General features: G+C 37.8%; 45 protein-coding genes and 1 other RNA gene (1 of these 46 running past the window's edge). 31 read left to right on the top strand and 15 right to left on the bottom strand.

Annotated features, from left to right (window positions below):
- Positions 1-73: 73 nt before the first annotated feature.
- Entirely contained in the window at positions 74-772 is a 699-nt protein-coding gene (locus BDR01S_RS03615) for a Crp/Fnr family transcriptional regulator (RefSeq protein WP_066257076.1), read from the bottom strand.
- Positions 773-981: 209 nt separating this feature from the next.
- Here BDR01S_RS03615 and BDR01S_RS03610 point away from each other — a divergent pair, with 209 nt between their 5' ends.
- The 8 genes from BDR01S_RS03610 to BDR01S_RS03575 all read left to right on the top strand — a co-directional run bounded on the left by BDR01S_RS03610 (position 982) and on the right by BDR01S_RS03575 (position 10305).
- Complete coding sequence (locus BDR01S_RS03610) at positions 982-3258, top strand: DEAD/DEAH box helicase (RefSeq protein WP_066257075.1); 2277 nt, start codon at positions 982-984, stop codon at positions 3256-3258.
- Between the two features lie 16 nt (positions 3259-3274).
- The gene (locus tag BDR01S_RS03605) at positions 3275-4525 is read left to right on the top strand and encodes a ribonuclease H-like domain-containing protein (protein ID WP_066257072.1); all 1251 of its coding nucleotides are present in this window, start codon (positions 3275-3277) and stop codon (positions 4523-4525) included.
- Positions 4526-4908: 383 nt separating this feature from the next.
- On the top strand, positions 4909-5364 hold the full coding sequence (locus BDR01S_RS24725; protein ID WP_066257070.1) for a CotD family spore coat protein: 456 nt from the start codon (positions 4909-4911) through the stop codon (positions 5362-5364).
- 133 nt (positions 5365-5497) lie between these two features.
- Entirely contained in the window at positions 5498-6055 is a 558-nt protein-coding gene (locus BDR01S_RS03595; protein ID WP_066257068.1) for an SLOG family protein, read from the top strand.
- A gap of 146 nt (positions 6056-6201) precedes the next feature.
- Positions 6202-6504: a cell division regulator GpsB gene (gene gpsB / locus BDR01S_RS03590; protein WP_066257064.1), complete on the top strand. Its 303-nt coding sequence runs from the start codon at positions 6202-6204 to the stop codon at positions 6502-6504.
- 79 nt (positions 6505-6583) lie between these two features.
- Positions 6584-6988, top strand: an RNA gene (gene rnpB / locus BDR01S_RS03585) — RNase P RNA component class B.
- A gap of 179 nt (positions 6989-7167) precedes the next feature.
- Complete coding sequence (locus BDR01S_RS03580) at positions 7168-8325, top strand: THUMP domain-containing class I SAM-dependent RNA methyltransferase (protein WP_066257062.1); 1158 nt, start codon at positions 7168-7170, stop codon at positions 8323-8325.
- Between the two features lie 57 nt (positions 8326-8382).
- Positions 8383-10305, top strand: a complete 1923-nt coding sequence (locus BDR01S_RS03575; RefSeq protein ID WP_066257061.1) for an ATP-dependent DNA helicase — start codon at positions 8383-8385, stop codon at positions 10303-10305.
- A gap of 53 nt (positions 10306-10358) precedes the next feature.
- Here the strand turns inward: BDR01S_RS03575 and BDR01S_RS03570 are convergent, their stop codons facing one another.
- The 5 genes from BDR01S_RS03570 to BDR01S_RS03550 are packed head-to-tail and all read right to left on the bottom strand — an operon-like array spanning position 10359 to position 13129.
- Entirely contained in the window at positions 10359-10658 is a 300-nt protein-coding gene (locus BDR01S_RS03570) for a metal-sulfur cluster assembly factor (RefSeq protein WP_066257058.1), read from the bottom strand.
- Positions 10659-10671: 13 nt separating this feature from the next.
- Positions 10672-11916 carry a hypothetical protein gene (locus BDR01S_RS03565; protein ID WP_066257053.1) on the bottom strand — a complete coding sequence of 415 codons (1245 nt, stop codon included), beginning with the start codon at positions 11914-11916 and terminating at the stop codon, positions 10672-10674.
- Positions 11917-11930: 14 nt separating this feature from the next.
- Positions 11931-12137, bottom strand: a complete 207-nt coding sequence (locus tag BDR01S_RS03560) for a DUF2249 domain-containing protein (RefSeq protein WP_066257050.1) — start codon at positions 12135-12137, stop codon at positions 11931-11933.
- A 21-nt stretch (positions 12138-12158) separates the two neighbouring features.
- Entirely contained in the window at positions 12159-12392 is a 234-nt protein-coding gene (locus tag BDR01S_RS03555) for a DUF2249 domain-containing protein (RefSeq protein WP_066257048.1), read from the bottom strand.
- A 44-nt stretch (positions 12393-12436) separates the two neighbouring features.
- Entirely contained in the window at positions 12437-13129 is a 693-nt protein-coding gene (locus BDR01S_RS03550; protein ID WP_066257045.1) for a Crp/Fnr family transcriptional regulator, read from the bottom strand.
- A gap of 220 nt (positions 13130-13349) precedes the next feature.
- Between BDR01S_RS03550 and BDR01S_RS03545 the strand changes: the two genes are divergently transcribed.
- Positions 13350-15713 (top strand): nitric-oxide reductase large subunit, encoded by a 2364-nt coding sequence (locus BDR01S_RS03545; RefSeq protein WP_066257043.1) that lies wholly within the window; start codon positions 13350-13352, stop codon positions 15711-15713.
- Between the two features lie 20 nt (positions 15714-15733).
- Here the strand turns inward: BDR01S_RS03545 and BDR01S_RS25650 are convergent, their stop codons facing one another.
- Complete coding sequence (locus tag BDR01S_RS25650) at positions 15734-15880, bottom strand: hypothetical protein (RefSeq protein ID WP_169801406.1); 147 nt, start codon at positions 15878-15880, stop codon at positions 15734-15736.
- 117 nt (positions 15881-15997) lie between these two features.
- Between BDR01S_RS25650 and BDR01S_RS03540 the strand changes: the two genes are divergently transcribed.
- Together BDR01S_RS03540 and BDR01S_RS03535 are read left to right on the top strand one after the other, a co-directional pair.
- The gene (locus BDR01S_RS03540) at positions 15998-16231 is read left to right on the top strand and encodes a DUF2249 domain-containing protein (RefSeq protein WP_066257041.1); all 234 of its coding nucleotides are present in this window, start codon (positions 15998-16000) and stop codon (positions 16229-16231) included.
- A 191-nt stretch (positions 16232-16422) separates the two neighbouring features.
- Positions 16423-17925, top strand: a complete 1503-nt coding sequence (locus BDR01S_RS03535; RefSeq protein ID WP_268874650.1) for a carboxypeptidase M32 — start codon at positions 16423-16425, stop codon at positions 17923-17925.
- A gap of 81 nt (positions 17926-18006) precedes the next feature.
- Here BDR01S_RS03535 and BDR01S_RS03530 read toward each other — a convergent pair whose 3' ends face one another.
- From BDR01S_RS03530 to BDR01S_RS03520, 3 genes are read right to left on the bottom strand one after another with little or no spacing between them, the layout of a single operon-like run.
- Entirely contained in the window at positions 18007-19674 is a 1668-nt protein-coding gene (locus tag BDR01S_RS03530) for a b(o/a)3-type cytochrome-c oxidase subunit 1 (RefSeq protein WP_066257039.1), read from the bottom strand.
- Positions 19674-20150 (bottom strand): cytochrome c oxidase subunit II, encoded by a 477-nt coding sequence (locus BDR01S_RS03525; RefSeq protein ID WP_066257037.1) that lies wholly within the window; start codon positions 20148-20150, stop codon positions 19674-19676. The genes BDR01S_RS03530 and BDR01S_RS03525 overlap by 1 nt, the downstream gene beginning before the upstream one ends.
- 21 nt (positions 20151-20171) lie before the next feature.
- Positions 20172-20321 (bottom strand): cytochrome c oxidase subunit 2A, encoded by a 150-nt coding sequence (locus BDR01S_RS03520; RefSeq protein ID WP_066257035.1) that lies wholly within the window; start codon positions 20319-20321, stop codon positions 20172-20174.
- Positions 20322-21027: 706 nt separating this feature from the next.
- Here BDR01S_RS03520 and BDR01S_RS03515 point away from each other — a divergent pair.
- The 8 genes from BDR01S_RS03515 to BDR01S_RS03480 all read left to right on the top strand — a co-directional run bounded on the left by BDR01S_RS03515 (position 21028) and on the right by BDR01S_RS03480 (position 32438).
- On the top strand, positions 21028-22116 hold the full coding sequence (locus tag BDR01S_RS03515; RefSeq protein WP_066257032.1) for a type III polyketide synthase: 1089 nt from the start codon (positions 21028-21030) through the stop codon (positions 22114-22116).
- A gap of 3 nt (positions 22117-22119) precedes the next feature.
- Positions 22120-22695 carry an isoprenylcysteine carboxyl methyltransferase family protein gene (locus BDR01S_RS03510; protein ID WP_066257028.1) on the top strand — a complete coding sequence of 192 codons (576 nt, stop codon included), beginning with the start codon at positions 22120-22122 and terminating at the stop codon, positions 22693-22695.
- Between the two features lie 336 nt (positions 22696-23031).
- The gene (locus BDR01S_RS03505) at positions 23032-26688 is read left to right on the top strand and encodes a dynamin family protein (RefSeq protein WP_066257025.1); all 3657 of its coding nucleotides are present in this window, start codon (positions 23032-23034) and stop codon (positions 26686-26688) included.
- Between the two features lie 31 nt (positions 26689-26719).
- Entirely contained in the window at positions 26720-27547 is an 828-nt protein-coding gene (locus tag BDR01S_RS03500; protein ID WP_066257023.1) for a sulfurtransferase, read from the top strand.
- 71 nt (positions 27548-27618) lie between these two features.
- Positions 27619-28512 (top strand): 5'-3' exonuclease, encoded by an 894-nt coding sequence (locus tag BDR01S_RS03495; RefSeq protein ID WP_066257020.1) that lies wholly within the window; start codon positions 27619-27621, stop codon positions 28510-28512.
- Between the two features lie 129 nt (positions 28513-28641).
- Positions 28642-29367: a serine/threonine-protein kinase gene (locus BDR01S_RS03490; RefSeq protein WP_082797291.1), complete on the top strand. Its 726-nt coding sequence runs from the start codon at positions 28642-28644 to the stop codon at positions 29365-29367.
- Between the two features lie 68 nt (positions 29368-29435).
- Positions 29436-30020, top strand: coding sequence for a protein kinase family protein (locus BDR01S_RS03485; protein ID WP_066257012.1), 585 nt, complete (start codon positions 29436-29438; stop codon positions 30018-30020).
- 84 nt (positions 30021-30104) lie between these two features.
- Complete coding sequence (locus tag BDR01S_RS03480) at positions 30105-32438, top strand: YheC/YheD family endospore coat-associated protein (RefSeq protein WP_066257010.1); 2334 nt, start codon at positions 30105-30107, stop codon at positions 32436-32438.
- Positions 32439-32479: 41 nt separating this feature from the next.
- On the opposite strand, the gene BDR01S_RS03475 is transcribed toward BDR01S_RS03480, so the two are convergent.
- The gene (locus BDR01S_RS03475; RefSeq protein ID WP_066363001.1) at positions 32480-33649 is read right to left on the bottom strand and encodes a glycosyltransferase family 4 protein; all 1170 of its coding nucleotides are present in this window, start codon (positions 33647-33649) and stop codon (positions 32480-32482) included.
- A 174-nt stretch (positions 33650-33823) separates the two neighbouring features.
- On the opposite strand from BDR01S_RS03475, the gene BDR01S_RS03470 reads away from it, so the two are divergent.
- From BDR01S_RS03470 to BDR01S_RS03460, 3 genes are read left to right on the top strand one after another with little or no spacing between them, the layout of a single operon-like run.
- A complete protein-coding gene (locus BDR01S_RS03470; protein ID WP_066257009.1) occupies positions 33824-34909 on the top strand; it encodes a YheC/YheD family endospore coat-associated protein in 1086 nt (361 codons plus the stop codon).
- A gap of 24 nt (positions 34910-34933) precedes the next feature.
- Positions 34934-36160 carry an ATP-grasp domain-containing protein gene (locus tag BDR01S_RS03465; protein WP_066257007.1) on the top strand — a complete coding sequence of 409 codons (1227 nt, stop codon included), beginning with the start codon at positions 34934-34936 and terminating at the stop codon, positions 36158-36160.
- A 13-nt stretch (positions 36161-36173) separates the two neighbouring features.
- Positions 36174-37199, top strand: a complete 1026-nt coding sequence (locus tag BDR01S_RS03460; protein ID WP_066362999.1) for a YheC/YheD family endospore coat-associated protein — start codon at positions 36174-36176, stop codon at positions 37197-37199.
- A 44-nt stretch (positions 37200-37243) separates the two neighbouring features.
- Here the strand turns inward: BDR01S_RS03460 and sspL are convergent, their stop codons facing one another.
- A complete protein-coding gene (gene sspL, locus BDR01S_RS03455) occupies positions 37244-37381 on the bottom strand; it encodes a small, acid-soluble spore protein L (RefSeq protein ID WP_026563862.1) in 138 nt (45 codons plus the stop codon).
- An 84-nt stretch (positions 37382-37465) separates the two neighbouring features.
- Here sspL and BDR01S_RS03450 point away from each other — a divergent pair, with 84 nt between their 5' ends.
- Positions 37466-37957, top strand: a complete 492-nt coding sequence (locus tag BDR01S_RS03450) for a divergent PAP2 family protein (RefSeq protein ID WP_066257002.1) — start codon at positions 37466-37468, stop codon at positions 37955-37957.
- 40 nt (positions 37958-37997) lie between these two features.
- Positions 37998-38267: a DUF6123 family protein gene (locus tag BDR01S_RS03445; protein ID WP_066256997.1), complete on the top strand. Its 270-nt coding sequence runs from the start codon at positions 37998-38000 to the stop codon at positions 38265-38267.
- A gap of 36 nt (positions 38268-38303) precedes the next feature.
- On the opposite strand, the gene BDR01S_RS03440 is transcribed toward BDR01S_RS03445, so the two are convergent.
- Both BDR01S_RS03440 and BDR01S_RS03435 read right to left on the bottom strand, forming a co-directional pair.
- Positions 38304-39233 (bottom strand): DMT family transporter, encoded by a 930-nt coding sequence (locus BDR01S_RS03440; protein WP_066256995.1) that lies wholly within the window; start codon positions 39231-39233, stop codon positions 38304-38306.
- 6 nt (positions 39234-39239) lie between these two features.
- Positions 39240-39647, bottom strand: coding sequence for a reverse transcriptase-like protein (locus tag BDR01S_RS03435; protein WP_066256991.1), 408 nt, complete (start codon positions 39645-39647; stop codon positions 39240-39242).
- Between the two features lie 201 nt (positions 39648-39848).
- Between BDR01S_RS03435 and BDR01S_RS03430 the strand changes: the two genes are divergently transcribed.
- Together BDR01S_RS03430 and BDR01S_RS03425 are read left to right on the top strand one after the other, a co-directional pair.
- Positions 39849-40505, top strand: coding sequence for a reverse transcriptase-like protein (locus BDR01S_RS03430; protein ID WP_066256988.1), 657 nt, complete (start codon positions 39849-39851; stop codon positions 40503-40505).
- 20 nt (positions 40506-40525) lie between these two features.
- The gene (locus tag BDR01S_RS03425) at positions 40526-40711 is read left to right on the top strand and encodes a zinc-finger domain-containing protein (RefSeq protein WP_066256986.1); all 186 of its coding nucleotides are present in this window, start codon (positions 40526-40528) and stop codon (positions 40709-40711) included.
- Between the two features lie 55 nt (positions 40712-40766).
- Here the strand turns inward: BDR01S_RS03425 and cspD are convergent, their stop codons facing one another.
- Positions 40767-40967, bottom strand: a complete 201-nt coding sequence (gene cspD / locus BDR01S_RS03420; RefSeq protein WP_026563856.1) for a cold-shock protein CspD — start codon at positions 40965-40967, stop codon at positions 40767-40769.
- A 276-nt stretch (positions 40968-41243) separates the two neighbouring features.
- Here cspD and BDR01S_RS03415 point away from each other — a divergent pair, with 276 nt between their 5' ends.
- The 5 genes from BDR01S_RS03415 to cydC form a co-directional block, all read left to right on the top strand.
- Positions 41244-41528 carry a hypothetical protein gene (locus BDR01S_RS03415; protein ID WP_066256985.1) on the top strand — a complete coding sequence of 95 codons (285 nt, stop codon included), beginning with the start codon at positions 41244-41246 and terminating at the stop codon, positions 41526-41528.
- Positions 41529-41784: 256 nt separating this feature from the next.
- Positions 41785-43191 carry a cytochrome ubiquinol oxidase subunit I gene (locus BDR01S_RS03410; protein ID WP_066256983.1) on the top strand — a complete coding sequence of 469 codons (1407 nt, stop codon included), beginning with the start codon at positions 41785-41787 and terminating at the stop codon, positions 43189-43191.
- A gap of 1 nt (position 43192) precedes the next feature.
- On the top strand, positions 43193-44206 hold the full coding sequence (cydB, locus tag BDR01S_RS03405; protein WP_066256981.1) for a cytochrome d ubiquinol oxidase subunit II: 1014 nt from the start codon (positions 43193-43195) through the stop codon (positions 44204-44206).
- Positions 44206-45921: a thiol reductant ABC exporter subunit CydD gene (gene cydD / locus BDR01S_RS03400; RefSeq protein ID WP_066256978.1), complete on the top strand. Its 1716-nt coding sequence runs from the start codon at positions 44206-44208 to the stop codon at positions 45919-45921. Before cydB ends, cydD begins: the two co-directional genes overlap by 1 nt.
- Positions 45922-46452, top strand: the 5' portion of a protein-coding gene (gene cydC / locus BDR01S_RS03395; RefSeq protein WP_066256975.1) for a thiol reductant ABC exporter subunit CydC. The gene runs 1203 nt beyond the window's last position; 531 of the gene's 1734 nt are visible here — the first part of the coding sequence; the start codon lies at positions 45922-45924; its stop codon lies off the right edge, out of view.

Here is a 46452-nt window from a genome sequence, read left to right as displayed (position 1 = left end):
ATTAGGTTTGTGATTAACCGTTTTGCATCTCATAAGCAAACCCGTTAGCATTATTGTGCTGCGGTTTTTATACTTAAATTAGATTAATTTCTTCCATAAGAATTTCAACATCGACGATCATGTTGCCTTCGTCATCTACTTCGATTAACTCATCTTTTTTCATTTTTGTCAGGGTTCTGCTAATTGTTTCTCTTGTTGTGCCGATCATATTAGCAAGGTCCTTGTTGGTGAATTCGGACTTCAATAGAATTGTCCCATCTTCTTGTTCTTTACCGTGCTTCTGTGCAAGCCGAATCAAAAGTTTGATGATTTGTTCATAGGTATTATTAAGAATTTGCTCTTCTAATCGGTTTTGCAGATCGACAATTTTTTCTCCCAATACTTTAAACACTTTAATACATAACTCAGGGTTTTCAATCAAAACGGTTTCAAATTTTGAAATTGGAATCGCAATGAGTGTTGAGGGCTCAAGCACTTCTGCATAGGCAGGGTAATCACCTTTTCTGAAAAAACCTACATGGGGAAACATTTCCCCTTTTTTAGCAATCGCAACAATTTGTTCTTTGCCATTAATATCACTTTTGTAGATTTTAATTTTTCCGTCATAAATAAAATAGACATTTTCAAGTGGGTCGCCTTGGAGAAACACATGACTCTGTTTTTTCCATTCTCTAGCAATTGAGATATCTGCTATTTTTGTAATTTCAAAATCAGTTAGTTCTCGGAAAAGTGTAAAATCAGCAAGCACTTTTTTTATCAAATCAATTTTCATTTAATCACCTTCAAATTTTTAGTCCGTTACTATCTATTGTAACAAAAATTCTAGCAATAGTTTATTGTTATTGATATTAATTGTTTAAGGAGAGTTTAAAGTCATCTTTATTCAGAATAAATTACCAGGAATAATATAAATAAAAAAGTCTTTTTTTCTTTTGTTGCGAACGTTCATTCGTTAATATAGAAGTAATGAGGTGAGGAAGCATGAAGTTAAGAAAAAGCCTGCAAGAAATTTTGTCAGACTTAAAAATAAATGATCAATTTAAGGAAAATATCGTCACATGGCACACTCTCGAAGAAAAGCCAGCCCAAACAGTACCGCTGCCTAGTGACCTTCATCAGGTTTTGAAGACTGCTCTAAAGAGTAGGGGGATTGAGCAGCTATATACACATCAAAAATCAGCCTATGAAAAAATTATGGACGGGAAAAGTATCGTCGCCGTTACTCCGACAGCTTCAGGAAAGACTCTTTGCTATAACCTGCCCGTTTTACAATCAATCCTAGCAAATCCAAGTACACGTGCACTGTATATGTTTCCTACGAAAGCACTTGCACAGGACCAAAAAACTGAAATTAATGAAATTATTCAAGCAGCAGGCGTGGATATTAACAGCTATACGTACGATGGGGATACACCGGCAAATATTCGGCAAAGAGTGAGACAGGCAGGGCATGTGGTTATTACTAACCCAGATATGCTCCACTCAGCAATCCTGCCCCATCATACAAAATGGGTTTCTCTGTTTGAGAACCTTAAATTTGTTGTGATCGATGAACTTCACACTTATCGAGGTGTTTTTGGAAGTCATGTAGCCAATGTTATTCGAAGATTGAAACGTATTTGCAGGTATTATGGGAGTAACCCTGTATTTATTTGTACATCTGCTACGATTGCGAATCCCCTTGAGCTGGCAGAAAATCTAACCGAAGAAAAAATGCATCTGATCGATAACAATGGGGCCCCTAGCGGGACAAAGCATTTTCTATTCTATAATCCACCTATTGTAAACAAACCATTAAACATTAGAAGAAGTGCGACACTAGAGGTTCGGAAAATCGCTGGGGAATTATTAAAAAATAAAATTCAAACCATCGTTTTTGCGAGAAGCAGAGTTAGGGTCGAAATCATTCTGACTTATTTACAAGAATTAGTGAAGAACCAATTGGGGGCAAAATCGATAATGGGCTATCGGGGCGGGTATCTTCCAACTGAACGAAGGAAGATTGAAAAAGGGCTCCGTTCAGGTGAGATTTACGGTGTTGTCAGTACCAATGCTCTCGAACTAGGTGTTGATATAGGGCAGCTTCAAGTATGTATCATGACAGGCTATCCTGGGACGATATCCAGCGCTTGGCAGCAGGCAGGAAGAGCTGGAAGAAGGCATGGAGAAGCCTTAGTCATTATGGTGGCAAGCTCCAGTCCTCTTGACCAATATATCATCCAGAATCCTGATTACTTTTTTAATAAAAGTCCGGAAACAGCAAGGATTAATCCTGATAATTTAATTATTTTAATCGATCATATGAAATGTGCTGCCTATGAGCTGCCTTTTAAACCAGGCGAGCAATTCGGAAGTGTAGAAACAGAGGAACTGCTAGAATATTTAACCGAAGAACGTGTCCTTTACCGAAATGGTGAAAAGTGGTATTGGATGAATGATTCCTTTCCTGCTCATAACATTAGCTTACGGTCTGCCTCACAGGAAAATGTAATAATCGTTGACCAAACAGATATTGCGAATGTAAAAGTTATTGGGGAAATGGACCGCTTTTCTGCGATGACGCTCCTCCATGACGAAGCGATTTATTTACACCAAGGTACGCAATTCCAGGTAGAAAAGCTTGATTGGGAGGAAAAGAAGGCGTTCGTTAGAGAAGTGGATGTAGACTACTTCACCGATGCTAATTTAGCGGTTCAATTAAAGGTACTCGAAGTCGACAAGCTTCTATCGATAGTTGATGCTGAGTTTGGTTATGGGGATGTTAGCGTAAGGGCAATGGCAACGATTTTTAAGAAAATTAAATTTGAGACACACGAAAATATTGGATCCGGACCCATCCATTTGCCCGAAGAAGAGCTTCACACAAACGCCGCCTGGATTTCCCTAAACCAGTCGATGTCAGAAATGGACCATGAGCGGCTCGAACAGGGGCTTGTCGGAACTGCGCATGCCCTAAACCATATCGCACCATTATTCGTAATGGCCGATCCTCAGGATATTCATGTTATTCCGCAAGTAAAGGCAGACCATAACGAAAAACCAACCATTTTCTTTTATGATCGCTACCCAGGCGGGATCGGTTTAAGCGAAAAAATATACACCGGCATGTCAGAAGTATTTGAGGAAACAAAGAAAATGATTACTCGCTGTCAATGTGAATCGGGATGTCCGTCATGTATTGGCACAGATACCATTAGTGAAACAGCAAAAAGGGATGCCCTAAGAATTATTGAAGCCTTTTTAAAATCTTCAATGTAGAAAAGGAAGATAAAAGATGTCGCTAAAAAGTAAATTAAATCGTTTAAAACCACATCTTTCTGTTGGCAATCCATCTGAAAAAAATAGTACACCGCCTCCAGCAGCGAACATTGAAGTCCCATTCTGGGAAAGATGGGAGCAAGAGAACGTTTTTCCATATTTTATGGACCAAGATTACTGTTTGATCAGAGAAGTGAAATATCCACTCTCCTATCAGCATGGACATTACTGTTTTCGCGATTTTTTAACCGCAATCGATATATGGAATCAACAGCCCGTCAATCATCCTTTATCAGCTAAAGGGCATCAAGCTGAGGAATTATTCTTTTTTGATACGGAAACGACTGGCCTTGGCGGTGGGGTAGGGAACACCATTTTCATACTGGGTTATGCCAGCATTTCTGGTGATTCCCTTATTTTAAGACAACATATTTTACCGCACCCGGGAGCCGAGGTTCCGTTATACCAAAGCTTTCTAGAAAAGGTGAATTATAAAACGTTGGTTACCTACAACGGAAAATCGTTTGATTGGCCACAGGTAAAAACAAGGCACACCTTAGTTCGAGAACATGTCCCAAAGCTGCCGCAATTTGGACATTTTGATTTATTTCATGCAGCAAGGAGGCTTTGGAAGCATAAATTAGAACGGTTAAAGTTAGTAATAGTTGAAAAGGAAGTCCTTGGGGTAGAAAGGGTTGATGATATCCCCGGCTTTTTGGCACCGATCATTTATTTTGAGTTTATTGATAGTAAACAGCCGGATGGTATGCTTGGTATTCTCAAACATAATGAAATTGATATTTTATCACTTATAACTTTGTATACTCATATAACCTTTCAACTATGTGGAACAGATAAAACTCAAACAAGACCCGAGTCCTATGAGGTAGGGCGCTGGTTTGCTTCTCTTGGAGAAAAAAATGAAGCAAAGAAAGTTTTGTCCAAGCTGGCCACGGGTAAGGATTTTACTTCCTATCAAGCAAAATATGCTCTGGCATTACAGCATAAAAAGGATCGCGACTGGGAATGCGCACGGAATATGTTTTCTGATGTAGTTGATTGTGGTGATAACCGGCTGATGTTAGAGGCATGCATAGAACTTGCAAAAATACATGAACATAGGCTAAAGGATTATCCACTTGCGAGAGATTATTGTCAAAAGGCGATGATCATTGTATCCGAGATGGAAAACCCTCCTATAATGACAAATCAAAGCAGCTTAGAGCAACTTAAGTTACGTCTTAAAAGGTTAGAGCGAAAATTATAAAAAGTAGGTCAGAAGATTGTTTTTTGTAAAGTTCACTTTTCTGCCACAAATGAGTGAAATTTAATTTAAAAAACCAGCATTTCCATATTGTTTATCATAGTTGAAAGAGGTAAAATTTGAAATTGGATTGAGAAAAAACGACTATTTAAACATTTGGAGTTGGTAGTAATATGTATAAAGCGATTTTATTCTTATTTTTTATTGTCGTTTGTTTGACTGCAGTTATTTTTACGAGTTTAAAAGATAGCTTTTATTCTTTTTTATAAATCAAAAAGCATGGCATAAACGTGTAAAACTAAAAAAATAGGTATTTTCATTAGTACAAGAGTAATCCCTTCAACATAGGCTGTAATGTAAACCAATAACTGAAGGGAGATTAATATATGTATCTTGGAACTAATTTTATGCCGCCAGTCATTCATCCGACTAAACAAATTGTGAATCATACGTTTTCAACAACTGTGGTTCCGCATATTCACCCGGTCCACACTACAACGGTGAATCACCATATGTATCAACATAAACATTACTGTCCACACACAGCATCTTGTGCTGAGGAGTGCTGCAACCAGCATATTGATTGCTGTAACCCATGTGCACCAAACGTAATGCCAATAGCAGCACCTGTTGCAAATGTACTACCAAATGCACTACCAAATGCATTGCCAAATGCTATGCCTGGAATGGGTGGTCCAGGTTTCGGCCCAGGAGGCCCAGGTTTCGGCCCAGGAGGTCCAGGTTTTGGTCCAGGAGGCCCAGGTTTCGGCCCAGGAGGCCCAGGTTTCGGTCCAGGGGGTCCAGGGTTTGCACCGGGACCATTCATGGGTCCTAGACGTTAATTGAAATAATGTCTGTTGCAGGGGCTTTTAGCCCTTGTTTTTTAATTGTTTTCTTTACTTATATGATATGCTTGTACTATTCAAATGTTTGTCCATTTTTTTAAAAAAATTCTTGGCGAGGTGAACGTTCTTTATGAAAGTTCTGACCATTTCAGGTTATAAACCTTTTGAATTAGGAATTTTTAAAAATGATCATCCCTCTGTATTATTTCTCAAAGCTGCTATAAAAAAATCACTGATTCCACTGTTAGACGAGGGTCTAGAGTGGGTGCTAATCAGCGGTCAATTAGGTGTAGAGCTCTGGGCTGCCGAAGTTGTATTTGAATTACAAACGGAATATCCAGATTTAAAACTTGCGGTGATCACGCCGTTTTTGGATCAGCAAGCTTCATGGAAGGAAAATAATCAGGAATGGTATGAGTCAGTCTTAGCACAAGCAGATTTCATTGATTCTGTTTCGAAAAGGGGCTATGAAAAACCGTGGCAATTTAGGCTGAAAAATCAATTTTTTATTGAAAAAAGTGAGGGACTCCTCCTTCTTTACGACCAGGAAAGGGATGGAAGCCCAAAATACCTATATGAAATGGCTCTTGAATACCAAAAAAAACATCCATTTCCCATTGAGCTTATCACATTTTATGATTTACAAATGATTGTCGAGGAAGAACAAATGAAACAGCAAGACTTTTAAACTTATGGGTCATTTTTTTAGATGGAAATCCATATATTGAAATGATTTATAAATTCTTACATTTAACAACACAAATGAAAATTGACAAAACTACATATTTTTGAAAAAATAATAGGTAGTGATTGGCGAATACTGAGGTGAATAGAATGCTGTCAGATAAAGTGAAATTAACAGCTAAGGATATTTTAGAAAAAGAGTTTAAGACAGGTGTACGGGGTTATAAACAAGAAGATGTTGATAAGTTCTTGGATTTAATCATTAAAGATTATGGTACATTTCATCAAGAGGTTGAAGATCTTCAACAGGAAAATCTTCGTCTTCGAAAACAGCTTGAAGAAACATCAAAAAGACAACCAGCAGCACAACCTGCTGGGACAACAAATTTTGATATCTTGAAGCGGTTATCCAATCTTGAAAAACATGTTTTTGGCAACAAGCTCTACGATTAACAAGAAATAGGAAAATTTCCTGATAATAACCATTGAATTACCAGCGTGAAATACATATAATAAATTGTATTCATTAATAACGTTCGGGTAATCGCTGTAAGATGCATTTGCTATTCTTGCAGAGGAAAGTCCATGCTCGCACGAGCTGAGATGCTCGTAGTGTTCGTGCCTAGTGAATTCATAAGCTAGGGCAGTTGGGGCTAGCATCCAACTGACGGCCGGGAAAATACCTAAGTCCTTTGGGATATGGTATGAATACCTATAAAAGTGCCACAGTGACGTAGCCTTTCCAGAAATGGAAAGGGTGGAACGGGTAAACCCCACGAGCGAGAAACCCAAATAATGGTAGGGGCGCTTTCTCTGAGGAATTGAACAAGGAGAAGGACAGGTTCAAATTTGAGCCTGTAGATAGATGATTACCACCTAAGTACGAGACACACCCGTGTCGTTTGTAGTACACTGGTACAGAACATGGCTTACAGAGCGTTATTAATGGGAATGTATGCTGGATTAAACGGCTCTCCTAATAAGGAGGGCTTTTTATTATTATAAATGTACATATTGCATTCGTTTCCAACTTTTTGTCAATAATGAAATCGAATGAAAGATTATCATATTAGTGAAAAACTTACATACAAATGAAAAAGAATTAAGGGTGGAAAAATGGGAAATTATCAATTAATAGCTACCGCGGCAATGGGGCTTGAAGCATTAGTTGCCAAAGAAGTACGGTCATTAGGATATGACTGTGAAGTGGAAAATGGAAAGGTCATCTACACAGGAGATGAATATGCGATCGCTCGCAGTAATTTATGGCTTCGAACAGCAGACAGAATTAAAATCAAGGTCGGAGAATTTAAGGCATATACCTTTGATGAATTATTCGAAAAAACCAAGGCACTCCCATGGGAAAAATTCTTACCTGAAGACGCAGAATTCCCTGTGGTTGGTAAATCTGTGAAGTCTACGCTCTTCAGTGTTTCTGATTGCCAGGCAATCGTAAAAAAAGCAGTTGTTGAAAAAATGAAACAACATTATAAGCGAAGTACCTGGTTTGAGGAAACTGGTGCCTACTTTCGCATCGAAGTGGCACTTCTAAAAGATGTTGCTACGATAACCCTTGACACAAGCGGTCAGGGGCTGCATAAACGCGGTTATCGAGTCGATCAGGGTGAAGCACCCCTAAAGGAAACTCTTGCTGCTGCACTTGTTCTGCTCACTAACTGGAAGGCAGACCGACCATTCATGGACCCTTTCTGCGGTTCTGGGACGATTCCTATTGAAGCAGCAATGATTGGGCAAAATATTGCTCCAGGCTTTAACCGAGAATTTGTATCTGAGCGATGGAATTGGATGCCATCAAAAGTGTGGCAAGATGCTAGAACTGAAGCGGAAGACTTAGCAAATTATGATCAACCATTAGATATTTTAGGAACAGATATCGACCATAGAATGGTGAAAATTGCCCAAGATAATGCATTTGAGGCTGGCTTTGCGGACTTAATCCATTTCAAGCAAATGCAGGTTAGAGATATTTCTACAAACAAACAATACGGTGTCATTGTCGGTAACCCTCCATATGGAGAAAGACTCGGGGAGAAAAAAGAAATCGAAAACATGTATAAAGAAATGGGCCAAGCCTTCAATGCTCTTGATACATGGTCAAAATATATCCTGACTTCCCATGAGCAGTTTGAACAATTTTATGGACGGCCAGCGACCAAGAAGAGAAAGCTATTTAATGGTTTTATTCGTACAGACCTTTATCAATATTGGGGAAAGAGACCTCCTCGTCAAAATGAACGGATTCAAGAAAAATAAAAGGTTTAACAAATTTATTTTTGTGGTAATACATGAAAGTTTTTTGGGGAGGCTACCATGCAAAAACGCATGCCATTTGAGATTGCAAAAACTGAATCCTTTTATGATAAATTAGGTGAATGGATTGGTGACTTATTTTATGATATTTTACCAGATGCCGGATTTGAATTGAGGGATGAACAGATTTACATGGCTTTTCAACTTGAAAATGCCTATAAGGATAAAAAAGTAATGTTTGCTGAAGCAGGGGTTGGAACGGGGAAAACTATCGTTTATTTGCTTTATGCAATTATGTATGCACGCTATACTAATCGTCCAGCAGTAATTGCATGTGCGGATGAGACCTTGATTGAGCAGTTGGTTAAAAAAGAGGGAGATATCGCAAAGTTAGAGAAAATTCTTGGCTTGGATATCGATGTCCGTTTGGCAAAGTCGCGCGATCAATACCTGTGTCTAAAAAAGCTGGATACGACTAGGAACAATGATTTTTCTGATGAAATTTCAGATATTTATGAAAGCCTGCCTGATTTTGTTCATGCAGTTGGCTCGATGCAAACCTTTGAAAAGTATGGTGATCGAAGAGATTATCCATCCTTATCAGATGAAAAATGGAATGAAATTAATTGGGATGCGGTCCAGGATTGTTTTGCTTGTGAAAAGCGTCATCGCTGCGGGCTTACATTGCACCGTGATTATTATCGTCATTCTGAGGATTTAATTATCTGTTCCCATGATTTTTATATGGAGCATATCTGGACAAAGGAATCAAGAAAGCGAGAAGGGCAGCTTCCGCTTTTACCTGAACATTCCTCAGTGGTTTTTGATGAAGGACATCTCCTTGAATATGCAGCCCAGAAAGCATTAAGTTACCGGTTTACTGATTATACATTAGAAACACTGCTCACAAGGTTGATGGAAAATGAAGTACGTGAAAAGACCTTGTATACGATTGACGAGGCTTTATTAGATAATGACGCATTTTTTGATGCCATTTCACAATTCTCCTCTCTTTCACAAGGTTCTGATAAACAAATGATTACTAAGCATCCATTAGTATTAAAAACATGTAGAAAGTTACTTTCAACCCTTCAGGTATTAGAGGAGGAATTAGTGTTTGAAAGTGAGCTATATGTAATTAATGAGTACGATTTGAAGATCGTTGAGGAGTATTTGGAGCAAATCACCCATTCGTTATCGCTTTTTCTTAAGGAATTAAACGGAATCACATGGTTCGAAGAAAAAGGGGGAGAACGTACACTGGTTATTATGCCTCGAATGGTCGAGGAAGTAATGCGGGAAGAAGTTTTCACTCAGAAGAAGCCGTTTATTTTCTCATCCGCAACGTTGGCTAATCAAAAGTCGTTCGACTATATTGCTGCTAGTATTGGTGTAGATGACTACTTATTTTTTTCAGTGACGTCTCCATTTGATTATGATGATAAAATGGAGCTTTATATTCCAAAATTCAACAAAGAAGATATTGAAGGGAAATTAGACTATATCTTAGCGGAACTTCACAAATCAGAGGGACGCGCCTTAATTCTTTTAAATAATAAAGACGAACTTGCGCGACTAAAGAAAAAGCTATCTGGAGTAATCCCATATCCAATTTATTTTGAAGGAGATGAAGAAATAAGTACGCTTGTTTCTAAATTCCAGAATGAAGAACATGCCATTCTTTGTTCACTTCATCTCTGGGAAGGTCTTGATATACCGGGCAGATCACTTGAAAATGTCATGATATTTTCACTTCCTTTTCCACCGAATGATCCGGTCTTTACCGCCAAAAGGGCTGGTGTTGACAACCCATTTACAGAGGTTGACCTGCCATATATGCTGCTCCGCTTACGTCAAGGAGTTGGCCGCTTAATCAGGAGTGAGAAGGATCAAGGAACGGTTCATATTTTAGTAGAAGAAGATATCGACGCAGATGTGTTACAAATGATTAAAGAGGTTTTGCCAACACAAGCGAAAGAATAAAAATGAAGTATAAGAAAAGCGGAAGCACTAATTAAAGTGCTCCGCTTTTTTCTTTATCTGCCTAATAATCTTAATCCTTCGGGTGTCATTTTATCCGGTGACCATGCTGGTTCCCAGACGAGGTTTACTTCAACCTTTCCGGTTTCCTCGAGCCCTTCGACGCTATAACGAACCCCGCTGGTAATACTGTCATGGAGTGGGCAGCCTGGCGTTGTTAACGTCATGGTGATGGTAACATCATTTGATTCTGTTATCTCAATATTATAAATCAAGCCTAGGTCAACTACATTTATGTTTAATTCGGGATCATAAACACTTTTTAACGCAGATAGAATTTTTACTTTAGTATTCATCATAAACACCTCACTATTTTTTTAAAACCTTTAGGATACTGATTGCAATAATAATAAAAACGATTGAAAGTACAAACTGACCGATATTAAAAAGAATAGCTACATGAAAAGTTAGAGCACAAAAGACGATCAGTACAGCAACGATAAATAAAGAGAATAACGTCGGAACAATTTTTTCATTCATCATTTCTTTCAATGAAGGAACCTTGTTTTTCCCGATTTCCTTACTATATTTATAAGTCCACCAAAGGAATGGAACAATTTTATATAAATAACTAACAATACTTAAGACGATCCAGAGTAATAAATAGGCATAGATGAGTGGGCCGGCAAAATGGCTAACATCTTGATTCCATAACATGATAAAGGCAGCTAAATGAATTACATTTCCAAACCCAATCGCAACTAAAGCAAACCTAAATGGTTTATCTAGTGTCTTCTTCAATCTTTTTTTGATGATTATTTTTATATGCCAACTGAAAATAGTAAACCCAATCAAAAGTAATAAGAAACCAATTTTCAGAAGGATGCTGTTATTCGTAAAAAAGGAAACAAGTGAGACGACAAGTCCGGAAAGATAAAACCCATAAACAAATTTAGCTTGAACCATCGGAAAACCATGGGATAGAGAAAACATCGGCACCATTTTATAGGAAAATCCAAAAATTAACAGAGTAAACCAGCCTGAAACTCCCATTAATAAATGTGCTTCAAAGATTGATTGATAATATTCACTGGCAAATCCTGTTTTTAAGCTATAAATTAATGTAATCCCTAAAGAAATCGTTATAAATAAACAAACAAGGGACGAACCGACAAAGGCTGTCAGAATCGTTGGTTTCGCTTGCTTACTAAGTGTCATAAACATTTGTACTAAAAACATTAAGATACCAAGTAAAGTTAGCACACCCGGGATGATTGCATTTTGCGGCGACCAATATAACATCGCTGCAAATGAAGTAATTCCGACAGCAGTAACGAAAAACTGGATGAAGCCAAATCGTTCATTCCAGATATTGGTTAGGAATGCAACTGGTACCAGCTGATACATGGCTCCCATTGCTGCCATCAATGCCCAGCCAAGGACTAAAAAATGAGCTGAAGACCAGATAACAGGGATTCTAAAGCTCCCATCCGTCATCAATTGTCCATTTACTAAAAGTTGAATTTGCGAAAGTACCAAGGCAAATAAACTAAACAAGATAAAAGAAATTGGAAGCTTAATATTTGTTTCACTTCCCATAGTTTGAGGAAGCATGATTGTTCACCCTCTTACCGGAAGATTTCGATTTTAAAGCTTCCGTCATTTTGTTCTTCTGTACGCTGTTGATAGCCTAATTCCTCTAATTGCTCATAAAGGAACATGGGCCTTCGATCATTAATGATTGTTAATACATCATTTTCCCCCAGAGTTTCCAAAGCGGCTAAGGTTCGCATCATCGGCTGGGGCGGTTCTAAACCTCGATTATCTAAGAGCATGAATATTTCACCCTTCTTCCTTTAGGCTTTCTTTGTGAATGTGACTTTCCAATGTTTGCTTTCAATTTCTTCTTCTTCATGCGTGAAACCTTTTGCTTTTAATACCGCGAAAAGTGGTACTGGTTTAAAAGGGGCATGGAGGATAAATATATCATTATCTTTTACTTCCTTAATTGCCTCCATAATTTTTTGAAATGGTTCAATTTTATTCTTTAAATCCTCGCGAACATCAAGTTCGATAATACGTTGTTCCATCGATGTTTCATCTCCTCTAATAATATTAGTTCAAGACCGCTAAATTAATAAAATAATTCCTGTTCAAGCGCTTCTCGGTCTATTAAGTAAAAACCATTTTCATCCAATGTAACATAATCTTTCTTCTTTACATGATTGATCGTCCTGCTGACAGTTTCTCTCGAAGTACCAATCATATTCGCCAATTCACGATTCGTGAACTGAGTGGTTAGCTTATAGCGCCTCCCAACTATCTCACCATTAGATTTACAGAGCCTAATAAGCAGCAAAATTATTTGTTCAAAAGTATTATGGAGAACTTGTGCTTCTAATCTTCCTTGCAAATCTACTATTTTTTCTCCTAATACTTTAAATAACTTAATGCAAAGTTCTGGATAGGAAATAAGTATTTCTTCAAATTTATCTATGGGAATGACGATGATATGTGAATCTTCCATCACTTCCGCATGAGCGGGGAAATTCCCCTTTCGGAAAAATCCGGCGTGAGGAAACATTTCACCGGGTTCAAGCACGGATATGAGTTGCTCTTTCCCTGATTGGTCAGTTCTGCAAATCTTTATTTTTCCACTATGAATAAAGAAAACTCGGTCAAGTGGATCATCCTGCATAAAAATATACATCTTATGTTTATAAAAACGAGTTTGTGCAATCTTCACGATGGGCTCTAGTTCTTCTGCCGACAGTTCTTTGAAGATTGGGACAACAGATAATCTTTTTACAATGTCCTCTTGCTTCATTAACATCACCTTCGTATTAGTAATTCTGTTTGACTAAATTGTAGCAGTGTTTTCAATGTAATTATGTGACCGCCGTCATAGTTAATTAGTTTTTATGAAAATAATTCTCAGTCTGCCTTGTGAGAATTATCACAAGGGTTCGATGAGTTCCCTCACTTTGTGACGGACTTGTGAAAGTTACAATACGATTTGTGACAAAATACGAAAGGGTGAATTTGAAATGGAAATACAACGGGGAACACCAACAAAAAAAGTGGTGAAGACAAATAAAAATGCAATGCTAAAATCAATATTAGTTATAACCATTTTACTTAGTTTCACTGTATTGCTAGTAGGCGGTTATTGGATTTTCAAGGAGCAGGCTCCAAGACCTGTAGAGGTTACTAATGAAAAGGGTGACGTTTTATTTACAAAAGCTACAATTATGGGCGGACAGGCCGTTTTTCAAAAGTACGGTTTAATGGATTATGGAACCGTATTAGGGCACGGATCCTATATGGGACCGGATTATACAGCAGAAGCTTTAAAGGTCTACACAGAAGGAATGCAGGATTTTAAAGCGAACGAAAAATATAGTAAAGACTATGGATTAATAAATGAAGATGAAAAAGCTGTTATTAAGAATAAAGTTATAAAAGAAATGCGTAAAAATCGTTATGATAGCAAAAGCGATACAATGGAGTTAACAAATGCACAAGCATTTGGACTTGAAAAAGTAAGAGCGTACTATAAAGAAGTATTTACTAAAGGTGACGGTTGGGGATTAAAGGCAAACCTCATTAAAGAAGGGGACATGCCTAAAACGAATCGAGCTTATGTTGCAAATGGTGATCAAATTACACAAATATCTGATTTCTTCTTCTGGACTGCCTGGCTTTCAAGTACAGTCCGTCAAGGTGATAAAATCACTTATACGAATAATTGGCCTTATTATGAAGACGCAGGGAATCAAGTATCATTTTCTGCTATTTGGTGGAGTGGTGCCAGCATTACTCTATTTGTATTAATGGTAGGAATTATCCTGTTTGTTTTCTACCGTTATAATTTTGGTATGCAGGAAGCGTATAAAGAAGGCAATTTCCCAAGAATTGATTTACGAAAAATACCGGTGACGAGCTCACAAGTGAAAACAGGGAAATACTTCGTCATTGTAGCAGCATTATTCTTTGTCCAATGTATGTTTGGGGCGCTGCTTGCCCACTATTATATCGAACCTGATAATTTCTTCGGTATCAAATGGATTCATGATATTCTTCCATTCAATATTTCTAAAGGTTACCACCTACAGCTGGCTATCTTCTGGATTGCAACAGCATGGCTTGGAATGGGAATTTATGTAGCACCGCTCGTTGGCGGTTATGAGCCTAAAAAACAAGGTTTATTGGTAGATATTTTATTCTGGGCTCTGGTTGTTCTTGTTGTTGGCAGTATGGTCGGTGAATGGCTGGGTGCGAACGGCTACTTGGGAAACAAGTGGTTCTTATTCGGACATACAGGCTGGGAGTACATTGAGCTTGGGCGTATCTGGCAGTTAATCTTGATTGTCGGTATGCTAATCTGGCTATTTATTGTTTATCGAGGCATCAAGGCTGGTCTGAAGAGAGAAAATGATAAAGGTGGATTAATTCACCTATTATTCTACGCAGCCATTGCGGTACCGGCATTCTATATCTTTGCCTTATTTATCAACCCTGGTACTAGCTTTACATTCGCCGATTACTGGCGCTGGTGGATTATTCACTTATGGGTAGAAGGTATCTTTGAGGTTTTTGCCGTTGTTGTCATTGGTTTCTTATTGGTTCAACTTGGTCTAGTAACGAAAAAATCAACCGTAAGACAACTATATTTCCAATTGATCCTGCTCTTAGGCAGTGGTGTCATCGGAATCGGCCACCATTACTATTATAATGGTTCAGCCGAAGTATGGCTGGCTCTTGGAGCAGTATTCTCGGCATTAGAAGTTATTCCATTAACCCTGTTAATCCTAGAAGCATATGAGCAATATAAGATGATGCGTGAGGGTGGAGTAGATTTCCCTTATAAGGGAACATTCTGGTTCTTAATCTCTGTCGCTATTTGGAATTTAGTTGGCGCAGGTGTACTTGGTTTCTTAATCAACTTACCGGCAGTCAGTTATTTCGAACATGGGCAATTCTTAACACCAGCTCACGGTCATGGATCAATGATGGGTGTATATGGTATGTTTGCTTGTGCTGTATTGCTTTACTCATTGAGAAATATAGTAAAACCTGAGGCATGGAATGATAAATGGATTAAATTTAGCTGTATCATGTTAAACGTTGGACTTGCAGGAATGGTTTTCCTATCCTTGCTTCCAGTAGGTTTCATTCAAATTAAAGAAGCCTTCAATCATGGTTACGCTGCATCCCGTTCAGCATCATTCCTGCAAAAGGATATTGTTCAAACATTATTATTATGGCGTGCGGTGCCTGACACCATTTTCTTAATCGGCGTAGTAGTATTATTGTTATTCTGTATTAAAGCTATCTTTAATTTACGGAAGCCAACCCATAAAGAGGGAGAACAACTTCCAGTTAAAGATTTATCGCTTGATGAAGAATAAAATAGATAAATCCGCAAAGGTCAGCTTTGCGGATTTTCTTTGTCCTTTTTCTCATAGCATTCAAAACAATAAATCTCTTTCTCCTCGGTATGAATTCCGTTAAAAAAGCCATCCAAGCAATAGATTTCTTTACTGCAGGACTTACACGATCCAATTAGTTCCTTCAATTGTCATACCTCCAGTATTAATAAAATCATCTGATTGGTGTGATACTACTCACTAAGTTTTTGTCTATGTTTTCTTATAATATAATAGAAGTTAACAAACTAATAGGAGTGATAATAATGCAAACTTACGCAAAAGTTATTAATGTACCAGATTTTCCACCACGTGAAAAACATCCTACAATATTTAACGGCTTTGATGGTTTAGCATCAGGTGAGACAATGATGATTGTAAATGATCATGATCCAAAACCACTTTTATATCAATTCATGATGGAAAGACCTGAACAATTTTCTTGGGAGTACCTTGAAGAAGGCCCTGAGACTTGGAAAGTAGCTATTAATAAAAAGTAAATTTTTATAGGTCATTTAAGCATCTTAACCATTTTGCGTATTTAGTTTCAATTTAACATTCTCTTATCCCCATAAATATATTTTACAACAGAAATTCCTTCTGTTGTTTTTTTATACACTGAAAAGGGACCATTACCTCCTTTTCAGAATAATGTGTTAAAATTTAATGGGAATCAAAAGGGGGAATAGCATTGAAATATGGACTATTAGAAAAAGAGTTTCTAGATTATGTGAAGAAAATGGCAGCCTACAATGAAGCACTTGGATTAGTATATTGGGATCTAAGAACAGGGGCTCCGAAGCAGGGAGTTGAACAACGTTCAGAAGTAATCGGGATGTTATCATCCGAAGTTTTTAAAATGTCTACCTCGGAGGAGATGGCCGCATACATAGCTAATTTATCAAAACAGTCACTGTCCGAAAAGACGAGCAAAATCCTTGAAGAATGTAAAAAAGAATATGAAAGAAATAAAAAAATCCCAGCTGAAGAATACAAAGAATTTGTCATTCTTCAGTCAAAGGCAGAGAGTGTTTGGGAGGAAGCAAAGGCAAGTTCAGATTTCGCCTTATTTAGTCCGTACTTAGAAAAACTTGTCGAGATGACTAAGAAGTTTGTTAGTTATTGGGGTCATAAAGATAATAAATATGATGTGTTATTAGACATGTACGAACCCGGAATGACGATGAAGGTTTTAGATCAAGTATTTGGCGAATTAAGAGAAAAAATAGTTCCATTAGTTAAGCAAATTTCTGCCTCTCCACATAAACCAAAAACGGATTTCTTATTTGAAGAATTTCCAAAAGAAAATCAACGTGAATTTAGTTTGAAGATCCTCGACAAAATGGGTTATAACTTCCAAGCTGGAAGACTTGATGAAACTGTTCACCCTTTTGCAATCGGGTTAAATCCCGGCGATGTGCGCGTTACCACCAAATATGATGAAAACGACTTTAGAACCGCTGTTTTTGGAACCATTCATGAAGGCGGCCATGCTTTATATGAACAAAATGTTTCTAAAAGCCTGATCGGTACTCCACTATGTTCAGGAACATCGACTGGAATTCATGAATCTCAGTCGCTATTTTATGAAAATATCCTTGGACGAAGTTTACCATTTTGGAAAAATAACTACGACCTTCTAAAGACATATGCAAATGGTCAATTTAAACAAGTTGACATTGAGGATTTCTATCGAGCTATTAATGAATCTAAACCATCATTTATAAGAATTGAAGCAGATGAGCTAACCTACCCGCTTCATGTTATTATCCGTTATGAAATTGAAAAAGGCCTATTTAATGATGAAATTGATGTGAAGGATTTACCGACGATTTGGAATGACAAGTACGAAGAGTACTTAGGCATTCGACCTGAAAATGATGCGCAAGGAGTTCTTCAAGATGTCCATTGGGCAGGTGGAAGCTTTGGTTATTTTCCGTCGTATGCCCTTGGGTATATGTATGCAGCGCAATTTAAACATAAAATGCTTGAAGCACTTCCAAATTATGATCAATTAGTCGAGCAAGGGGACCTTTTACCGATAAAAGAATGGCTGACTGAAAATATTCACCAATTTGGAAAAATGAAAAAGCCGCTTGAAATCTTACACGATGTCACTGGTGAAGGACTCAATCCGAAATATTTAATTGATTATCTGTATGAGAAATATGGTAAGGTTTATAGGTTAAATTAGAGAGTTAAGATACAAAAAAGGCTTCAATCACTGAGATTGAAGCCTTTATAACCGCTGAACAGGGCGCTTGCGCTTTTCTAGTTACCATTTACTCCATGTTTGAAATCCTTTTGAGCCTGGAGGTGCATTTTGAATGATATCGATAAACGGAATCGTATACGCAAAAAGAATAAGAGCTGCTGCGATTCCAAGCCATAATTTCCAGTTTTCAAATACCATTGGTGCTTTTTCCTCAAGATTCTCAGCTACCGCAACAGGGAATTCCTCTTCCCCCTTAGGTGCAAAGAAAGCAAGATTGATGAAGATGATAATAACAAGGATAATGCCTATGAATAGTATCGTCCCGCCAACCGCTTGAGCAATTTGATATGGAATCCATTCTGCTGCTTGCTTGGATCCGCCATAGGTTGAGAAAGCAGAACGTCTTGGCCCGCCAAGCAAACCTTGGAAGTGCATTGCACCGGACATGAAAGCCATCCCAATAAACCAAACCCAAGCTTGGATAATTCCTAATTTATTCATTGCTTTTGTTAATTTACGTCCAGTTAAATGTGGAACCAACCAATAGGAAATCCCAAAGAACGTTAACACAACTGATGTTGCGGCTGTTAAATGGAAATGACCTGTTACCCAAATAGTATTATGAACTACTTGGTCCATTTGGTTAGATGCATTGATGATACCGCCAGCTCCTGCAGGGATAAACGAAGCCATACCGATAAAGGGAACGGTGAAACGAGCATCACCCCAAGGGAGAACTTTAAACCAGCCAAACAGACCGGTTGCTCCTTTTGAGCGTCCATATCTTTCAAATGTAGCAAACAATGAGAAAGCAGTCATTAACGAAGGAATAATAACCATGAAGGTTAAGATAACCTGTAAGAACTTCCAGGCAGGGTCAATCCCCGGTTCTGTTAATTGGTGGTGAAAACCTACCGGAATCGAGAAGAGCAGGAACAAAATAAATGACAAACGTGCTAATGAATCAGAGAAAATCTTCCCGCCGATAATTTTCGGGATAATCGCATACCAACACATATATGCAGGTAATAACCAGAAATAAACTAGTGGGTGTCCAAAATACCAGAATAGAGTGCGGCTTACTAGTACATCGACAGTGTCGACAAGTCCAAGTGACCAAGGAAGTAATTGGAATAATACCGTTGCTGCAACACCCAGTGTCGCAATAATCCACATAACCGTATTGATTACAGCCATAAAGCTTAATAACGGACTTGGCTGACCAGGATTATTCTTCCTCCATTTTGCATAAGTCATGATTTGTGCGGCACCATCAATCCAACTGCCTACAATTACGAAAGTTAGACCTAAGTAAAAAATCCAATGTGCTTTAAGTGGTGCATAAAAAGTGTAAAGAACCGATGCTTCTTTAAGTAAGACCATGGTTGCAGCCATTAAGGTACCGACTAACATGATCCAAAAACCAATCCAGCCAGTGCGTCGGGCTGCGTTTGAATGACCGCCAGTTGTCCTGCTTACGGCAGCATACTGAAATCCCATAATAAAAAATGTGGTTAAAACCAATCCCATTAATACACCATGGACGGTTAAGATTTGGTAATAATCAATGCCCCAAGGAAGCTCCCATTTACCGGAACGGACAAGGGTCTGTAACAGCCCCATTAAACCGCCAAGTGCAAGAGCAGAGAAGGCCACAAAGAAGTGCGCCATTGAAAGCTTAGCATCACGAGGGTCAACTTTTACTTTTGCTGTTGTAGAGTTAGCCATTATTTTACCACCTCAATCATCGAACTCATTAAATGGTGACCGGCACCACAATATTCATTACAAACAATTAGATATTCGCCTGTCTTATCAAATGTTGTCGTATATTCGCTGACATATCCAGGCTCTAGCATCATGTTTATATTTGTTCCAGCTACTTCAAAGCCATGGACGACGTCTTTTGTCGTGGCAATAACTTTAACCTTCGCACCAACTGGTACTTCCACTTTTAATGGATTATAAGAGAACGCTGCAGCCACATATACTAATTCATAGTCCCAATCTTTACCTTCAACCTTATGTAATCCTGGTTTATCAAATGGTTTTGTTTGATCGACTTTATCCACATTAATCGTAGTTAAACAACTTGGCGGCTTGTTGCCAAGATAGAATGCGCTTACTCCTACAACCGTTAAAAATACGACCAAAGCACTAATTCCAAAAGTTAACCAAATCTTCTCGAACTTATGCATATGCATCTTTCTTTCCCCCTTCAATCATTAAAAACGTTCAACAAACAGGTAATAGACACTTACCCAAGTGACAACAATAAAAGCTCCCAATAAGAAAACAGACGCTAATGTCCCTTTAAGAGAAGAGCTGTTTTCAATTTCTGTTTTTTGATTTGTTTTAAGTTCCGCTTTCGCCATCCCCCTGCACTCCCTTCAGAGTATTGTAAATTAATTATTAGTTCTCTTTCATAATACAAAACAATTGTGAAGAAAAAATAACAAATCTAATACTTCACAAAATGTTCATTCCTTAGATATCTACTATGTTAATATTATAAAATTGATGTAACAGTGATTTATATCACAATCATCAGGGGGTATTTGTGAACGAAATGTGAACTATCACACTTTACCTGTGATAAAAGTAATTGAATATGACCTCACTCAAGAAAATGAACAACTTTTTAGAATTATGTCACACTTTGAGATCCTCTAAATATGATAGTAATAAATTTATATTTTCCTCCAGAAAAGAGTGTGTTTTTGTGGAAAAATATTATTGTGATCGTTGCCGTCTTCTGTATAACGATGTAGAAATCTGTAAAATCTGTGGGACATTAGTGAAGAATAAAATTAATATTGAGGTTCAAAAACAACCAGATAAAAAATAAGACGAAAGAAGCATGTGATTGCTTCTGCTATGCTTTTTACTTCGAATTTTAAAAATGGAAATCATTAGCTAGTGAATGAAATTATTATCCATTATATAATTTAAGAGCACAGCAACAACCTTCAAAACGTTTGCTTCCCATCAAGGGAAGCTTTTTTTATGCTTTTTAAGATTAACGAATAATTACCATTAATTTGGAAAAAGTAACCTTACATAGATTGAAGGAGCAAATACATGCCTACGATTATTTCTGTTGCAGAGGTTATTCCGCCTTTTGAAGTGAACCAAAATCAAGCATCTGAATTTGCAAGAGAGCTTTTCGCTGATTCCTTTAAGGATATTGAAAGGCTTTTACGAGCTTTTCAAAATGGTCAAATTGAAAAAAGGCATTTCGTTAAAAATCTTGATTGGTTTAAAGAAGATCACACTTTTGAAGAAAAAAATTCAGCGTATATTGAGGCTGCGTGCACATTAGGAAAAGAAGCTGTCGAGAAATGCTTAAATAATTCGGATTTCTTAACAACAAATATTCCCTATCAAGAAATTGATATGATTTTTTATATCTCAACCACCGGAATCGCCACTCCTAGTATAGAAGCGAGAATTATGAACCTCCTGCCATTTAATTCGCACACAAAGAGGGTACCGATTTGGGGACTTGGCTGTGCAGGTGGTGCTGTTGGTATGTCGAGAGCCTATGAATATTGCCTGGCCTTTCCAAAAGCAAAGGTACTTGTCCTCTCAGTTGAACTCTGCAGCTTAACCTTTCAGCGCAATGATCTTTCCAAAAGTAATTTAATTGGTACCTCTTTGTTTGCCGATGGTGCAGCCTGTGCATTAGTTTGCGGTGATGAATCAAATATTGCGGATTTCAGGAAGAAGGCGACGTCGCCGTCCATCATAGCAACACAGTCCACTCTGATGCCGAACTCCTTAGATGTGATGGGCTGGGATATTAGGAGTACAGGTCTGTTTGTCGTATTCTCTCGGGATATCCCCAAAATCATTGAGGATTGGTTAAAGCCGAATGTAAGTGAATTTTTAGCAGAACATCAAATCAATCTTGAAAAAATTGACTATTTTATTGCCCATCCTGGTGGAAAAAAAGTGATCGATGCCTATGTAAAATCATTAGAGATACCGGCTTCAATGACTGACGTTTCGCTTGAAGTGTTAAAACAGTTTGGCAATATGTCTTCCACAACGATATTTTATGTGCTGAAGCGTTACCTGGAGATGGATATTCCTCAGGATGCGATAGGACTTGGTACCGCGCTTGGACCAGGTTTCAGTTCAGAACTGCTCTTGTTTAGGTGGGTATAAAAAATGACCGATATTTTCTCATTTCTGCTGTTAGTTGGATTCATTGTTATTCAGCGGTTATTTGAACTTAGAATTGCAAAAAGTAATGAAAAATGGATGAAGCAGCGAGGGGCTGTTGAATTTGGAGAAAAGCATTACCGCTATATGGTGATGATGCATTTTTTCTTCTTTCTCCTCTTAAGTTGTGAAAAGGTTTTTAGGAATCAGGGGCTTTCTCCTTTTTGGGGCATCCTAATTATTCTTTTTCTAGTTGCCCAGTTATTCAGGATATGGGCGATTACCTCACTGGGAAGGTTCTGGAATACAAAGATCATTGTGTTAAGAAATGCAAGTGTGATCAGAAAGGGACCATACTGTTTTATCAAGCATCCTAATTATTTTGTTGTAGCGGTTGAACTGGCAGTTGTACCATTAATGTTCAACGCCTTTTTAACCGCAGGTTTATTTACACTATTAAATATCATAATGCTGATGATTCGGATCCCTGAAGAGGAAAAGGCGCTAAAGGAACTGACGGAATATGAAGGGACATTTAAAAATTGTAACCGGTTTCTTCCTCATGTTGTTAAAAAAGTGTGACAATTTTTAGAGGTCTATTGAAAATGATTATCACCTATGTTAAACTTTGATTATCGATGAAAATCATTCTCAACGAGAGTCTGATAAGGAAGGTGTTAAAATTGACTTTTGCTTTAGTTGGCGGAACGGTTATTGTTTATGCATTTGTCATGAAGCACGTCTTAAAAAATGTTACACATTAAATGAATACTTTTTCGTGAGCCAAGGTCCTTCACCTTGGCTCTTTGTCGTTTTAGGGAGAAATTTGTTTTTAGTAATAGCAGTGTCAAGATAGGAAAAGTTTGAATTATCGTATAAAATAAAAAATATTACAAAGTTGTTAAGGGGAATAAGTAAATGGTGAAAACAGCCGATCAGATAGCAGACATCCAAACACTAAGAACAAAGATCGTTTCAATATATGAATATCTATACGAACAAGCGGATTATGATCATGCAGAAAAGGTTAAACAACTGGCAAGAAAGCTGAAGGATAGAGAGTTTATGATTGCATTCTGCGGCCATTTCTCCGCAGGGAAATCGACAATGATTAATCAGCTCGTTGGAGAGAATTTACTTCCAGCTAGTCCAATTCCAACAAGTGCAAATTTAGTGAAGGTGAAGGCAGGAGAGGAATATGCAAAGGTCTTTTTCAAAAATGAGAAGCCGCGTATCTATTTAGCTCCGTATGATTATGAAGTTGTTAAGAATTATTGCAAAGACGGCGACCAAATTGAAGAAATTGAAATTAGTCACAGTGACACAGGGTTACCTGCCAATACGGTAATAATGGATACACCCGGTATTGATTCTGCAGATGACGCCCACCGAATAGCTACCGAATCGGCCATTCATCTTGCGGATATCATTCTTTATGTTATGGACTATAACCATGTCCAAGCAGAGTTGAATTTTTTATTTACAAAGGAACTAACCCAAGCTGGAAAAGAAGTTTACTTAGTAATCAACCAAATTGATAAACATAATGAGGAAGAGTTGAGTTTCATCGAGTTTCAAAGTAGTGTGGTGGATTCGTTTGCATCATGGGGAGTGAAACCGGCTCGGATTTTTTATACATCATTGAAGAATGAGGATCAACCTTTTAATGAATTCAAAGATCTTAAACAATTTATTGCCGGAAAATTGGCGTCAAAGGACAAATTATTAGTTCCATCCATTTTTCATTCCTTAAAAAAAATTACCCAAGATCATCTCGCTCAAAGCAGTAAGCAAGATGAGATTGAGCTAAGTCCCATTTTTGAGGTATTGAATGAGTTATCTGAGGAAGAAAGAAGAGAATTGTCCAATGCTTCTCGAGAACTGGAAGGGAACCTTACGACTTTAAAAGAGGGGGCAGCCGTAACTGAGAAGGAATTTGAGTATCAAATTGCCCAAATACTGAAAAATGCGTACCTAATGCCTTTTCAAACCAGAGAGTTAGCTGAGCGCTATTTGGAATCCTGCCAGCCGGAATACAAAGTTGGATTCTTATTTTCTAAGCAAAAGACGTTGGAAGAGAAGAAGTTGAGGCTTGAACACTTCCATCATGATATTCTTGATAAAACAAAATCTCAGCTCGAGTGGCATATACGCGAATTTTTACTGCGCACTTTAAAGGAAACGGGTCTAAACGCGGGGGACTTACAAGGCTTGGCACAATCTTATTCCATCGAAGTTCAGTCTAACCTTTTATCAGAAACAGTAAAGTCCGGTGCACGAGTATCAGGTGAATATGTTCTACATTACACAGAAGATGTGGCCAATGAAATTAAAAAAATTGCCCGACAAAACCTGGCGCTTTTTAAAGAAGAGTTCTTAAAAGCCTTAAGACAACAAACAGCCCAATTAATAGAACAGTATGAACAGGAAATGACCAAAAACGGCAGATATATTGATGCCTTATCAGTGCTGACAAATTATCAACATAAAGCTAAATTGAAAGAAACCAAGATTGAAGAGTTATTAACAAAAGATGAAATCTTCCAAGAAGATATTCATTATCTATTTAGCCAAGACGAAAAAGAGTATGAATTGGTCAAGACACAGGAGACAAAGTCAGAGAACGAAAGAATTATTAATAGGAACAGTTTGAAAAGCGATGATGACAATAAGGCTTCGTTCAAAGAACTTAAACTTCCATCCTCAGGTGATCATTTAGAGCAAACCGTGGAACGTCTTCAAAAAACGTCATCTTTAATCCAAGACCTTCCCGGTTTTCGGAAGCTTTCTAAGGATTTAGTCGATAAGGCAGAAAGACTCGAAAACAAGGGCTTTACGGTGGCATTATTTGGAGCATTTAGTGCCGGCAAATCTTCCTTTGCGAATGCGCTTATGGGTGCTAAGATTCTGCCTGTTTCTCCAAATCCAACCACCGCTGCCATTAATAAAATTAAACCTGTTACGGAGACACATCCGCATGGCACCGTGCTTGTTAAATTTAAGGAAGCAGTTGCGATGCTTGAGGATGTTAATCGCTCCTTGAGAGTATTTGAACTTCAGGCAGAGGATTTTGAGGGGGCTGCCAAAAAAATTAACGAGATGATCCTACAAGATGGGCAGGATGGCGGTGTCTTGGAGAAGACACATTTTGCATTCTTACAGGCATTCACTAGAGGATATCAAGCGTTTGGAAACTTATTAGGAACAGTACTTGAAACTGACGTAAGTGAATTTACCGAGTTCGTTGCAAATGAAGAAAAATCCTGTTACGTCGAATGGATTGAGCTCTACTATGATTGTGAGTTAACCAAAAAAGGGATTACACTTGTAGATACACCCGGAGCTGATTCAATCAATGCCCGCCATACAGGTGTTGCTTTTGATTACATTAAAAATTCGGATGCCTGTTTTTTTGTTACCTATTACAATCATGCCTTTTCGAAAGCCGACCGTGAATTTTTAATCCAGCTTGGACGGGTAAAGGAATCCTTTCAAATGGATAAATTGTTCTTTATTATTAATGCGATTGACCTTGCTGAGAATGAAGAGGAAAAGGACACCGTTCTTGATTATGTCGAGGAACAACTCGGCAAATATAGAATAAGAAACCCCCATCTGTATCCTGTATCAAGTTTGCTGGCATTAAAAGAAAAGGTGACGCAAAATCCACATTTGGAATCGGGAATGGCTAACTTTGAGCAGGCCTTTTATCATTTTATTACCAATGAATTAACAGAAATGGCTATTACTTCAGCTGAAAAAGAAATAACTCGTGTCCATGAATTAATTGATAAACTTATCAAAAGTTCACAAGAAGACCAATCGGTAAAAGAGAAAAAGCGCGGCACGATTGAAAAACAAAAAGCAAGAATCTTTGAATTATTGAAAAGCCAAATGACGGACAGCTTGCAACACCGCCTGAATCAAGAAGCAGAAGAATTGGTTTATTACATCAAACAAAGAGTTTTCCTTCGCTTTGGGGATTTCTTTAGGGAGTCATTTAATCCCGCCACACTAAAGGATGATGGGCGGAATTTGAAAAAAGTACTATTAGTTGCACTCGATGAATTTCTCGAAAGCCTGGGATTTGATTTTGCTCAGGAAATGCGAGCAACCACTGTCCGGATCGATCGATTTGCTGAAAAGCAATTGGCAGATTACCAATCAGGTCTGATCCGAAATTTACAAGAAATCAATCAAGATCTTTCTTTTTCAGCCTTTGAAGTGAACCATCAACAAGCAATCGAATTTCCTATTGCCTTTAAAGATATGAATAAACAGCAATTTACGAAAGCCTTGTCATATTTTAAAAGCCCAAAATCATTTTTTGAGAAAAATGAAAAGAAATTCATGAGTGATGAACTGTATCAAGTGCTTAATTTGACTGCGGATGAATATTTAACGCATGAGGCACACCGTTTAAAAGCACATTATTCAGATGAAATCGCAAAGGAATTCAACCGTTTACTAGAACAAATGAATGAACAAGTGGATAATTTTTATTTAAGTCACCTATCAGCCTTAGATGGTGGAATTTCGGTTGAATATTTAAGGGATATACAAAAAAACTTGTAAAGTAATAATCAAAGACAAGGAGGAAGCTGGCGTGAAGTTTGTTAAAGACAAAGAATGGTTAGTAAAAAGCTTGACCGAGAATAAAGTCAAGGTTGTCGATTGCCGATTTTCACTAGCTGAGCCGGAAAAAGGCAGTCAAGACTATATTAAGGGTCATCTTCCCGGCGCAGTTTTCTTTGATCTAGAGAGAGACTTATCGAGCCCGATTCAAGTCCATGGCGGTCGGCATCCAATGCCAGTGCTAGAGGATTTAATCACAAAAATAGAAACTGCGGGTATTGATGAAAACACTGTAGTTGTCGCCTATGATAACGGGGAAGGTGCCTATGCAGCCCGTTTATGGTGGCTGCTTCAGTACCTGGGTCATGAAAATGTTTATGTACTTGATGGGGGATTTAATGGGTGGTCAGCAGCAAATTATCCAATAACGCAAGATATTCCTTCCTTTGATAAGGCAGAATTCCATTACAGCATTAAGCCGGAATTACTAGCAACCACAATAGAAGTAAAAGATGTAGTTGAAAAAAAGTCGGAAAATAAGGTCTTAATCGATTCCAGGGAACCAAAAAGGTATCTGGGGTTGGAAGAAACGATTGATAAAAAAGCCGGGCATATCCCCGGTTCCATAAATAAACCCTGGATGGAAGGGTTTAGTGAGAGTCGATATAAAAATGTAGAAAAACAGAAGCAAAGGTTTTCAGACATCGACCCGAATAAAGAGATTATTGTTTACTGTGGTTCAGGGGTTACCGCAACCCCTAATTACCTGGCATTAAAAGAAGCCGGTTTTGAAAAAGTAAAACTCTATGTCGGGAGCTTCAGTGATTGGATTTCCTATGAGAATCATAAAATAGAGTAATTTTTCAGGCCAACTTATGTTATAATGGAAAACGTGTTGTTTTAAAGCGACACAAAATAAGGAGGTCACAAATGACTAATCAAAAGCCTTCACTTATGCTTGTTGATGGAATGGCCCTGCTATTCCGTGCATTCTACGCTACTGCAGTTACTGGACAATTTATGATAAATTCAAATGGAACACCGACAAATGGAATTCATGGCTTTGTTAAGCATTTATTCACTGCGGTTTCTTCATTTAAACCCTCACACCTCGCCGTTTGTTGGGATATGGGCAGTAAGACCTTTCGTACGGAATTATTTTCGGATTATAAAGGCAATCGTGGTGAAGCACCGATCGAGCTGATCCCGCAATTTGATTTAGTAAAAGAAGTGGTCGCATCTTTTGATATTCCCAATATTGGATTAGCGGGTTATGAAGCAGATGATTGCATTGGAACGATTGCCAATCAATCGAAAGACCTTGCCCATGTGTCGATCCTGACGGGTGATCAGGATATGCTGCAACTGCTTGATGATAGTATTTCTGTTATTTTATTAAAAAAGGGATATGGTAACTACTTGGTGCATACTCCTGAGACCTTTTTTGAAGATAAAGGGATTACACCCAGACAAATGATTGATTTAAAAGCACTTATGGGGGACACTAGCGATAATTATCCCGGCGTTAAAGGGATTGGAGAAAAAACAGCTCTAAAGCTCCTTCAGGAGTTCGAACATGTTGAGGGGATTATCTCAAATTTAGATCGATTGTCCAAGTCAAATAAGACTAAGATCGAGCAAGATTTAGAAATGCTCCATTTGTCGAGACTGCTTGCCGAGATAAAATGCGATGTTCCCGTGAGTTGTGCATTGGATGATGCCAGCCTGCGTATTGAAAAAGAAAAAGCAGTAAATAAGTTAATGGAATTAGAGCTTCGTGGATTGCAGAGGCTCCTGCCAATAGACGAAATGTTTGTTTCATAAAAAATGAGGTTGTCCACTTGAGACAACCTCATTTTTTATGGTTATACATACAAGAATTCTTGTCTTACTAATAATAAGATATAAAAAAGCCAAGTTCACAAAGGGGGAACTACATTCGAAAAGTATACACTGGATCATCAACCTATAGGGAAGGGTGCGACAAGCCTGGTCTTTTTTGGTTTGAATGAACAAAAAAAGCAGGTAGTAATAAAAAAGGTTGAAAGCAAAAAAGAAGCAGAACAAGAGAGCAATCTACTAAAAAACATACCGATTCATAAACATATCATTACCTTTTTAGATTTTTTCGAGGAGGAACAAACAGGGTATATTGTATTTGAATATCACCCCGGCGGAAGACTTGGTTATTTTAAAAAAGGAATCATTCATGATCAACAATGTGCAGTTCAAATAACAATTAGTATCCTTGAAGGATTAAAGGTAATCCACCAACATGGCATTCTCCATTGCGATATTACTCCACATAACATTTTAATTTGTAATAATGACCCGAAAACAGTCAAAATCATTGATTTCGGTTCTGCTGTCCGTACAAATGAATCGGGTGAATATATAGGAAATCATCGAGGGGCTACAAGATGGTATCGACCACCGGAGCTTAAGAAACAAAATCACATCTTTTCTGCCAACTTAACTTACAGTTCAGATTTATATAGTGCTGCATGTGTATGTTTGTACCTGTTAACAGGTTTTGCACCCATACGGAAAATACAAGCATGCAAACAGATTCCCAATCAGAAGTTACAAAAGGTTATGAGGAAAGCAACAAGAAAGAATAAACTCAAACGGTTTCAATCGGCACAAGAGTTTATTGATGCACTAATGCCATTTTCCTAACATGTAGTCCCAGGAATGGTTTTAACAGGGGACAAAATATTAATTTCCATAAAAGGGGATTATGCCAGATGAATGATTATACCCAAATTGTCGTTACGCCGGGGAGGCCAGTTCAGGTTCAAATCAATCCAACAGACTATCCCCTGATTGGAAAAGGATTGCAAGGAGCAGTGTTTAAACTATCCGATGACCGCTGTGTGAAAATTTATTCAAAACAAATTTATTGCCTTCGAGAAAAGCATGTATTACAACATATTGGTGAAAAAACAGCCATTTTACCAGAGGTTTATGAAGCGGGAGAAAATTATATTATTATGGAGTATCTTACCGGGCCTTCCTTGCAAGAATTTCTTGGAAAATCAAAGGAAATTTCCGAGGAGTTAACAATTGAAATTATTGATTTAATTAAAGAACTTAGAGGTTTACAGTTTATGAGAATTGATTTCTCCTTAAGACATACGATCTATAATAAGAATGGAAAGTTGAAAATTATCGATCATGTTAATTCTTTTAAAATTCACAGGTCGTTTCCAAAACGACTTTTCAAGGACTTAAAAAAATTAGGTCTATTAGCAACATTTTTAGAGCATGTAAAAAATCAAGAACCAGACATCTATGAACAATGGGGAAAATTCTTGAAAATAAAAGAATAACATCAACAGATTATTCCTTACAATTTCATAGAATCATGAATGCAAAATAATAAATGACCTGAAATGATTGAGGGTGACAGAGAAATGGATGAAAAGTCTATTGGTATTATTTTACCAAATCGGCAATGGAATAGGCTTGCCCATGAGGAATTAACCAAGGGTGATTCCTTTGTTTTCCAATATGCAATAGCGGGCGAAGAGTTAAATTTGAACATACTATTTTTTAATTTAGAAGAATTGCAGGTAAACGAACGTAAGGGAAATGCAATGATGATCAAAGATGAGGAGATAGTTTTACTGGGTTTCATAGAAATTCCGTCAATTATCTATAATCCCACAAATTATCATCGCAAGAAAAACAATCGGACAATCTTTGAACTTGCACAGCAAACAGGTATTACGCTCATTAATGAAAAGACCAATATTAAGAATAAGGATTTCCTGGATTTGATGGCAACACATCCTGCCCTAAAGGATGTAAATTTAGTTACCAGGAATCAAAATCTGACATCCGTCAGTATATACGTTTTAGGACAAAAACATTGCGATCATCAATGGGATACTCCGTTCATTTATGCCAAGAAAGATGACGAAGTATTACCCTTTAAGGAAGCCTATCTGCTACTTACTGATAATCTTTTAATGCTAGAGGAAACGCAAGAAGACCTTTTTGAAGTAAGTCACCAAATTTTAGAGATTCTCCATTATTATTATCCAAGAATCTATGAAATTGGTCTACAGTTTGTGTTGATGAAAAATGGTGAAATTAGAATTCAGTCCACATGTCCTATCCTCACCATTGTGAAAGACATAAGTGAAAGTAATCAAAAAGTAGCTGGTACGATTCTTAAGTGGCCAATTGAGCTCGCTAAAGAAATCATGGATTTGAACAATGATGATCAAACCCTGCACACGAATAGTGGGGAAACTGAAGCAAACGTTCAGGAAAGCAATGTAGAATTACAACATGATAAAATTACCCCGTTTGTCAAAAAATCAAGTCCCCATTTTGAAAATGTTTGGGTGAAATTTAAGGTTTTTCATGATAATGAAATGAAAATGAAGTTACCGGACCGACTTACCGAGAACTGGAGGGAACAACCTGAAATTGTAAAATTTGGGGTGAATGAAGAGACCTGTCACTTTGACATTTACGAAGACGCAATCCCGCTAAGACATAATTCCTATCAAAATCCAGTGGAACTGTTTGTTTCTAACGCTCTCGTAAAACTTATGCATCTCCCTGTGGACCTGGTATATCAAATCCGATTTTCAGAGAGAAAGGCAATTATTGGTCCAACCATCGGCTTTCTGTTAGGTGAAAAAAGTCATGTCTATAATTTAGATTATATGGAGAAATTCAATGATCGTTTTGGGGAATACCATCGTTATGGCGGAGTAACAATCGCCTTTTCAGCAAGTTCAGTCGATTGGGAAAAGAGAATTGCTTATGGGATGATCTATGACCCGGTAAAAAAACATTGGCGCTATGATTCTACCCCCATCCCCTCTACCATCTACCGTCGAAATTTCCATCAAAAGGAAAATGATATTCGACAACTTGTGGAATTAACCGATAATCATTTATTTAATTCCTATCACTTTAAAAAATCAGATCTTTATTTACTAAAAAACAACCCGGAAATTAAGCAACACTTACCGGCCACTATCCTTTTAGATAACATGGAAGAATTAATTGACTTTGTAATAGAAAATGGAAAGGTTATTTTAAAGCCTGTAAGTTTATCCAGAGGACGCGGAATTTTTATAGTAGAATTAGATTCTAAAACAGAAGGTTTTAGCTTATTTGATTATCGGAATATGACAAAAGTAGAGCACAGACTGAAGGATAAAGAAGATCTACAAGCACTGTTAGAGGAAATGGGGATTTTTGATCAAGAGTATTTATTTCAAACCTATATCCCGCTCCTAAAGGTAAATAATCGATCCCTTGATGTCAGGGTTGTGATGCAGAAATATAACAATAGGAAGTGGCAATGCTCAGGAATTGAATGCAGGGTTGCTCGAGAAGATGAAGACCTAACCAATATTGCTCGGGGTGGAGAGGCGATGACATTGGAAAAAGTCATCAAGAGTTCAACCCAAGGACTAAACTTTTCGCTTGTTTATCGGAACATTTTAAACCTTTGCCAAAGGTTTTGCCGGATAATGGACCAAAAAAATGAACATTTTGCTGAATTTGGTATAGATATCGCTTTAGATGAGCATGGCTTCCCGTGGATTTTAGAAGCAAATATATATCCCAGCTTCAAAGGCTTTAAGACATTGGATTATGACACGTATTTAAAAATTCGGACCCAGCCAATGTTTTATGCAGTTCAAATTCAAGAGTTCCAAATTCTTGATGAAGATGCGTATGGAAATACAATTCAGTTCCATGAAAGAGCATTTTTATAGTTAGGAATGTCCCTTTAGGAACTATTCCTTAAAGGGACGTTCTATTTTTTATCAGTTATCATTTCGATATACAATTGAAGGATACGGTTAGAACTCTTCTCCCAAGTGAAATGTTCCATCACTCGTTCAACACTGTTAAGACCTAATAATTCCACTTTTTTAGGATTGTTTAAGAGCTGAATTACACAAGTGGATAGCTCCACTTCAATATTTTGTAGATTTATCAAATACCCCGTTCTCCCATGTTCAATAACCTCCGGCATTCCCCCAATTTTTGTTGCGATAACGGGAACACCACATGCCATTGCTTCCACATTCACTAATCCGAATGCTTCATGTCCAATTGAAGGGACTAAAACAAGATCTGCTGCCTTAAACCAATGGTGGATTTCCTCATGTGAGATAAACGAAACAAACCGGACGTGCTCCGGAAAATTCTTTGCTAATGTAAATAATTTGTCAACATAGCTGGTTCTTCTTTCTGAACCATAAAACGCACTGCCGGCAATAAGTAATAAGGTGTTAGGCACCGCTTGGATAATTGAAGGCATAGCCTGCAGTATTATATGAATTCCCTTTATTTTTCTTAAGCGTCCGACAAATAAGATGATTTTCCTCCCTTCAAGGTTCATTTGTTTAATAAACTTTTCTTTATTACTTATCTGATTTAATGACCATTTCGATTGGAATTGAGTGGTATCCACCCCTAAATAATTGACAATGACTTTATTTGCATCACAATCTGTTAGTTTTATTAAATAATCTTTAAGAAAATGGCTGTTGACAATAATTTTATCAGCTTGATGGAGATTTCTAATTAACGCTTCCTTTTCAATATGTGCTTTAGAAATAAACATGGTCGAGTGCAGTGATAAGAAAATCAGTGCATTTTGAAACCTGTGCCGAATGAGGGGAATATATTTTGGGCGATTTTCTATTTGGATGATATCGGGATTGAGTTTTGACAGTTTTGTCATGACATTAGAGAGGTACCTTGTCCAATGTCGATAAGTAACCCTGACATAAGAAATATTTCCTTGTTTTTCAACGGAAGGGAGATCTTTTGTCTTTTTCCCAAAGACAGTGAATTGAATATCGTTTTGGAGAATGTTTGTTTGCATCTCGATAACTGTTTCAACGGAACTTGAACGAGATGATGGAATGGGGAAGGAACCAGGGGTTATGATGGCCACTTTTGGTTTAATTCTCATTATACATAACACCTCTTAAAGTAATGTAACTTAGTGTATTCGATTATTTTATGAATGTTTCAAAAAAATTGGAGTTTTTATCTCTCCAAATCTATAACCCTTGCATTTAATAGTAAGAAGCGGTTTGTTGAGGTCACCTGAACGTAAACCCTATTCATAAGGCGGGGAAATAGCTTGAAACAGGAGTATATTGGAATTATCATCGGTTCGCAATTATATCGAGAAATTGTGAACGGTAAACAGTCACAAGTCCTTGCTTTCTATGAGGAAGCGGGTAAGATAAATAATCTCATTCCAGTTTATCTTCGGTTGGAGGATTTGCAGCCCGGTTTATCTGAGACAACGGGTTATGTGATGAATAGAAACGGTAAGTATCAGAAAAATACTATTCCTAAACCTTTCGTTATTCATAACAGAGGGTATCAATGTAGCTCAGCAGCCAAGAAACAGCTTAAAAGTTTACAAGCAGAAGGCATAATATTTTTTAATGAATGGAATCAGTATGGGAAATACAAAATTCATAAACTATTAGCGGAAAGTGAAGACCTAAGAGCACATCTCCCTGATACGGTCCAATTTAATCAAAGTAATATGTTTGAAATGATGGGAAAACACAGGGAATTAATAATCAAACCGAGCAGTGGTACATTTGGAAGACGTAACATGAAAGCAACGCGCCTTAACGATTCAGAGTGGTTGCTGACCTATCCGCAAAAAGATAGGTGGCAGGAAGAAATCATCCTTGTAGACCGGTTACCATTGAAAATAGATTCTTTGGTAACGAGCGGGATTTATATTATCCAATCGAGAATTCGACTTGCAGAATATAATAATAATCCATTTGACCTTCGGGTATCCGTCCAACGAAATGGGAATGGCACATGGCAAGTGACCGGGATGGTGGGGAAAGTAGCTAAAACAGGCAGCATTGTTACAAATGCTGCTCAAGGCGGTATCTGTTTTGCCTTTGAAGATATTCTAAGAAACCTTCCCGACTTGGATGATAAACGAGTAGTGGCTGACGTGGAAGAACTATCCTTGAAGGTTGCCAAGCAACTGAGTAATCAAATTGAAAACCTAGCAGATATTGGACTTGATGTCGGGATTACAAAGGATGGTCTTCCCATGTTTATTGAATGTAATGCTAGAGATTTAAGGTTAACCTTTCGTCATGCATTAATGTTCGAAACATGGCGAGATACCTACATTACTCCAATAAGCTATGGAAAGTACTTATTAACTAAAAGAACCAGCCAATAAAAAACACAGAGGAAGTAGGTTGATATGCAAACAATTGTCTTTGTTGGAAGTAACAAATCAGGAACAAGCAGAGAAGCCCTCGGTACATCAAAAACTATGGGTTATTATACAGTTCTATTAACGAATAGAAGAGAATTTGTCAAACAAATAGATGAATTTCCTGAAGTGGATCGGATGGTGTATGTAGATAATTTATTTGAAAAAGAGATTGTTTTTTCAATCCTCAAAAATCTCGAAGATGATCGAAAACAAATCTGTGCAGTTATTAGTTTTATAGACCCTTATGTTTCTTATGCGGCACGAATCTCTGAAGAGTTAGGACTTTTTCCTGTGTCCAAGGATGCTTTGGCAATCATGGAGGAGAAAACACGTTTTCGTGAACATCTTAAAACGCTGCCTGTATCACCAAAATTTACTATCTTTCAGGGAGAACAATTGTCTATTCAGCAATTTGCCGAGGGGAATCAGCAGCATTTACCACTTATATTAAAGTATCCAGTATCCAACGGGTCAAAGGATGTTTTACTAGTTGAAACCATCTCAGAGCTAAAAGAAGGTTTAGAATATTTAAATAAAAAATTCCCTTCCAGCCCGGTATTAATTGAAGAATATTTGTTTGGAACGCAATACTTAATTGAAGTCATCGCTAAGGATGGGCAGATTTCGATGGTGGCAGTAATTGAACAGGAGGTATCAAATGGTGATCGTTTTATCATTACTGGGTATTGTTATCCAGCCCAACTAGATCAAGTGACTTTTGAGGAATTACAAAGCGCGGTTGAAAGTATTATTCAAGCGCTGGAATTGGAAAATGGAACATGTCATTTAGAAATGAGGCTCATTGATGGAAAGTGGAAGTTAATCGAAATTAATCCTCGTATGTCAGGGGGGGCGATGAATAGAATTATTCTAGAGGGAACCGGAATCAATTTAGTGAAAGAAACACTTAAACTCTACCTAGGGCAAGACCCGATCCTAGAAGTAACTAAAAAAACACATGTTTATGCAAAATATCTTACTATTAATTCACGCGGCATACTCGTAAAAGTGACCGGCAAAAATAAAGCTTCTAATTATGATGGTGTTAAGGAAGTTTATGTAAAGCCAAGAAAAGGTGCCATCTTAACAAAACCATATTCACTAGGTGATCGCTATGCCTATGTAATTGCGACTGCTGATAACCCTGAACAAGCGAAGGAGATTGCCCTGTCAGCATCAAAAGAAATCAAGTTTTATTTAGATCCACTTTAAGGATGTGATGATTTTGAAGTCAATTGGCATGCTTCATAATCGAAAAAATCCGCAAGAAGTTAAAAAAGCATATCCTTTTGCTGCTGTTGCAAAAATGGAGGGAATTCCTTTTTTTTACTTTTCGTTCAACAATGTTGATTTTAATCTTATGAAAATTAATGGGTGGATCTATCAACAGGGGGAATGGGTACAAACAGTAATGGACTTTCCAGCAGTCATCATTAACAGTTGCAACCCTAAGACGGAAAGGCAATCGGCTATTTTGAAAAAACTAAAGGAATATTCACTATTCACAAGTTATCCTGTTGGAAATAAGTTTAAAGTATATAAAAAACTACTTAAAGCGCACGAATTCTCCAGTTATTTGATTCCTTCCGTAAGATTAAGTAATCCACAAGTGTTTAACTCTTTTCTTCAGATGCATTCTCGTGCCGTTATAAAACCTGTAAATGGAAATCAAGGCAAAAAAATATTATTTATCGAAAAACTTAATGACATGCAAACGTATAAATTAACGGACGGCCCAAATGTTCAACTGTTTAACACCAAGGAAATGGAGGTTCTAATTGAAAGGTTAGTCCTAGAGCAGAAATATTTGCTTCAGCCGTTTATTGAATGTAAAACAAAAGCGGGATTAACCTATGACTTTCGCTTACATGTTCAAAAAAATAGACAGGGTTTATGGGAAATCACATTGATTTATCCACGGGTTAGTGGTAACACCAAATTGATTAGCAATATTAGCAGCGGAGGGTACCGCGGCGACTTAGAACCTTTTCTTTTAGATGAATTTGGGGAAGAGTCCGAACGAATAAAAACAGACTTGGAGAAATTTGCACTGACAATTTCTGCCCATTTAGACACATTATATGAACATTCCTTCGATGAACTTGGGATTGATGTTGGAATCGATTCACAGCAAAATTTCCGGATATTTGAAGTGAACTGGAGACCGGGTTGTAAACACAGGGAATTTGAAGTGGCTAGACGGCTAATTCCTTATTGTGCCTACCTGGCTGATACTGCTCATAAAACATGAAACTGACTGTCACAATAGGGGCAGTCAGTTTCATGTTTCCGGGATTATTTTGTATTCTTTTTCTTAGCCGCATTTTCTAGCTTACTCTTTGGTTCTTCAGCGAACTCGGCATCTTGCCCATATCCTTGAGGATTAACTCCAGGGGCTTTTACGCCTCGATTTGCTTGCCCATTTTTACCCATCATGTTCACCTCCCACTTTTATTAGTATTTCCATACAGAATAATAAAACTCGGACTTTCGAACAATAATAGCAGGGGTGATTTAATGAACAAAGGGATTTATTTAGCACTTTTCAGCATGGGACTAGCCCAAGGAATGAAAATTCCAATTCACTTTTATAAAAAAAAGGAATGGCGACCAGAGCTGTTTTTTGGTACCGGAGGCATGCCCAGCTCGCATTCTGCCGGCGTTTCGACCTTAACAACATACATTGCGATGCAGAGAGGACTGCCAACCTTTGATTTTGCCCTTTCCCTCATCTATGGATTAATAGTCATGTATGATGCGCAAGGGGTAAGAAGGCAAACAGGCGAACTCACCTTAAAGGTAAATTCAATGAATGAATTTATTGAAAAAATTCATAAAGAGGAGAGTGTTGAATTTAAACAAGACTCACCAAAAAAGCTAAAAGAGATGTTAGGCCATCAGCCTGAAGAAGTTGTTGGAGGAGCCATTCTGGGTGTTTTAGTGGGGGTCATCGGTCACTTATGTACAAAAAAGAATAGAAAATTATCAAAATTTAAGATAAGATTCTAAAGGGATATTCACAGTTTGATGGGAGAGGGATGGCGAGTAAGTGGGTACAGTCGAAAATTATTTGCAACACTTGGAAGGAAAAGGATTTCAATTTCAAGAGGATGCAATTGGCTTTATTTTCTTTGGGAAACACTATACCAATGCTTCCGATGAAATGATTAATACTGCCATTGAGCTAACATTAAAAGCACAAAAAAGTTTTGATGGCAGTTTTTATGTCTCATTGCTGGAAACATTAATTTCGAATAAGATTAACACAAGGAAAGATGCGATTAGATTCGTAAAAGAAAAGGAACTATTAGTGATATAACCATGAAAAACTCCCTTTCGCGTAAGGGAGTTTTTTCTAAGAGACCTTATCCTCCAAGGATTTGTTTTTTCTTAGTAATGGGATTTTGGTTGCTGGCATCTCGGCAAAGATCATTCCCGCAAAAATGAGGCAGCAGCCAATTAGCGCACTATATGAAAGTCGTTCATTTGCCCAGTAATAACCTGTAATTGCTGCAAATACCGGTTCCATTGCAAAAATTAACGCCACACGTGTGGCTGATGTATATTTTTGAAAATTTGTTTGAATCATAAATGCCAGCGCAGTTGCAAATATACTTGTGATGATCAGGGCGATCAGAACATCTTGCTTAAGCAGAATCCCAGGATTAAAAGATTTTTTCCAATCTTCAAACAGGAACGAACAAAAAAATGATAAGACAGCAACAGTCGAAATTTGAATGACAGTTAACAGCAGAGTCGGATATTTATTACTAAACTTACCAGTATAGATAATCTGCAGAGCGAAACTAATGGCACAAATGAAAATAAAGCCATCTCCTCGATTTAATGAATTGACATCTGTCATTGTCAGCAGGAATAAACCGATGGTCGCCGTTAATACACCCAATACTGCATTCCTGTTCGGAAACTGTTTTAATAACATCATTGAAAATATCGGAACTAGGACTACGTTTAAACCTGTAATAAAGCCAGCTTTGGAAGAAGTGGTATATAAAAGACCGATTGTTTGGGTGGCATAACCAAGAAAAAGCCAAAATCCAATAAATACTCCTGAAAAAAGTAGCTTTGTATCCAATTTTTTTAGTTGTTTTTTTTCAAATATCACAAGACAGAAAATCAATAATATCGCTGCAGCAAGAAAGCGAATGCTGTTAAACGAAAACGGTTCAAGAAAGTCAATCGCATTTTGAACTAATACAAAAGTAGTACCCCAGATGATTGTCACCAGAAGCAAACTTACATCAGCAACTAAAGGTTTTTTCATAAAGTATCATTGCTCCTCGGGGTTGTTTTTTCGAATGCCTTGTCTAGCCAATTCATCGGCGACTTTATTTTCAGCGCTTGGAATCCATTTCATAAAAAACAAGGTGAACTGTTTTGAGAAGTGTAAGGCCTGTTCAAGTAATGGTGCGTATAACCTGTTTTTTACAAATTCTTTTTCGACCGCCCTGTTTACTAATTCGGAGTCAGTTCGGAAAGATAAGACACTATCCCGATATCCTTTTTCTAAACAAATCTCCAAAGCTTTAATAAATGCATGATATTCTGCTTCGTGATTTGACATGATTCCTAAGGGAATGGAATATTTTTCTGTAATGCCATTTCCTTTGATAAATATCCCTGCCCCGCTTGGTCCGGGATTGCCAGCACTAGCCCCGTCAATATAAACCTCAATCAATTCTGTATCCTCCATAAGCGTATTATTGAAAGTTTATCATATTTCTTTTAAGGCAAAAAATATTTATTCTTATAACTACTATGAAGAAGTGGGTATGATAAGTATATAGATTAGAATAGGGTAGAATGATGTGGTCATTTCTGCCAGATGGATATTGTTTTGAAAATGCCACCTGAATACTTTTACGAGAGGTTGAGGACATTGAAATATCGGTTAGAATGGATGTATAAATTAAAAAGTAATGAAAAGGTACAGTTTTCCTCTGAATGGGTCTCAGGTGAAACGGCTATACAAATTGGCGAAGAGCTTGAAATGACTGGGAAAGTATCAGATTTGTTTTTTTATGATGAAAAGGAAACATCCTGGATCTTAAAAGAATTGAAAAAATTGCTGACCGAAATTGAAGAAGACCCACATGAAATAACCGTGTACTTTGATGGAGGATTTCAAAAGGAAACTAATCAGGCTGGTCTGGGAGCGGTCATCTTTTTTAAACAAGGGAAGAAGAAATATCGGATCCGAGCCAATGAACGGATTGATGAATTGGAGACAAACAATGAAGCAGAATATGCTGCTTTTTATTATGCGCTAAATATTTTAGAAGATTTGGGAGTTCATCATTTATCTTGTGAATTTAAGGGCGACTCACAAGTGGTGCTAAAACAACTTGAAGGGGAATGGCCGTGCTATGAGGATACACTTAATAGCTGGCTTGACAGAATTGAAGGGAAAATCAAAACCCTTGGGCTAGTACCTAAATATACGTCCATTTCTAGAAAAGACAATAAAGAAGCAGATAAATTAGCAACACAAGCATTAGAGGGAAAAGAAATATTTGCAAAAACATTGATTCTTTAAGAAATGGGTGTGAGACTCCAGTGAAGGAATTAAACAGGAAGGAATTGCTGGGTCATGTAGAATCATTAATGATTCAATATTGTAAAGGCTGCTTTTTACACCAGCATTTGAAAAAAGAAGGCGGGCGGAGAGCTGCGCACCGGTTTTGCATTTCCAATTGTACAGTAGGAGAACAACTTCAGGAGTATGGGAAAAAATTAAGTTAAGTTGAACATATAAAAAGGCTGACGAAAACGTCAGCCCTAGATTGGCTATTTAAGATTAAAGTTTTACAACGTTAGCTGCTTGTGGTCCACGGTTTCCTTCAACGATTTCAAAAGAAACTTCTTGACCTTCTTCTAAAGATTTGAAGCCTTCGCCAGTAATAGCGCTGAAGTGTACGAATACATCGTCGCCGCCTTCAACTTCAATAAAACCAAAACCTTTTTCATTGTTAAACCATTTTACTTTACCGTTTTGCATGTACTTCTTCCTCCTAAGCCTTTTAAAGCCACCCTTATTGGTGCCAAAGATAAATATTATCATGCAGCCACTTGCTATGCATATATAGTTACATGATGCTTTAAATATACAATATTGAAAATTTACAGTCAAGGAATGACTTGCGCCTTTTGGTGAATAAATAATAGTTTCTATGAGAATATATTTTTGTCTGATTTGTCATGACAAATATCATGAAAAATACTTCTGCTTCATATCTTAAATTAAGCAAATTAATTTGCAGAAGGCGGGGATTGAATGTACCGATTTTCCATAGAAGGTGATGAATGGATACTGAGATTTTCACCGCAAGTTTATATGGATTCGGCTGAAAAGCAGACGATATTATTCGCATTGCTCCATATAGGAGCTGAACTTGATAATTATTCACATGGAAGTGCATTTATCATTTTTGCAAAGGAAATTGGTGCGATTGTGTTCGATGTGGAGAGAATTCCATCCTTAATATTAACAGTTTCGAATATTATCCCCGATGATCATTGGTACAATCAGGATGTACCTTCCTTGAAGAGATTAGATTAAAAATGGTTATATTGAGGGTGGTCATATAATTTGACTGCTCTTTTTTTCTTCAGTGCTACTTGTCACGAAACGGACAAAAAGTTAAGGAGAATTCGTGACATGGTCTGCTATTATATGAGTGAGTTGTATGAGAGTAATTCTAAAAAAATAATTATTATCAATATTACCACTGTGTTAAGGGACTGTAATAAAGTTTTTTTTCTTTAAGTTTGTGAATACTTGAACATGGTAATAGAAATTTAGGAGGTAGTCAACTATGGATCCAGTGTTTTTAGCAAGATTTCAATTTGCTGCAACAACGATATTCCACTTTTTCTTCGTACCGCTTTCGATTGGTTTAGTGTTTATGGTGGCATTAATGGAAACACTGTACGTTGTTAAAAAGAAAGAGATTTACAAAAAGATGGCAAAGTTTTGGGGACATCTGTTTTTGATTAACTTTGCGGTTGGGGTCGTAACTGGGATTATACAGGAATTCCAGTTTGGGATGAACTGGTCTGATTATTCGAGATTTGTCGGGGATGTTTTTGGTGCCCCGCTCGCAATTGAAGCCTTACTAGCCTTTTTCATGGAGTCAACCTTTATCGGGTTATGGATTTTTGGCTGGGATCGTTTAATGAAAAAGGTTCATTTAGCATGTATATGGCTCGTTTCTTTCGGAACGCTCTTGTCAGGTTTTTGGATTTTAATGGCCAACTCTTTTATGCAAGTACCAGTCGGGTTTAAGATCAACAATGGCCGGGCAGAAATGAATGACTTCTTAGCCTTAATTACCAATGGGCAATTATGGGTGGAATTCCCGCATGTCATTACAGGAGCTTTATGTACAGGGGCGTTTTTCATTGCGGGTGTAAGTGCTGTAAATCTCCTTAAGAAAAATCACGTTGAGTTTTATCTAAAATCTATGAAAATTGCAATCATTATTGGCTTGATAGGAAGTATCGGAACTGCCTTAAGCGGACATACACAAGCACAATTTCTGGTGAAAACACAGCCGATGAAAATGGCTGCTGCTGAGGGAATCTGGAAAGATACAGCCGATCCCGCCCCGTGGTCTGCCTTTGCAATAATAGATTCATATAAAAAAGAGAATAAGTTTGAAGTAAACATTCCCTATGCTATGAGCTTCTTAGCCTATTCTAAATTTGAAGGCGGACTTAAAGGGATGGAGACACTGCAGAAAGAATATACCGTAAAATACGATTCGGTAGTAGGTGAAGGTACCAACTATATTCCACCTGTTAAAACCACGTATTGGAGCTTTAGACTTATGATTGGCTTTGGTATGGGAATGATTTTATTATCATTAATGGGTGCCTACCTATGGAAAAAAGGCAGATTAGAGCGAAGCCCTATATTCTTAAAGTTCCTTTTACCAGCTATAGCTTTTCCATTCTTAGCCAATACATTTGGCTGGCTGATGACAGAGGTTGGACGTCAGCCATGGACTGTTTTCGGTCTAATGACAACTGCTGATTCCATTTCTCCCAATGTTTCGGGAGGAACGATTCTTTTTTCAATCATCATGTACCTGCTAATATTTACAATCCTTGCCAGCGTGATGATTTACTTAATGGTTCATGAAATTAAAAAAGGTCCTGAAAGCCTCCATGGGATTGATTCCAAGGTCACAACGGACCCATTTAATAAGGTAGGTGCTTAAGATGGAACTAAGCGAATTATGGTTTTTACTCATCGCAATCCTTTTTATTGGTTTCTTTTTCCTTGAAGGCTTTGATTTTGGAGTAGGTATGTCAACAAGATTGCTTGCCCGTAACCAAATAGAACGGACCGTAATGGTCAATACGATTGGTCCGTTCTGGGATGCCAACGAAGTATGGCTATTAACGGGTGGCGGTGCTATCTTTGCGGCTTTTCCAAATTGGTATGCCACCATGTTCAGCGGGTATTATTTGCCGTTATTAGCTGTTTTGCTATGCTTAATTGGGCGGGGAGTTTCATTTGAATTCCGCCGAAAAGTCGATAATCCACGTTGGACGAATACTTGGGATTGGGTTATTTTCTTTGGAAGTTTATTACCTCCTTTCCTGATTGGGGTCCTTTTTACAAGTATGCTAAGGGGAATGCCGATTCAAGCTGATATGAATATGAATGCTAGTTTTACAGATTTTATTAATATCTACTCTCTTTGGGGAGGCTTAACCGTCACATTGTTATGCTTCTTACATGGCCTTAATTTTCTTGCTTTAAAAACAGTGGGTGACATTAGACAACGTGCTGCTGCATTGGCAAAAAAAGTAGTCTTAGCAGTACTAGGTGCTTTGGTGATTTTTGTGGTCCTATCTTGGGGAATGACTGACATATTTAAAGTTCGTCCGGTAATGGAGTCAGTACTTGTTGTTTTAATTATTCTCGCTTATGTATTGGCCTATTTCTTTATTAACAAAAAACGCGAAGGCTTAGCCTTTACCATGTCAGGACTTGGTTTGGCTTTTACGGTTTCAGCCATTTTCGCTGGGTTGTTCCCAAGAGTGATGATCAGTTCTATCAATAAAGCATTTGATTTAACCGTTTATAATGCATCTAGCGGTCTATACTCTTTAAAAATTATGACGATTGTCGCGTTAACTATTCTACCGTTTGTATTGGGTTATACTATTTGGAGTTACTATATTTTCCGGAAACGGGTAACGGATAAGGAGCAATTAACCTACTAATGGAAAAAGTTTTGTTCTCTTACAAGGGAGTCAAACCACTTCTCGTAAAACTAGCCATTTTAACTGCTTTACAAGGAGTTATGATCATTATCCAGGCCAACTATTTGGCAGATGCAATCTCCTCGCTTTTTGCGGGGGATTTGTTTCATACAGTCAAAAAAAAGTTGGTGATCTTTTTATTGGCTCTCATCATTCGCAGGATTGCAACGGTTTGGAAGAAAAAGCTAAGTTTCCATTTTTCGGCGCGAACTAGTGATCAGTTTCGCGGGGAACTGTTGAAAAAACTTTTTCAACTGGGTCCCCGTTTTGTTAGAGAAGAGGGATCAGGACAGACTGTTACGCTCGTGATGGAAGGCGTGCTGAGATTTCGACGGTACCTTGAAATCATTTTTATAAAAATGGTCGAAATGGCGATCATCCCAGCATCTGTTTGTTTGTTTATCTTTACAGAAAATATCCGGTCTGCTGTTATTTTAGTAATAGCCCTTCCAATTCTGATTGTCTTTATGATTCTGCTAGGCCTTGCAGCAAAAGGAAAAGCTGATCATCAGTATGAATCCTATCAATTACTTTCGAACCATTTTGTCGACTCATTAAGAGGAATAGAAACTCTTAAATACTTAGGGTTAAGCAAGCAGCACATCGACAAAATCGCCTTAGTCAGCGAAAAATATCGTCGTGCTACGATGGGGACATTGAGGATTGCTTTTTTATCATCATTTGCCCTTGATTTTATTACAATGCTCTCGATCGCAACAGTTGCTGTTTTTCTGGGGATGGGATTAATAAATGGGGCAATGGAATTACACCCGGCTTTGACGATACTGATTTTGGCACCAGAATATTTTTTACCGATCAGAGAATTAGGTGCAGATTACCATGCAACTCTTGATGGGAAAAACGCAGGTAAAAACATTGAGGACATCCTTGCTCATGAATCACAGCAGCAAATAAAAGGAGCTATTCCAGTCTGGAATTCCAGCGATCTCTTTGCTGTTAAAGGCGTAAATATCCAATTTGACGACAATAACCAAGCTGGCTTACAGGATATTAATCTATCAGTTTTCGGGGCAAAAAAAATTGGTATTATTGGGGCAAGTGGTGCAGGGAAATCAACTCTGATCGATATTTTAAGTGGATTTTTAGCACCTTCTTCAGGAGAGTTTCAAATTAGTAACATAACGGTTACCTCATTATCCCATTCCGGGTGGCAGAACCAAGTAACCTATATTCCACAGCATCCATATATTTTTAACGATACAATCCTTAATAATATTCGCTTTTATGAACCTGAATCAACGGAGGAAGAAGTCTTGGTTGCAGCCAAGCAGGCGGGGTTACTTGAAGTGATTCAAGCGCTGCCGCAAGGAGTAGGGACGATAATAGGTGACGGAGGCAGGGCCTTAAGTGGAGGCCAAGAACAGCGGATTGCCCTTGCTCGTGCTTTTTTAGTTAAACGATCTATCTTAATGTTAGATGAGCCAACTGCCCATTTGGATATCGAAACAGAAGCTGAATTGAAGCGGACCATGCTGCGATTATTTGATGGGAAACTTGTCTTCTTTGCAACCCATCGCTTACATTGGATGCTAGAAATGGATGAAATTCTTGTGTTGGACCATGGCAGGCTTGTCGAATCAGGTACACACGAACAATTAATGAAACAAAAGTCAGCCTATTATCATCTTGTAAACGTTCAGAAAGGGGGAATCTAAGTGGGGAAGGAGAAATGGATTTATCCATATTTACGACGCTATCGTTGGCAGTTTATTCTTGCCTGCTTTCTTGGTACCATGACGATTCTCTTTGGGGCGGGCTTAATGTTTACCTCAGGCTATTTAATATCTAAAGCAGCGACTCAGCCGGAATCGATTTTAATGGTCTATGTGCCAATTGTTGGGGTTCGCACCTTTGGGATTGGCCGAGCAGTATTAAGTTATGCCGAAAGGCTGACAGGACACTCTATCATATTGAAAGTTCTTTCAGAAATGCGTATAAGATTATATAAAATAATCGAACCTCAAGCTTTTTTCCTCCGTTCCCGGTTTCGAACGGGAGACGTTCTCGGTGTCCTTGCAGATGATATCGAGCATTTACAGGATTTTTACTTAAAAACCCTGTTTCCCTCCCTTGTTTCTATTATCATTTACGCGCTGATTATTATTTGTGCCGGTATGTTTTCTCTTCCATTCGCCCTGACTCTCGCAGGTCTGATGGGTTTGATTTTGTTTATTGGCCCTCTTTTT

It is taken from the genome of Neobacillus drentensis NBRC 102427, assembly GCF_001591445.1.
In the GTDB taxonomy this organism is placed as follows: Bacteria; Bacillota; Bacilli; order Bacillales; family Cytobacillaceae; genus Neobacillus; species Neobacillus drentensis.
Note: the sequence above shows the minus strand (reverse complement) of the source record. Positions and strands in the feature narration are given on the sequence as shown.

What these genes read in the sequence shown, in the direction of transcription:
- BDR01S_RS03610 (WP_066257075.1), top strand. Translation starts at nt 982, where the DNA reads ATGAAGTTAAGAAAAAGCCTGCAAGAAATTTTGTCAGACTTAAAAATA.
- sspL (WP_026563862.1), bottom strand. Translation starts at nt 37,381, where the DNA reads ATGGGTAAAAATGGGCAAGCAAATCGAGGCGTAAAAGCCCCTGGAGTT.
- BDR01S_RS03560 (WP_066257050.1), bottom strand. Translation starts at nt 12,137, where the DNA reads ATGCTCTTAGATAATCGAGGTTTAGAACCGCCCCAGCCGATGATGCGA.
- BDR01S_RS03480 (WP_066257010.1), top strand. Translation starts at nt 30,105, where the DNA reads ATGGATGAAAAGTCTATTGGTATTATTTTACCAAATCGGCAATGGAAT.
- BDR01S_RS03595 (WP_066257068.1), top strand. Translation starts at nt 5,498, where the DNA reads ATGAAAGTTCTGACCATTTCAGGTTATAAACCTTTTGAATTAGGAATT.
- BDR01S_RS03515 (WP_066257032.1), top strand. Translation starts at nt 21,028, where the DNA reads ATGCCTACGATTATTTCTGTTGCAGAGGTTATTCCGCCTTTTGAAGTG.
- BDR01S_RS03465 (WP_066257007.1), top strand. Translation starts at nt 34,934, where the DNA reads ATGCAAACAATTGTCTTTGTTGGAAGTAACAAATCAGGAACAAGCAGA.
- BDR01S_RS03440 (WP_066256995.1), bottom strand. Translation starts at nt 39,233, where the DNA reads ATGAAAAAACCTTTAGTTGCTGATGTAAGTTTGCTTCTGGTGACAATC.
- gpsB (WP_066257064.1), top strand. Translation starts at nt 6,202, where the DNA reads ATGCTGTCAGATAAAGTGAAATTAACAGCTAAGGATATTTTAGAAAAA.
- BDR01S_RS03495 (WP_066257020.1), top strand. Translation starts at nt 27,619, where the DNA reads ATGACTAATCAAAAGCCTTCACTTATGCTTGTTGATGGAATGGCCCTG.
- BDR01S_RS03550 (WP_066257045.1), bottom strand. Translation starts at nt 13,129, where the DNA reads ATGAAGCAAGAGGACATTGTAAAAAGATTATCTGTTGTCCCAATCTTC.
- BDR01S_RS03565 (WP_066257053.1), bottom strand. Translation starts at nt 11,916, where the DNA reads ATGCTTCCTCAAACTATGGGAAGTGAAACAAATATTAAGCTTCCAATT.
- cydB (WP_066256981.1), top strand. Translation starts at nt 43,193, where the DNA reads ATGGAACTAAGCGAATTATGGTTTTTACTCATCGCAATCCTTTTTATT.
- BDR01S_RS03510 (WP_066257028.1), top strand. Translation starts at nt 22,120, where the DNA reads ATGACCGATATTTTCTCATTTCTGCTGTTAGTTGGATTCATTGTTATT.
- BDR01S_RS03540 (WP_066257041.1), top strand. Translation starts at nt 15,998, where the DNA reads ATGCAAACTTACGCAAAAGTTATTAATGTACCAGATTTTCCACCACGT.
- BDR01S_RS03545 (WP_066257043.1), top strand. Translation starts at nt 13,350, where the DNA reads ATGGAAATACAACGGGGAACACCAACAAAAAAAGTGGTGAAGACAAAT.
- BDR01S_RS03525 (WP_066257037.1), bottom strand. Translation starts at nt 20,150, where the DNA reads ATGCATATGCATAAGTTCGAGAAGATTTGGTTAACTTTTGGAATTAGT.
- BDR01S_RS03520 (WP_066257035.1), bottom strand. Translation starts at nt 20,321, where the DNA reads ATGGCGAAAGCGGAACTTAAAACAAATCAAAAAACAGAAATTGAAAAC.
- BDR01S_RS03615 (WP_066257076.1), bottom strand. Translation starts at nt 772, where the DNA reads ATGAAAATTGATTTGATAAAAAAAGTGCTTGCTGATTTTACACTTTTC.
- BDR01S_RS03505 (WP_066257025.1), top strand. Translation starts at nt 23,032, where the DNA reads ATGGTGAAAACAGCCGATCAGATAGCAGACATCCAAACACTAAGAACA.
- BDR01S_RS03580 (WP_066257062.1), top strand. Translation starts at nt 7,168, where the DNA reads ATGGGAAATTATCAATTAATAGCTACCGCGGCAATGGGGCTTGAAGCA.
- BDR01S_RS03410 (WP_066256983.1), top strand. Translation starts at nt 41,785, where the DNA reads ATGGATCCAGTGTTTTTAGCAAGATTTCAATTTGCTGCAACAACGATA.
- BDR01S_RS03555 (WP_066257048.1), bottom strand. Translation starts at nt 12,392, where the DNA reads ATGGAACAACGTATTATCGAACTTGATGTTCGCGAGGATTTAAAGAAT.
- BDR01S_RS03570 (WP_066257058.1), bottom strand. Translation starts at nt 10,658, where the DNA reads ATGAATACTAAAGTAAAAATTCTATCTGCGTTAAAAAGTGTTTATGAT.
- BDR01S_RS03450 (WP_066257002.1), top strand. Translation starts at nt 37,466, where the DNA reads ATGAACAAAGGGATTTATTTAGCACTTTTCAGCATGGGACTAGCCCAA.
- BDR01S_RS03485 (WP_066257012.1), top strand. Translation starts at nt 29,436, where the DNA reads ATGAATGATTATACCCAAATTGTCGTTACGCCGGGGAGGCCAGTTCAG.
- cspD (WP_026563856.1), bottom strand. Translation starts at nt 40,967, where the DNA reads ATGCAAAACGGTAAAGTAAAATGGTTTAACAATGAAAAAGGTTTTGGT.
- cydD (WP_066256978.1), top strand. Translation starts at nt 44,206, where the DNA reads ATGGAAAAAGTTTTGTTCTCTTACAAGGGAGTCAAACCACTTCTCGTA.
- BDR01S_RS03605 (WP_066257072.1), top strand. Translation starts at nt 3,275, where the DNA reads ATGTCGCTAAAAAGTAAATTAAATCGTTTAAAACCACATCTTTCTGTT.
- BDR01S_RS03415 (WP_066256985.1), top strand. Translation starts at nt 41,244, where the DNA reads ATGTACCGATTTTCCATAGAAGGTGATGAATGGATACTGAGATTTTCA.
- BDR01S_RS03475 (WP_066363001.1), bottom strand. Translation starts at nt 33,649, where the DNA reads ATGAGAATTAAACCAAAAGTGGCCATCATAACCCCTGGTTCCTTCCCC.
- BDR01S_RS03530 (WP_066257039.1), bottom strand. Translation starts at nt 19,674, where the DNA reads ATGGCTAACTCTACAACAGCAAAAGTAAAAGTTGACCCTCGTGATGCT.
- BDR01S_RS03575 (WP_066257061.1), top strand. Translation starts at nt 8,383, where the DNA reads ATGCAAAAACGCATGCCATTTGAGATTGCAAAAACTGAATCCTTTTAT.
- BDR01S_RS24725 (WP_066257070.1), top strand. Translation starts at nt 4,909, where the DNA reads ATGTATCTTGGAACTAATTTTATGCCGCCAGTCATTCATCCGACTAAA.